General features: G+C 57.0%; 54 protein-coding genes and 1 pseudogene (2 of these 55 only partly in view). 44 read left to right on the forward strand and 11 right to left on the reverse strand.

Features of this window, described 5'->3' with window-relative positions; all coding sequences use genetic code 11:
- On the reverse strand, nucleotides 1–853 hold the 5' portion of the coding sequence (locus ACFQUU_RS11875; RefSeq protein ID WP_382247262.1) for a penicillin-binding protein 1A. Its footprint begins 1,496 nt before the window's first position; the window shows 853 of its 2,349 coding nt (coding positions 1–853); its start codon is at nucleotides 851–853; its stop codon lies off the left edge, out of view.
- Between the two features lie 324 nt (nucleotides 854–1,177).
- Here ACFQUU_RS11875 and ACFQUU_RS11880 point away from each other — a divergent pair, with 324 nt between their 5' ends.
- The 8 genes and pseudogenes from ACFQUU_RS11880 to ACFQUU_RS11915 all read left to right on the forward strand — a co-directional run bounded on the left by ACFQUU_RS11880 (nucleotide 1,178) and on the right by ACFQUU_RS11915 (nucleotide 10,787).
- Nucleotides 1,178–2,257 carry a pilus assembly protein PilM gene (locus ACFQUU_RS11880; RefSeq protein ID WP_382247264.1) on the forward strand — a complete coding sequence of 360 codons (1,080 nt, stop codon included), beginning with the start codon at nucleotides 1,178–1,180 and terminating at the stop codon, nucleotides 2,255–2,257.
- Nucleotides 2,257–2,892 (forward strand): PilN domain-containing protein, encoded by a 636-nt coding sequence (locus ACFQUU_RS11885; RefSeq protein ID WP_382247266.1) that lies wholly within the window; start codon nucleotides 2,257–2,259, stop codon nucleotides 2,890–2,892. Before ACFQUU_RS11880 ends, ACFQUU_RS11885 begins: the two co-directional genes overlap by 1 nt.
- 15 nt (nucleotides 2,893–2,907) lie before the next feature.
- A complete protein-coding gene (locus tag ACFQUU_RS11890) occupies nucleotides 2,908–3,573 on the forward strand; it encodes a type 4a pilus biogenesis protein PilO (RefSeq protein WP_382247268.1) in 666 nt (221 codons plus the stop codon).
- The gene (locus tag ACFQUU_RS11895; protein ID WP_382247270.1) at nucleotides 3,570–4,112 is read left to right on the forward strand and encodes a pilus assembly protein PilP; all 543 of its coding nucleotides are present in this window, start codon (nucleotides 3,570–3,572) and stop codon (nucleotides 4,110–4,112) included. Before ACFQUU_RS11890 ends, ACFQUU_RS11895 begins: the two co-directional genes overlap by 4 nt.
- On the forward strand, nucleotides 4,109–6,280 hold the full coding sequence (pilQ, locus tag ACFQUU_RS11900) for a type IV pilus secretin PilQ (RefSeq protein WP_382247272.1): 2,172 nt from the start codon (nucleotides 4,109–4,111) through the stop codon (nucleotides 6,278–6,280). The genes ACFQUU_RS11895 and pilQ overlap by 4 nt, the downstream gene beginning before the upstream one ends.
- A gap of 41 nt (nucleotides 6,281–6,321) precedes the next feature.
- Entirely contained in the window at nucleotides 6,322–7,881 is a 1,560-nt protein-coding gene (locus tag ACFQUU_RS11905; protein WP_382247274.1) for a hypothetical protein, read from the forward strand.
- Nucleotides 7,882–7,940: 59 nt separating this feature from the next.
- A pseudogene (aroKB, locus tag ACFQUU_RS11910) lies at nucleotides 7,941–9,651 on the forward strand (bifunctional shikimate kinase/3-dehydroquinate synthase AroKB).
- On the forward strand, nucleotides 9,648–10,787 hold the full coding sequence (locus tag ACFQUU_RS11915; RefSeq protein ID WP_382247276.1) for a deoxyguanosinetriphosphate triphosphohydrolase: 1,140 nt from the start codon (nucleotides 9,648–9,650) through the stop codon (nucleotides 10,785–10,787). Before aroKB ends, ACFQUU_RS11915 begins: the two are co-directional and overlap by 4 nt.
- Before the next feature lie 60 nt (nucleotides 10,788–10,847).
- Here the strand turns inward: ACFQUU_RS11915 and ACFQUU_RS11920 are convergent, their stop codons facing one another.
- The 8 genes from ACFQUU_RS11920 to ACFQUU_RS11955 form a co-directional block, all read right to left on the reverse strand.
- A complete protein-coding gene (locus ACFQUU_RS11920) occupies nucleotides 10,848–11,936 on the reverse strand; it encodes an enoyl-CoA hydratase/isomerase family protein (protein ID WP_382247278.1) in 1,089 nt (362 codons plus the stop codon).
- A gap of 213 nt (nucleotides 11,937–12,149) precedes the next feature.
- The gene (hpf, locus tag ACFQUU_RS11925) at nucleotides 12,150–12,503 is read right to left on the reverse strand and encodes a ribosome hibernation-promoting factor, HPF/YfiA family (protein ID WP_382247280.1); all 354 of its coding nucleotides are present in this window, start codon (nucleotides 12,501–12,503) and stop codon (nucleotides 12,150–12,152) included.
- Nucleotides 12,504–12,606: 103 nt separating this feature from the next.
- Nucleotides 12,607–14,088 (reverse strand): RNA polymerase factor sigma-54, encoded by a 1,482-nt coding sequence (locus ACFQUU_RS11930; RefSeq protein WP_382247282.1) that lies wholly within the window; start codon nucleotides 14,086–14,088, stop codon nucleotides 12,607–12,609.
- A gap of 17 nt (nucleotides 14,089–14,105) precedes the next feature.
- Nucleotides 14,106–14,846 carry an LPS export ABC transporter ATP-binding protein gene (lptB, locus tag ACFQUU_RS11935; RefSeq protein ID WP_382247284.1) on the reverse strand — a complete coding sequence of 247 codons (741 nt, stop codon included), beginning with the start codon at nucleotides 14,844–14,846 and terminating at the stop codon, nucleotides 14,106–14,108.
- 1 nt (nucleotide 14,847) lies between these two features.
- Nucleotides 14,848–15,396, reverse strand: a complete 549-nt coding sequence (gene lptA / locus ACFQUU_RS11940) for a lipopolysaccharide transport periplasmic protein LptA (RefSeq protein WP_382247286.1) — start codon at nucleotides 15,394–15,396, stop codon at nucleotides 14,848–14,850.
- Between the two features lie 37 nt (nucleotides 15,397–15,433).
- A complete protein-coding gene (lptC, locus tag ACFQUU_RS11945; protein ID WP_382247288.1) occupies nucleotides 15,434–16,027 on the reverse strand; it encodes an LPS export ABC transporter periplasmic protein LptC in 594 nt (197 codons plus the stop codon).
- Nucleotides 16,024–16,551, reverse strand: a complete 528-nt coding sequence (locus ACFQUU_RS11950; protein ID WP_382247290.1) for a KdsC family phosphatase — start codon at nucleotides 16,549–16,551, stop codon at nucleotides 16,024–16,026. The genes lptC and ACFQUU_RS11950 overlap by 4 nt, the downstream gene beginning before the upstream one ends.
- Nucleotides 16,551–17,579, reverse strand: a complete 1,029-nt coding sequence (locus tag ACFQUU_RS11955; protein WP_382247292.1) for an SIS domain-containing protein — start codon at nucleotides 17,577–17,579, stop codon at nucleotides 16,551–16,553. The genes ACFQUU_RS11950 and ACFQUU_RS11955 overlap by 1 nt, the downstream gene beginning before the upstream one ends.
- Nucleotides 17,580–17,873: 294 nt before the next feature.
- Between ACFQUU_RS11955 and ACFQUU_RS11960 the strand changes: the two genes are divergently transcribed.
- Entirely contained in the window at nucleotides 17,874–19,859 is a 1,986-nt protein-coding gene (locus ACFQUU_RS11960; protein WP_382247294.1) for a cation:proton antiporter, read from the forward strand.
- A 169-nt stretch (nucleotides 19,860–20,028) separates the two neighbouring features.
- The gene (locus tag ACFQUU_RS11965; RefSeq protein ID WP_382247296.1) at nucleotides 20,029–20,943 is read left to right on the forward strand and encodes an AEC family transporter; all 915 of its coding nucleotides are present in this window, start codon (nucleotides 20,029–20,031) and stop codon (nucleotides 20,941–20,943) included.
- A gap of 24 nt (nucleotides 20,944–20,967) precedes the next feature.
- On the opposite strand, the gene ACFQUU_RS11970 is transcribed toward ACFQUU_RS11965, so the two are convergent.
- Both ACFQUU_RS11970 and uvrA read right to left on the reverse strand, forming a co-directional pair.
- Nucleotides 20,968–21,246, reverse strand: coding sequence for an acylphosphatase (locus tag ACFQUU_RS11970; protein ID WP_382247298.1), 279 nt, complete (start codon nucleotides 21,244–21,246; stop codon nucleotides 20,968–20,970).
- Nucleotides 21,247–21,424: 178 nt separating this feature from the next.
- Entirely contained in the window at nucleotides 21,425–24,280 is a 2,856-nt protein-coding gene (gene uvrA, locus ACFQUU_RS11975; protein WP_382247300.1) for an excinuclease ABC subunit UvrA, read from the reverse strand.
- A 145-nt stretch (nucleotides 24,281–24,425) separates the two neighbouring features.
- Here uvrA and ACFQUU_RS11980 point away from each other — a divergent pair, with 145 nt between their 5' ends.
- The 34 genes from ACFQUU_RS11980 to tatC form a co-directional block, all read left to right on the forward strand.
- Entirely contained in the window at nucleotides 24,426–25,625 is a 1,200-nt protein-coding gene (locus ACFQUU_RS11980) for an MFS transporter (RefSeq protein WP_382247450.1), read from the forward strand.
- A 92-nt stretch (nucleotides 25,626–25,717) separates the two neighbouring features.
- Nucleotides 25,718–26,221, forward strand: coding sequence for a single-stranded DNA-binding protein (gene ssb / locus ACFQUU_RS11985; protein WP_382247302.1), 504 nt, complete (start codon nucleotides 25,718–25,720; stop codon nucleotides 26,219–26,221).
- A gap of 275 nt (nucleotides 26,222–26,496) precedes the next feature.
- A complete protein-coding gene (locus ACFQUU_RS11990) occupies nucleotides 26,497–28,215 on the forward strand; it encodes a putative bifunctional diguanylate cyclase/phosphodiesterase (protein ID WP_382247304.1) in 1,719 nt (572 codons plus the stop codon).
- Nucleotides 28,216–28,276: 61 nt separating this feature from the next.
- Nucleotides 28,277–29,752 carry an HDOD domain-containing protein gene (locus tag ACFQUU_RS11995; RefSeq protein ID WP_382247305.1) on the forward strand — a complete coding sequence of 492 codons (1,476 nt, stop codon included), beginning with the start codon at nucleotides 28,277–28,279 and terminating at the stop codon, nucleotides 29,750–29,752.
- Between the two features lie 138 nt (nucleotides 29,753–29,890).
- Nucleotides 29,891–30,922 (forward strand): diacylglycerol/lipid kinase family protein, encoded by a 1,032-nt coding sequence (locus ACFQUU_RS12000; RefSeq protein WP_382247307.1) that lies wholly within the window; start codon nucleotides 29,891–29,893, stop codon nucleotides 30,920–30,922.
- A complete protein-coding gene (locus ACFQUU_RS12005; RefSeq protein WP_382247309.1) occupies nucleotides 30,919–31,743 on the forward strand; it encodes a metallophosphoesterase family protein in 825 nt (274 codons plus the stop codon). Before ACFQUU_RS12000 ends, ACFQUU_RS12005 begins: the two co-directional genes overlap by 4 nt.
- A gap of 123 nt (nucleotides 31,744–31,866) precedes the next feature.
- Complete coding sequence (locus ACFQUU_RS12010) at nucleotides 31,867–32,421, forward strand: DUF2726 domain-containing protein (RefSeq protein ID WP_382247311.1); 555 nt, start codon at nucleotides 31,867–31,869, stop codon at nucleotides 32,419–32,421.
- 152 nt (nucleotides 32,422–32,573) lie between these two features.
- Nucleotides 32,574–33,290, forward strand: coding sequence for a transposase (locus ACFQUU_RS12015; RefSeq protein WP_382247313.1), 717 nt, complete (start codon nucleotides 32,574–32,576; stop codon nucleotides 33,288–33,290).
- 181 nt (nucleotides 33,291–33,471) lie between these two features.
- On the forward strand, nucleotides 33,472–38,151 hold the full coding sequence (locus ACFQUU_RS12020) for a glutamate synthase-related protein (protein WP_382247315.1): 4,680 nt from the start codon (nucleotides 33,472–33,474) through the stop codon (nucleotides 38,149–38,151).
- A 143-nt stretch (nucleotides 38,152–38,294) separates the two neighbouring features.
- Nucleotides 38,295–39,758, forward strand: a complete 1,464-nt coding sequence (locus tag ACFQUU_RS12025) for a glutamate synthase subunit beta (RefSeq protein ID WP_382247317.1) — start codon at nucleotides 38,295–38,297, stop codon at nucleotides 39,756–39,758.
- Nucleotides 39,759–39,911: 153 nt separating this feature from the next.
- A complete protein-coding gene (locus ACFQUU_RS12030) occupies nucleotides 39,912–40,715 on the forward strand; it encodes an ABC transporter ATP-binding protein (protein ID WP_382247319.1) in 804 nt (267 codons plus the stop codon).
- Complete coding sequence (gene mlaE, locus ACFQUU_RS12035) at nucleotides 40,712–41,491, forward strand: lipid asymmetry maintenance ABC transporter permease subunit MlaE (protein WP_382247321.1); 780 nt, start codon at nucleotides 40,712–40,714, stop codon at nucleotides 41,489–41,491. Before ACFQUU_RS12030 ends, mlaE begins: the two co-directional genes overlap by 4 nt.
- Before the next feature lie 107 nt (nucleotides 41,492–41,598).
- Nucleotides 41,599–42,072: an outer membrane lipid asymmetry maintenance protein MlaD gene (gene mlaD / locus ACFQUU_RS12040; RefSeq protein WP_382247323.1), complete on the forward strand. Its 474-nt coding sequence runs from the start codon at nucleotides 41,599–41,601 to the stop codon at nucleotides 42,070–42,072.
- Nucleotides 42,072–42,971 carry a VacJ family lipoprotein gene (locus ACFQUU_RS12045; RefSeq protein WP_382247325.1) on the forward strand — a complete coding sequence of 300 codons (900 nt, stop codon included), beginning with the start codon at nucleotides 42,072–42,074 and terminating at the stop codon, nucleotides 42,969–42,971. The genes mlaD and ACFQUU_RS12045 overlap by 1 nt, the downstream gene beginning before the upstream one ends.
- Before the next feature lie 98 nt (nucleotides 42,972–43,069).
- Nucleotides 43,070–43,717: a phospholipid-binding protein MlaC gene (locus ACFQUU_RS12050; RefSeq protein ID WP_382247327.1), complete on the forward strand. Its 648-nt coding sequence runs from the start codon at nucleotides 43,070–43,072 to the stop codon at nucleotides 43,715–43,717.
- 14 nt (nucleotides 43,718–43,731) lie between these two features.
- Entirely contained in the window at nucleotides 43,732–44,031 is a 300-nt protein-coding gene (locus tag ACFQUU_RS12055; protein ID WP_382247329.1) for a lipid asymmetry maintenance protein MlaB, read from the forward strand.
- 124 nt (nucleotides 44,032–44,155) lie between these two features.
- Nucleotides 44,156–45,067, forward strand: a complete 912-nt coding sequence (locus tag ACFQUU_RS12060; RefSeq protein ID WP_382247331.1) for an ABC transporter ATP-binding protein — start codon at nucleotides 44,156–44,158, stop codon at nucleotides 45,065–45,067.
- A complete protein-coding gene (locus ACFQUU_RS12065) occupies nucleotides 45,067–45,822 on the forward strand; it encodes an ABC transporter permease (protein ID WP_382247333.1) in 756 nt (251 codons plus the stop codon). Before ACFQUU_RS12060 ends, ACFQUU_RS12065 begins: the two co-directional genes overlap by 1 nt.
- Nucleotides 45,823–45,994: 172 nt before the next feature.
- Nucleotides 45,995–46,231: a BolA family protein gene (locus ACFQUU_RS12070; RefSeq protein WP_057289796.1), complete on the forward strand. Its 237-nt coding sequence runs from the start codon at nucleotides 45,995–45,997 to the stop codon at nucleotides 46,229–46,231.
- A complete protein-coding gene (gene murA / locus ACFQUU_RS12075) occupies nucleotides 46,231–47,481 on the forward strand; it encodes a UDP-N-acetylglucosamine 1-carboxyvinyltransferase (protein ID WP_382247335.1) in 1,251 nt (416 codons plus the stop codon). The genes ACFQUU_RS12070 and murA overlap by 1 nt, the downstream gene beginning before the upstream one ends.
- The gene (gene hisG, locus ACFQUU_RS12080; protein ID WP_382247337.1) at nucleotides 47,482–48,132 is read left to right on the forward strand and encodes an ATP phosphoribosyltransferase; all 651 of its coding nucleotides are present in this window, start codon (nucleotides 47,482–47,484) and stop codon (nucleotides 48,130–48,132) included. It begins immediately after the preceding gene.
- A gap of 5 nt (nucleotides 48,133–48,137) precedes the next feature.
- Nucleotides 48,138–49,451: a histidinol dehydrogenase gene (hisD, locus tag ACFQUU_RS12085; protein ID WP_382247339.1), complete on the forward strand. Its 1,314-nt coding sequence runs from the start codon at nucleotides 48,138–48,140 to the stop codon at nucleotides 49,449–49,451.
- Nucleotides 49,399–50,265, forward strand: a complete 867-nt coding sequence (locus tag ACFQUU_RS12090; protein ID WP_382247341.1) for a DNA-methyltransferase — start codon at nucleotides 49,399–49,401, stop codon at nucleotides 50,263–50,265. Before hisD ends, ACFQUU_RS12090 begins: the two co-directional genes overlap by 53 nt.
- 10 nt (nucleotides 50,266–50,275) lie before the next feature.
- Complete coding sequence (gene hisC, locus ACFQUU_RS12095) at nucleotides 50,276–51,364, forward strand: histidinol-phosphate transaminase (RefSeq protein WP_382247343.1); 1,089 nt, start codon at nucleotides 50,276–50,278, stop codon at nucleotides 51,362–51,364.
- A 37-nt stretch (nucleotides 51,365–51,401) separates the two neighbouring features.
- Entirely contained in the window at nucleotides 51,402–51,992 is a 591-nt protein-coding gene (gene hisB / locus ACFQUU_RS12100) for an imidazoleglycerol-phosphate dehydratase HisB (protein WP_382247345.1), read from the forward strand.
- Nucleotides 51,993–52,022: 30 nt separating this feature from the next.
- Nucleotides 52,023–52,661 carry an imidazole glycerol phosphate synthase subunit HisH gene (hisH, locus tag ACFQUU_RS12105; protein ID WP_382247347.1) on the forward strand — a complete coding sequence of 213 codons (639 nt, stop codon included), beginning with the start codon at nucleotides 52,023–52,025 and terminating at the stop codon, nucleotides 52,659–52,661.
- A 75-nt stretch (nucleotides 52,662–52,736) separates the two neighbouring features.
- Complete coding sequence (hisA, locus tag ACFQUU_RS12110; protein ID WP_382247349.1) at nucleotides 52,737–53,522, forward strand: 1-(5-phosphoribosyl)-5-[(5-phosphoribosylamino)methylideneamino]imidazole-4-carboxamide isomerase; 786 nt, start codon at nucleotides 52,737–52,739, stop codon at nucleotides 53,520–53,522.
- A gap of 2 nt (nucleotides 53,523–53,524) precedes the next feature.
- Nucleotides 53,525–54,289, forward strand: coding sequence for an imidazole glycerol phosphate synthase subunit HisF (hisF, locus tag ACFQUU_RS12115; protein ID WP_382247351.1), 765 nt, complete (start codon nucleotides 53,525–53,527; stop codon nucleotides 54,287–54,289).
- Nucleotides 54,286–54,690 carry a phosphoribosyl-AMP cyclohydrolase gene (gene hisI, locus ACFQUU_RS12120; protein WP_382247353.1) on the forward strand — a complete coding sequence of 135 codons (405 nt, stop codon included), beginning with the start codon at nucleotides 54,286–54,288 and terminating at the stop codon, nucleotides 54,688–54,690. Before hisF ends, hisI begins: the two co-directional genes overlap by 4 nt.
- A gap of 93 nt (nucleotides 54,691–54,783) precedes the next feature.
- A complete protein-coding gene (locus ACFQUU_RS12125) occupies nucleotides 54,784–55,125 on the forward strand; it encodes a phosphoribosyl-ATP diphosphatase (protein WP_382247355.1) in 342 nt (113 codons plus the stop codon).
- Between the two features lie 111 nt (nucleotides 55,126–55,236).
- Nucleotides 55,237–55,608, forward strand: coding sequence for a histidine triad nucleotide-binding protein (locus ACFQUU_RS12130; RefSeq protein ID WP_382247357.1), 372 nt, complete (start codon nucleotides 55,237–55,239; stop codon nucleotides 55,606–55,608).
- A 59-nt stretch (nucleotides 55,609–55,667) separates the two neighbouring features.
- Nucleotides 55,668–55,874, forward strand: a complete 207-nt coding sequence (tatA, locus tag ACFQUU_RS12135; RefSeq protein WP_382247359.1) for a Sec-independent protein translocase subunit TatA — start codon at nucleotides 55,668–55,670, stop codon at nucleotides 55,872–55,874.
- 71 nt (nucleotides 55,875–55,945) lie between these two features.
- Nucleotides 55,946–56,434: a Sec-independent protein translocase protein TatB gene (tatB, locus tag ACFQUU_RS12140; protein WP_382247361.1), complete on the forward strand. Its 489-nt coding sequence runs from the start codon at nucleotides 55,946–55,948 to the stop codon at nucleotides 56,432–56,434.
- 91 nt (nucleotides 56,435–56,525) lie between these two features.
- Nucleotides 56,526–57,225, forward strand: partial view of a twin-arginine translocase subunit TatC gene (gene tatC, locus ACFQUU_RS12145; protein ID WP_382247363.1) — the 5' portion only. Its footprint extends 65 nt past the window's final position; 700 of the gene's 765 nt are visible here — the first part of the coding sequence; the start codon lies at nucleotides 56,526–56,528; its stop codon lies off the right edge, out of view.

Genomic DNA, 57,225 nt, shown 5'->3' on the forward strand with positions numbered 1-57,225 from the left:
CGTACTCCGCATGCAGGCCGAATTCACCGCTGGAAGTCTTGACCTTCAGTACCTGATCCTTGGCTTTCTCGTAATCTTCCTGAGAGATATAACCAAGCAGCAGCATGCGCTGCAAAATATATTGCTGGCGTGTGCGGGCGCGCTTGGGATTGGCGACCGGGTTGTAAGCGGATGGTGCCTTCGGCAAGCCGGCAAGCATCGCGGCTTCTGCAATCGTGATATCGGACAGGTTTTTGCCGAAATAAATCTGGGCGGCCGACGAAAAGCCGTAAGCGCGCTGTCCCAGGTAAATCTGGTTCATGTAGATCTCGAGAATCTGATCCTTGCTCAGATTCTGCTCAATCTTGTATGCGAGCAGTATTTCATACACCTTGCGCTTGAAGGTCTGCTCGCTCGACAGGAAAAAATTGCGGGCTACCTGCTGCGTAATCGTCGACGCGCCCTGTTTTGAATTGCTGGTCAGGTTATGCAGGGCAGCCCGCGCAATACCTGTGTAATCCACGCCACCATGGTCGAAGAAGCGGTCGTCCTCGATAGCCAGCACCGCCTTTTTCATGATGTCGGGCACATCATTGATTCGTACCAGCGTACGGCGCTCTTCACCAAATTCACCGAGCAGCACGTTGTCTGCGGAGAAAATCCGGAGCGGAATTTTTGGCCGGTAATCGGTAATGGCATCCAGCGGCGGTAGATTCGGATACGCCATCGACACCGCAAAGCCGAGGACCAAGACGCCAGCAACCAGCAGACCCAGTCCCACGCCGATGGTGCCGAGCAGCAGGCGAAGAATCAGGGGAGAGGAGCGCTTTACCGGCGCTTTGGGGGTGCCACCTGCGGTATTGGATTGAGACATGCTGGGTACTTAAAAGAAAAAAATGGGCCTGCGAATTATAACGGTGGGCAACTTGGCCCGATATTAGTAAAATATCAATTATTTTCCACAGGTAACATTTGCACAACGTGGGCAATTGGCAACGGATTTACAAATTACTCCATGGAAATTACTTTACACTGCCTGATCCTTATTGCTACGATTTAATGTAACGTTGGATATTTATCACCTAAATACAGGTTTTTAAACGCTTTTTTTCGCGAGCCGTACTATGGTTCGCCGATTTCGACATTCAAATAAGTGGTGCGTTCACGCAATAAACCACATTTTCGGGGAGTACCACCCTTGGCCATAGATCTCGGACTATTGCTCGGCAAGAAGAATCCACCGTTGATCGGCCTGGATATCAGCACCTCGGGCGTCAAACTCGTCGAACTGTCCGATTTGGGCAAAAACGAGTTTCGCCTGGAACGCTTTGCCAGTGAACCCTTGCCACGCGGCGCTGTTGTCGACGGCAATATTGAAAACATTGAACAGGTTTCCGAAGCGGTAAGGCGCGTCTGGAAAAAAAGCGGTACACGGGCAAAACACGTTGCACTCGGCATGCCGCCTGCAGCTGTCATTACCAAGAAGATCATTTTACCCGCCGGTTTGTCGGAAGACGAACTGGAAGTACAAGTTGAAAGCGAAGCAAATCAGTATATTCCGTTTGCGCTCGATGAGGTCAGTCTGGATTTCGATGTGATCGGTATCGCAGAAAACGCCCCCGAAGATGTCGATGTGCTCATTGCGGCCACGCGCAAGGAAAAAGTGGAAGACCGTGTAGCGGTGGCCGAATCGGCAGGGTTGAAACCGATGGTCATGGATATTGAGTCCTATGCGGCTCGTGCCGCGCTCGACCGGATCACCGCCCAACTGCCCAAGGGCGGCCAGGGGCAGATCGTTGCCTTGTTCCAGATCGGCGCCCAGGTGACTCATGTTTCCATGCTGCAGGATGGTCAGACGATCTACGAACGCGAGCAGCCGTTCGGCGGCAATCAGTTGACCCAGGACATTGTGCGCGCCTACGGCCTATCGTTTGAGGAGGCCGAATCTAAAAAGCGCGCAGGCGAACTACCTGAAGGTTTTGAACGCGAACTGCTCCAGCCCTTCATGGAAAATGCAGCGCTGGAAGTGACCCGCGCGATCCAGTTTTTCTTCACATCCACACCTTATACCCGTATCGACCAGATATTCCTTGCCGGTGGATGCGCCATCATCCCAGGCCTGGTAGAACTCGTGGCCGAACGCACCAAAATTTCCAGTTCCGTCGTCAGCCCTTTCAAGGGTATGCAACTCGCCTCCAATGTGCGGGAAAAGCAGTTGCGTGCCGAGGCGCCGTCGTATCTGGTGGCATGCGGACTTGCCATGCGGAGGTTTGACTAATGGTACGTATTAACCTCCTTCCTCATCGCGAGGAAAAACGCAAACAGCGCAAGGCGGCATTCCTGCGCCTGCTGGCCTTGTCGTCCGTCATGGGCTTTGCGATTGTCCTCGGTGTCGGCGGCGTGATTGCGGCACAGATTGCCAATCAGACCCAGCGCAACAACTTCATCAAGGCTGAAAACACCAAGCTCGACGGGCAGATCAAGGAAATCAACACGCTGAAGGAGGAAATCGAAGCGTTGAAGGCCCGCCAGCAGGCCGTTGAAGACTTGCAAAGCGATCGCAACCAACCGGTTTACCTGATGGATGAACTGGTTAAACAGGTGCCGGAAGGTATCTACCTGCGCGGCTTCAAGCAGGAAAACCAGCGCGTCGCCATCATGGGCTATGCACAGTCGAATGAGCGTGTCTCCGAACTGTTGCGCAACCTTGGCAACAACTCACCGTGGCTGGAACGCCCGGACCTGATTGAAATCCGGTCCGCCAATGTCGGGCAAGGCAAAGACGTCAAGAAAGTCTATGACTTCACCGTTAACGTGGGCATCAAGAGGCCGCGTGACAAGGAACAGCCCGCCGATGCATCCGGCGCCCTCCGAAATGTGTCGGCCACCACACCGGCCGCGAAGAAGCCCTGACAGGAAGGATGCACGATGGCAGATCTGAAAAAAATTGGGGATTCGGTTGCGGCGCAGTTCCGCGGCTTGAATGGCCGGCATCCCGGCCAGTGGCCGATCATTCCACGTCTTCTGTGCGGACTCGGGACGCTTGTCGGCGTCGTGATCGTCGGGTGGTTCCTTTACCTGAACGGGCAAATGGAAGAACTCGATCAGGGAGCGCAGGAAGAAGTGAAGCTGCGCGACGCCTACAAGATCAAGGTACAGCAAGCGATCAATCTGGAAGGCTTGCGCAAGCAAAAGGAGCAAGTCGGCGAATACGTTGCCACACTTGAAAAGCAATTGCCGAGCAAGGCGGAAATGGATGCGCTGCTGTCCGACATCAATCAGGCAGGTCTCGGCCGTGGCTTGCAGTTCGAACTGTTCAAGCCCGGACAAGTGCTGGTGAAAGATTACTATGCTGAACTGCCGATCGATATCAAGGTGACCGGTAACTACCATGACGTCGGTGCCTTCACCAGCGACATCGCCAATCTTCCGCGTATCGTCACCCTGAACAACATGAGCCTCAATGCCGGCAAGGATGGCGTACTGACGCTGGAAGCAGTCGCCAAGACATTCCGCTACCTCGACCGTGAAGAAGTCGATGCACAGCGCAAGGCCGCCGCCGCTAAAGCCAAAGGGAAGGGAGCGAAGAAATGACCAGCATTCGCACCATCTCGCGCATCGCCGCACTCGTCACAATGGCCGGCCTCGCCGGTTGTGGTGACGGCGGCGTGCAGGAAGTCAAGCAGTGGATGGATGAAGTCCGCAGACAGACTCCCGTGACGATACAAAAGCTGCCTGCGCCGAAGACGTTCACACCTTTCGTTTATAGCGGCAAGGACGAGCCTGATCCCTACAGTCCAGCCAAACTCTCGGCCGCGCTGGCCAAGCTCCAGGTCAATGCGGCCAGTACCATCAAGCCGGACCTGGACCGCCGCAAGGAACCCTTGGAGAACCATCCGCTGGATATCATCAAGATGGTCGGCACGCTGGAAAAGCCAGGCTTGAATTACGCGCTGCTTCAGGTCGAAAAATCCGTCTTTCAAGTCAAGGTTGGAAATTACATTGGTCAGAACTTCGGCATGATTACCAAAATCACCGAATCGGAAGTGGAGTTGAAAGAAATCGTGCGCGACGCAGCCGGCGAATGGACAGAGCGCAAAGCCAAGTTAGAGTTGCAGGAGAATAACAAATGAACGTAGCAAAAATACACCCTGATGGCTTGAGCAGCTTTGCCCGTGGCGCGTTGAAGCGGTGTGCACTCCTGGTCATCGCCGTACATGCGAGCCTCGCGTTTGCTCAGGAAAACGCCATTGAATCGATCAATGCGAACCAGCAAGGATCGAATGTGATCGTCAAGGTCACGCTCAAGAATCCGCTGACAAAACCGCCGATTGGTTTTTCGATTACCAGTCCATCGCGCATTGCGCTCGACTTTGCCGGCACCGCGAATGCCACCGGCAAGACGACGCAGGACATCGGGCTTGGCGACGTGCGTAACGTTTCGGTTGTCCAGGCTGGCGAACGCTCGCGCCTGGTGTTTAATCTCTTGCGTCCGCTGAACTACGCGACAGCCGTGGAAGGCAATACGGTTGTCGTCACGATTGATGGATCAGGCGGCATCGCCACACCAGTCAGCGCTTCCGGCACCCCGGTTGCCCGTACCGCTACTGCCACAGTCGGCAAACAGGCGCTGAAGGATATCGATTTCCGTCGCGGCGCCAACGGCGAAGGTCGCGTTGTCATCGACCTGCCGGGCAGCCAGGTGGGTGTCGACGTGCGCCAGCAAGGCCAATCCATCGTTATCGATTTCCAGAAGGCGAGCCTGCCGGAAGTCTTGCGGCGTCGCCTCGATGTAGCCGACTTCGGCACACCAGTACAGACCATCACGACCACGCCGCAAGGTGAAAACGTGCGGATGGTGATCGAGCCGAAGGGTTTGTGGGAACATAGCGCTTACCAGAGCGATACCCAGCTTGTGGTTGAAGTCAAGCCGATCAAAGAAGATCCGAACAAACTGGTCCAGGGTACGCAAGGTTACCGTGGTGAGCGACTGTCGTTGAATTTCCAGAACGTTGAAGTGCGCGCGGTGCTGCAAGTGATCGCCGACTTTACAGGCCTGAACATCATCACCAGCGATACCGTGAGCGGCAACCTGACGCTGCGTCTGAAGGATGTGCCCTGGGATCAGGCGCTCGACATCGTGATGCAGGCCAAAGGCCTCGATATGCGCAAGAACGGTTCGGTGCTGTGGATCGCGCCCAAGGACGAATTGCTGACCAAGGAAAAGCTCGAGCTCGAACAGAAAGCCCAGATTGCCGATTTGGAGCCGCTGAAGACCGAAACTTTCCAACTTAATTACCAAAAGGCGGAATCATTCAAGCTGGTCTTCGGCATCGACAGCGGGACTGACGCCAAGAAAACCATCCTGTCGAAGCGCGGCAGCGCGGTCATCGATCCGCGTACTAACCAGCTGTTTGTGACCGATATCCCATCCAAACTGGAAGAAATTCGCAAGCTGGTGCAAAAGACCGACGTCGCGTCCAAACAAGTGCTGATCGAAGCACGTATCGTTGAAGCAGACGACAAGTTCAGTCGTAACCTGGGCGCGAAGCTTGGATTTTCTGACCTGCGCGGTATTCGTGGCGGCGATGCGGGTTACCAGTTATCCGGTAATACCCGGGCCTCACTGACAGGTAACTATCTGGGTGTCGGGGAGCAGACTGGACAGGCTGCCATTACCGATCAAAGTTATATCCCGAATACCCAGTTCATCAACCTGCCGGCCGCCAGCATCAACGGCGCTAATCCAGGCAGCCTCGCGATCAGTCTTTTCTCGGCTGCCGCAAACCGGTTCCTGAATCTTGAACTGTCCGCACTGGAAGCCGATGGCAAGGGGAAGATTATTTCCAGCCCCCGCGTTGTCACGGCAGACCAGCTCAAGGCGCTGATCGAGCAGGGCACCGAGTTGCCGTATCAGGTGGCCACGTCGAGTGGCGCAACATCGATCGCGTTCCGCAAGGCCAACCTCAAGCTTGAGGTCACACCGCAAATTACGCCGGATGGAAATATCATCCTGGACGTTGACGTCAACAAGGACAGCGTCGGTGTCGAGACCCGCTCCGGCTTTGCAATCGATACCAAGCACGTCAAAACACAGGTGCTGGTCGAGAATGGCGGTACGGTGGTGTTGGGCGGTATTTTCCAGCAGGTTGAACGCAACACCGACACCAAGGTGCCATTGTTCGGTGATATTCCTGTCGTCGGTAACCTGTTCAAGAGTACCGCAAGGACAAGCGACAAGACGGAACTGCTTATTTTCATCACACCCAAGGTCGTCGCAGAACGCATCTCGGGACGCTAATTATTATTAAAAACAGAACAGGGAAGAACATGGGAGTCACAATGAAGAACCACATCATCAAGTATGTCATGCTGATGTTGTACGGCATTTGCACGACATTGCTTGTCGCCTGCGGCGGCGGCGGCGGATCTCCGGGCAACACCGGCTTTGGCGGTGGTGGCGGCACCGCCGGTGGATCGGGTTCCTCCACGACGACTGGCAAGATCGCTGTGGTGCTGACCGATAGTGCAGGCGCCGCCAGCAACTCGGTGAGCGGCTCCAATGCCCTGACCGCCAAGGCAACAGTGACAACTGACACCGGCGTCCCGGTCAAGAATACGATGGTCACGTTTACCGTCAGCAGCACCATTGCAGTCATGTCACCGGAAACCGGTACTGCGCTGACCGACGACAAAGGTGTTGCACAAATCAGTATCAAAGCCTCCGGCAGCGGTACCGGCGCTGCAGAAGTGACTGCCAAGGCAACGGTCGGAACGGCGGAAGTGACTGCTAAAGCAGCGTTCTCGGTAGGTGCATCGGCAACAGCGACACCGACAGCCATGAATTTCGTGTCCGCGGTACCGACTGATAACTCGATCGTTATTCAGGGTTCCGGCGGTAGCGGCCGTACCGAAGTTGCCTTGCTGACGTTTAAGGTCGTGGATAGCTCCAATAGCGGCGTGCCGAACGTTGCCGTCAATTTTTCGACGCAAAGCAGCAATCCGGTCAGCCTGGTTGCCTCTTCCGGCAAGACCGATGTCAGCGGCAATGTCACCGTTGCAGTGAACTCCGGAACCCAGCCGACGACCGTTCGTGTTATCGCAACCGTTCAAGGCACAACGATCAGCGCAATTTCGGATACCGTAACAGTAACGACAGGCCAACCGACGCAAGCTGCATTTTCGCTCAGCCTGCAAAAGTATTACGTCGAAGGCTGGGCACATGACAATACCCAAAATACTGTCACAGTGTTGCTTGCCGATGCGTTTGGCGCAGCGGTGGCTAACGGCACACAAGTGGTCTTTACTACCGACAGCGGCGCCATTGTCGGCGACGGTGGTGCGCGCTGCCTTACTACAAACGGCGGATGTACCGTTACATGGCGCAGCCAGAATCCGAGGACAAGCAATGGTGTCGTAACGGTTGTGGCAACGGCAACGAACGGAACGGCCAACCTGTCGACCAGCAAACGATTCTTTAACAGCGGCTCGGCTGCAAACGTCTATCAGGTCTCACCAGGTTCCAAGCAAGGCGCGTCGACACGCATCGGTGCTGCAAATACCGGCGTTAATCTCAACTTTGCAGCCAGCTGCGATCCGCAAACGATCGTTGTGGAAATCGTGGATGAGAACGGCAACCCGATGCCTGAAGGAACTACCATCGCCGGTGCTGACGCCAAGAACGCCAGCCTGACCGCATTCCCGTCCACGGTCTCGCTGGGCATCGTTCCAATTGAATCCGCCACACGCGGAACCGTGCATAATGTCACCGTTACGCCGGCGGGTTGTGAGGTTGCGGGGACAAAGTCGAAGACTGGCTCAATCCTGATCAACGTACAGACCCCTCTTGGCGGATCGACCGCTGCATTCCTGATCAACCTCGGTACATTTGCCGGGAACTGATCAATGGCTGCCCGGGCCGGTCCGCACCGGCCCGGGTAAGCAATATTGCAAATGACTTAATGCCAAGAAACATTTTTTTAGTTGGGCTCATGGGGGCAGGCAAGACCACAGTCGGCCGCGCCCTGGCCAGACGACTCAACAAGCGGTTCATCGATTCGGACCATGAGATAGAGGCGCGTACCGGCGCCTCTATTCCTTTGATCTTCGAAATCGAGGGCGAGGCCAGTTTTCGCCATCGCGAGTCCGACGTCATCCGCGACCTCACGGCGCTCGAGGACATCGTCCTGGCGACCGGGGGCGGTGCCGTCCTGAAGCCGGAAAACCGCGAATACCTGAAGTCCCGCGGTACGGTGATCTACCTGCGTGCCAGCGTCAGCAGCATCTTGCAACGTACCAGCCACGACAAGAACCGTCCTTTGCTGCGGACCGCCGACCCCAAGGCGAAGATCGAGCAGCTGGCGCGCGAACGCGAGCCTTTGTACCTTGAGCTTGCGGACTTCGTAGTGGAAACCGGGCGTCCTAACGTACAATCTCTTGTACAAACGATCATTGCCCAGCTTGAGCTGGCCGAGAAGGCACAGTCGGTACAGCCGAACCAATCGACTGAGCCAACCGAGCCGACTCAATCGGGCGATGCACAGCCGGACTCACCCACTTAAGATTTTTGCCATGATGCAGCATGCTATGACGATTACCCTGGAAGTCGATCTGGGTGACCGCAGTTATCCGATCACTATCGGCCGTGACCTCCTTTCCGATATCGAGCTGGTCGGTCGCCATGCGGCCGGCAGGCGGGTTGCCATCGTCACCAACACCATCGTTGCGCCCTTGTACCTTGAGCGTGTGGTCAACTCGTTCAAAGCCGCCGGCAAACTGGTGACCACGGTCATCCTGCCGGATGGCGAGGAAGAGAAAAACTGGGCAAGCCTGATGAAGGTGTTTGATGTCCTGCTGGCCGAAAAATGCGATCGCAAGACCACGCTGGTAGCGTTGGGCGGCGGCGTGATCGGTGACCTGACCGGATTTGCCGCTGCATCGTACATGCGGGGTGTGCCGTTTATCCAGATTCCCACCACCTTGCTGTCGCAGGTGGATTCCTCGGTTGGCGGCAAAACCGGAATCAATCATCCGCTCGGTAAGAACATGATCGGCGCGTTCTACCAGCCACAGGCCGTCATCGCCGATACTGGCACGCTCAATACCTTGCCCGCCCGCGAATTGTCGGCCGGACTGGCAGAGGTGATCAAGCATGGCGCAATCATCGATCCGCCATTTTTCGACTGGATCGAAGCCAATATCGGCAGACTGGTGGAAAAAGACCCGACAGCACTGGCCTATGCCATCCAGCGCTCCTGTGAAATCAAGGCCGATGTGGTGCGCCAGGATGAGCGCGAAGGTGGCTTGCGCGCGATCCTCAATTTCGGCCATACCTTTGGCCATGCGATCGAATCCGGCCTCGGCTACGGCCAGTGGTTGCATGGCGAGGCGGTTGGCTGCGGGATGGTGATGGCTGCCGATTTGTCGCAGCGCCTCGGTTTCATCGATGGCGCCACCAGGGATCGGATTGCCGCGCTGGTGAAGGCAGCCGGGTTGCCAGTGACGGCACCTGACCTCGGCAAGGAGCGCTGGCTCGATCTGATGGAAGTCGACAAGAAAAACGAAGGCGGCCAGATCAAGTTCATTCTACTTAAGCCGATGGGCACGTCGGTCATCATGCCGGTGCCGCAAGATGCCCTGCTAGCCACGTTGCAGGCCTGTACCCAGCAATGAACTACGAAGCCCACCTCGCGCCTTATGCCGCACGATCTGAGGCATCGCGAGGGCGGCGCTTCAGTGAGCCAGCCCCTGCGTCGCGCACCGAATTCCAGCGCGATCGCGACCGCATCATTCATTCCACCGCATTCCGGCGACTGGAATACAAGACCCAGGTTTTCGTCAATCATGAAGGCGACCTGTTCCGCACCCGTCTTACGCACAGTATTGAAGTCGCGCAGATTGGGCGCTCCATCGCACGCAATCTGCGCCTGAACGAGGATCTGGTCGAAGCGATCTCATTGGCACATGATCTCGGGCATACGCCGTTCGGCCATGCCGGACAGGACGCGCTCAACGAGTGCATGCAAGCCTTTGGCGGGTTCGAACATAACTTGCAAAGCCTGCGGGTGGTGGATGAGCTGGAAGAGCATTACGGCGCCTTCAACGGCCTGAATCTGATGTTTGAAACCCGGGAGGGCGTGCTCAAGCATTGTTCATTGTCCAATGCCCGCAAGCTGGGCGAAATCGGCCAGCGTTTCATCGACAAGAAGCAACCGACACTGGAAGCGCAACTGGCCAATCTCGCGGATGAGATCGCGTATAACAATCATGACATTGACGATGGCTTGCGATCAGGCCTGCTGACTACCGCGCAATTGGATGACGTGGATTTTTATGCGCGGCATCGGCGCGAGGTCGAGTCCGCTTATCCGGGAATTACCGGTCGCCGCGCGATTCATGAAACGATACGGCGGATGATCAATGCGCTTATCGTGGATCTGACCGTGGCATCGCAGGCACGTATCGATCAAACTGGCGTGCGGACGGTCGAGGATGTGCGCAGTGCGTCAGCAATGATTACCTTTTCGGACACGATGAACCAGGAAGCTGTGGACCTCAAGCGCTTCCTGCGGTCCAACCTGTATCACCATTACCAGGTCAATCGGATGACCAGCAAGGCGCGACGCATCGTGCGCGAATTATTCAATGCCTTCATGGAAGAGCCGCGCCTGCTGCCGCCGGACTATCAGGTGATGGAACCGGGCAGGGAACAGGCGCAGGCGCGCAAGGTGGCGGACTATATTGCCGGCATGACCGATCGCTATGCGATGCGGGAGCACCGGCGACTGTTTACGGTTGGTGAAATCTGAGCCATTGAGGTGTTACCACTGCAGTCCCGGTCGGATCGCCGTGAAAAGACGTAGGTCAGTTCAGGACAAATCCCGTAAAGGGTGCGCATGTGCGGGCCATGCCGGTTCGAAGAAGCGTTCCACCATGCTGTCTGACACTTCCTCGATCGAAGCGGGATGCCACTTTGGCGCGTTGTCCTTATCGATCACGACCGATCGGATTCCTTCGAGGACTTCGCCATTTTCAAAACTGCGCCGCACCATCGTGCGTTCCATGCGCAGGCAATCGGCGACGCTCATGTTAACACCACGCCGCAACTGCGACAGCGTCACGCACATCATCAACGGCGAACGTTTCTGCACGACGGCCAGCGTCTTCTGCGCAAACTCGTTGTTATCACCTGCAAGCGATGCGGCAATTGCGCTTACACGATCATGAGCAAAATGCCGGTCAATCGCCGCCCGTTGTGCCGCGAGTCGGCTCGACGAAGATGCGGCCTGCGCCTTGAATGGCGCCGCGAATTCCGCGACAGCGTCGCGCACATCCGACGAGGTCGACGCCAGCATGGCGAGCAGCGCAGGCAACTCGGTGGATGGTACAAACACATCGGCCAGTTCCGCATACAAGGCATCCGCAGCGCCGATGATTTCGCCGGTTACGCCGAGATAGGTTCCCAGCTGCCCCGGTACGCGTGACAGGAAATAACCGCCGCCGACATCCGGAAACAAGCCGATATTCACTTCCGGCATCGCCATCTTCGTGCGTTCGGTGACAATACGTATCCGGTTCGATTCACCGCCTTGCGCGACACCCATGCCACCACCCATGACGATGCCATCCATCAGTGCAATATACGGCTTGGGGTAAAAGTGGATGAGGTGGTTAAGCGCGTATTCCTCGGTAAAAAAGTCTTCCAGCAATGCGCTTCCGCGCAGCGGTGTCGTGCTGCCCGCTTCATGGAAAAAACGGATATCGCCACCGGCACAAAACGCCCTGTCGCTGCTGCTGTGAATCAGCACGGCGCGCACATTGGCGTCATTGCGCCAGGCGAGCAACGCCGTCGTGATGGCGCGCACCATGTCGAGAGAAAGGGAGTTCAGCGCCTTGGGGCGGTCCAATGTGATGATGCCGATATGGTTGGTAATGGTGGTGCGGACAAATTCAGTCATGGGAATGAAAGCGGAGAGCCGTGAATGGAAACGTTTTATTTTATCGACTATGCGGGGAGGCCGTCAGTCGCTGCGCCGACAGTCGATTCAGCAGCATGCGGAAAAAGACGCGACTTCATGTTGCCCGGCGGGTTGGGATTGGTATAAAGCTGCAGAAACCAAAAAGGGCGCCTCTGGCGCCCTTCATTGCGTTTCCGGATTATCCGGCGTGGATCAACTCTCTTCAGTGGTTGATGTTTCCGGCATGCGTTTTATCGCTTCACACTGATGATCCTGTATTTTTGCCTTGTATTTGAGTACCTGGCGGTCGAGCTTGTCGATCAGCGTATCAATTGCCGCGTACAGGTCGTGGGCAAAACTTTCCACATGTATGACGTTACCTCTCAAGCGCAGATTGACTTCGGCACGTTGCCGCTTATCTTTTTCAGAGGGCTTTTCAACCCCGAGGATGACTGCAATATCAATGACATGATCGAAATGTCGAATAATCCTGTCCAGTTTGTTTTGGACGTATTCGCGAATGGCAGGTGTCAATTCCAGATGATGTCCACTGATTATGAGGTTCATACAGCGCTCCTATGGCTGGCGTCGCTGGAGGTTCGCAAACGTGCCCCGAAAAGCGTAGGTGGGTGGGCTACGCTGGAACACAGCAACATCACTACAACAAAAACTACAGGGATTTGCGCAGATTGACTGGAGGGATTTTCAGGGCTTCGCGATATTTTGCGACCGTACGTCGTGCTACAACCATGCCCTGTTCCCCCAACATATCTGCAATTTTGCTGTCAGAAAATGGATTCTTGGGGTCTTCTGCTCCTATCAATTGTTTGATGAGGGCGCGGATCGCGGTCGAAGAAGCTTCTCCCCCTGCTTCTGTCGCGACATGGCTACCGAAGAAGTACTTCAACTCAAACATGCCGTGGGGGGTCAGCATGTACTTTTGAGTTGTTACCCGAGAGATAGTGCTCTCGTGTAAACCTAGTGTATCAGCTATTTCACGCAAGACAAGGGGGCGCATGGCGACCGCACCATGCGAGAAAAAGTTCCGCTGGCGGTCAACAATTGCCTGTGCAACACGCAGGATGGTATCGAAGCGCTGCCGCATATTCTTGATCAGCCACTTGGCTTCCTGCAGTTGTGACGAAAGTGATCCCTCACCCTTGTTCTGCTTGAGGATGTTGGCATACAAGGCGTTGACGCGCAGCCGGGGCATCACATCGTGGTTGAGCATGACTTGCCAGCCGTTTTTTGTTTTTTTCACGATCACGTCGGGGACGACATAATCGGAGGCATCCGACGCGTACAGTGCACCGGGATGCGGATTGCATTGCTTGATCACGTACTGCGCTTCGCGCAAGTCTTCGTCGTCGCAATCGAGCGCCTTCTTCAGTTTGTTGAAGTCTCGCTGAGCAAACAAGGGCAGGTAGTTTTCGACGATTTCCAGTGCGCGGCGACGTGTCACCATCGGTACCTTGGGAAAACGGCGGATCTGGATCGACAGGCATTCCGATGCATTGCGCGCACCGACGCCGGCCGGCTCGAAACTCTGCAGCATCTTGAGCGCCACATTGAGGTCATCGAGATCGATCTCGAGTTCCGCCGGCAGCCGAGCATGGATTTCTTCCAGTGACTCGTCGAGATAGCCATTGTCGTTGAGGGCATCGATGATCAGCTCGACCAGGGCACGATCACGCGGTTCGCGCACGGTCAGGCGCATCTGCTCCAGCAGGTGTTCGCGCAGGGTGGTCTCGTGGGCTTCCAGCTGCGGTCGGGCGTCGTCATCTTCCGGAGCCTTGGAAGTGCGTGCAACGTCGTCGAAGCTCCAGTCGTTGTCCGACGCATTGGAATTTTCGCCTGATTCCCCGCCTTCAAAGCTGCCTTCTGGTTCATCACGACTGGGCGTCGAAGCATCAGCCGCGGGCGCTTCGGAACTGCTGGCCGATGGCGGCGCACTGATGGCGCCATCGGCCAGCAGCCGTACCGAATGGTCGAGCGGATCGTCAACACGCTCCAGCATCGGATTGTCGGAAAGGATTTGTTCCAGCTCCTGATGCAGCTCGAGCGTCGACAGCTGCAACAAGCGGATCGATTGTTGCAGCTGCGGTGTCAGCGCGAGATGTTGCGATACGCGAAGTTGGAGAGTCTGTTTCATGCCTGTCTGTTTCTTCCCTACATCCGGAAGTGTTCGCCGAGATACACGCGGCGCACGGATTCGTTGGCAATAATGTCGTCTGGACGTCCGCTTGCGAGGACCGAGCCTTGATTAATAATATAAGCCCGATCGCAAATGCCCAGCGTTTCCCGTACGTTGTGGTCGGTGATCAGCACACCGATGCCACGTTCCTTCAAAAAGCGCACAATGCGCTGAATTTCAATCACCGCGATCGGATCGACGCCGGCGAACGGTTCATCCAGCAGCACGAAGCGCGGATTGGTTGCCAGCGCCCGTGCAATCTCGACGCGTCGCCGCTCGCCACCCGACAGCGACAAAGCCTGGTTTTCGCGCAGTCGTTCGATCTGCAGGTCCGACAACAGTCTGCCGAGGCGCTTGTCGATCTCGGCCTTCGGCAAGGGTTTGTCGTCGACCCGCTGCAATTCCAGCACGGCGCGGATATTGTCTTCTACCGTCAGCTTGCGAAATACCGATGCCTCCTGCGGCAGGTAGGACAAGCCCAGCGTCGCGCGCCGGTGAATCGGCATGCGCGAGATGGCGACGCCGTCCAGGTCGATCTCGCCTGCATCCGACGGCACCAGTCCCACGATCATGTAAAACGAAGTGGTCTTGCCGGCACCGTTCGGCCCCAGCAGGCCGACCACTTCGCCGCTTTCCACCTGCAGCGATACATCATGCACCACCTGACGGGTGCCATAACTCTTTTGCAAGCCGCGGACGACCAATGTGCTTGCCATGCTACTTATCCTTCGATTCCGTGCGCGGCTGTATCACCGCTTTGATCCGTCCGCCACCGGGCTTGGTTTCCCCGGTCGGCGTGTTGTTGACCGTAAAGAATTCCGCGCGGCTGTCATAGGAAATAAACTCGCCTTCCACTTCATCGGTCGCCTTCTTTCCCTCCAGCCGGCGCATTTTCGCTTTCGAGAACAGTTTGACGATTTCCGTCTTGCCGTTGTACTCGATACGTTCCGCCTGTCCTTCCACCCACTGGTCCGAGCCGCCATCCCGCTTCTGACGAAACGTCGCCAGGCCGCCCGGCGGCGCCAGCAGGGTTGCGTACTGATACCCTGCCGGATCCTGCGTCACGGTCAGCTTGTACGCCTTCATGATTAGCGTGCCACGTGTCAGGACTACATTGCCGGTAAAAGTGTTGATCTGTTTGACGTCGTCATAGGCCATCTGATCGGCTTCAACGTTTGTCGGCTTCTCGGAATCCGCTTTTTCCGCGTGCACACCGCCTGCGGCGATCGCACCCAGTAACAAAAACAACCAAAAAAACCGTTTCATCAAAAATCCCGAGAGAGAAGCATCACGTTATATCGAATTAGCGCTGCGGAGCTTGATAAGTGCCATGAACATTGTTCGCCAGGTGCAGTTCGCGTGTCGCGTTGTTTGCAACCATGCCAGTGCCTGTGAGCACTGACTGGCCAAGATGGATTTCCACCGGCTTGTCCGTCTTGACGATATCGTCGTCAGGCAGCACCAGCAGATATTGCGAGCGGACCTTCATCGCTTCCGAGTTCCCGCTAGCCGGCCGGTCCACCCGGACGTTGTCGTACATATGGATTTTGCTGTTGTCACTGTTAACTGTTGCCCTCTCGGCGCGGATGGTCGTCGGCGGGCTGTTGCTACGGTCTCCGGTGCCAACGTTGTTGACGACAGGCAGTTCGATATCATACGAGTCGTCGAGCGGGTTATGGGTCATCTTTGCACCCGAAAAGTGGTATTGCGCCTTGCCGGTCTTGGTCAGCTTGACGTAATTGAATTTTTCCACGTAAAAATCAGGTTCGGTACGTTTTGCGGTCGGAATCACTTCATTGGTGGCTCGCCGCATCACTTCAAACAGCCAGAAGCTGCCCAGCGCCAGCGCCACCAAGGGTGCCAGGATGGCAACCAGCCGAAAGCGTCGGCCATTCATGCAAGATACGGCGCCAGCGCCGCCTCATAGTTACCCTGCGCACGCAGGATGAAATCGCATAGTTCGCGCGCAGCGCCACGGCCACCATGTGCTCGGGTCACATAATGTACGCGCGATTGCACTTCCGGATGTCCGTTCGGCACGCTGGCGGCGAAACCAACCCGCAACAGGATGGGCAGGTCGATCACATCGTCGCCAATGAAACCGCACACCTCGGCGGCATGGCCGGTTTGCACCAGCAGTTGCTCGAAGGCGGTTCGCTTATCATGCACGCCTTGAAACAGGTGCTGGATGCCAAGGTCTGCCGCGCGCCTCGCTACCAGTGCCGACTTGCGCGCGCTGATAATCGCCGTAGCGACCCCCGATTGCTGCAGCAGCTTGATGCCATGGCCGTCGAGCACGTTAAAGGTCTTGATCAGTTCGCCGTCGGCACCATAGTGCAGGCTGCCGTCGGTCAGGATGCCGTCGACATCGAAAATCATCAGCCGTACGCGCGCCGCGCGAGTCACCGTATCGTCCTGCATCAGATCACCTTGGCACGGGTCAGATCGTGAATATGCAATGCGCCGACCAATTTGCCCGCGTCATCGGCGACCAGCAGCTGGTTGATGCGGAAGCTTTCCATCACCTCGACCGCCTCGACCGCGAGTTGATTCGGATTGACGGTGCGTGGATTGGCGTGCATCACGTCCGCCATCGTCAGCTTGCCGAGGTCCTGGCCAGCTTCGATCAGGCGTCGCAAGTCACCATCGGTGAAAATGCCGATCGCGCGCTGCTGTTCGTCCACGATGGCAGTCATCGCCATGCCCTTCCTGGTGATTTCCAACAGGGCGGCAGTTAAAGGGATATTGGCGGGGACACTGGGTACCGCGTCGCCGCTACGCATCACATCGCGCACATAGGTCAGCAGTCGGCGTCCGAGGGCGCCGCCAGGATGGGAGCGCGCAAAGTCTTCTTCACGGAAACCGCGGGCATCGAGCAGTGCAACCGCGAGCGCATCGCCCAGTGCCAGCGTCGCGGTGGTGCTGGTCGTCGGTGCCAGGTTCAGCGGACAGGCCTCTTTGTCCACATGTGCATTCATATGCACATCAGCCAACTGCGCCAAGCGGGAGTCCGGATTACCGGTAATGGCAATCAGCTTCGCGCCCATACGCTTGATGATAGGAATGATGGCAATGAATTCGGCCGCTTCGCCAGAATAGGAAATGGCAATCACGACGTCGTTGTCGGTAATCATTCCCAAGTCGCCATGCAGAGCTTCGGCGGCATGCACGAACAGCGCGGGTGTGCCGGTGGAGGCCAGCGTCGCCGCGATTTTGCGGGCGATATGTCCCGACTTGCCGATACCGGAAACAACCACGCGTCCGGTGCACTGCAGCAACAAACTGACTGCAGTGATAAAGCTGTCGGATCTATCTTCGGACAGGCGCGCTTTCAGGGCCAATAGGGCGTCAGCTTCTATCTGCAGCGTCTCTTGCGCGAGTTCGAGCGCGCGGGCTGCAGTTTTCGCATCAAAAGCTTTCGACAGGGTTTTTGCATCGGTTACACTCATGCCGGAAGTATAAACGAATTAGTAAAGCAAAAATTCTGCCAGTCCAAACAAAAAATGCGGTTTTGAGGATGCTCAAGCGAACTTGCATGAGGCCGTTTCCAGGTGAACAATCACTTATCGCCGCAATGCAAGCCTCTGTTGAACACATGGCAACGTGAGCGGTCTTTCTTCCTCCCGATAGATGGCAAGTTTCCTGAGTCCTGAATGAGTAATGCAATGCGCGACGCCGGGTACTGGCCGCCTCGGCAACCGCAAGAGCTTTTATCCTGAACAATCCATAACAAGACAAGACGAATGTTTTCGGCCCTAGAACTGACCCTCATCCTCCTTTGCGCTGCAGTAATGGGAGTGGTTGCCTTTCGCATGTTGCACTTGCCGCCCATGCTTGGCTATCTGATGGTGGGCATCGTGATCGGCCCCCACGGCTGGGGGCTCGCCAATGAAAACGCCACCACGCATACGCTGGCTGAATTTGGCGTGGTATTCCTGATGTTTTCCATCGGCCTTGAATTTTCGCTGCCTAAGTTGGTCTCTATGCGGCGCACCGTGTTCGGGCTAGGCATGGCGCAGGTACTGCTCACGATCGGCGCGACCATGATGTTCGGATGGCTGATGTCGCGGCTGCTACCGCAGCTTATCGATATCAGCTGGCGCGCGGCCTTTGCCCTCGGCGGTGCGCTCGCGATGTCGTCGACGGCAATTGTTTCCAAGATGCTGACCGAACGTCTGGAACTGGAGTCTGAACATGGCCGGCAGATCTTCAGCATCCTGCTGTTCCAGGATCTGGCGGTGGTGCCGCTGCTCATTCTTGTTCCCGCATTGGCGAGCAATACCGGTGACCTGATGGCCACGTTGACGCTGGCGGTGATGAAGGCCGTCATCGTGCTCGTGCTGCTGCTGATCATCGGCCAGAAATTGATGCGCGGCTGGTTCCATATCGTGGTGAAACGGCGTTCGCAGGAATTGTTCATGCTGAACCTGTTGTTCATCACACTGGGCGCTGCATGGATCACCGAAAAGGCTGGCCTCTCACTCGCGCTGGGTGCATTCGTGGCGGGCATGCTGATTTCCGAAACCGAATACAAGCATCAGGTGGAGGAGGACATCAAGCCTTTCCGCGACGTGCTGCTGGGACTGTTTTTCATCACCGTGGGCATGCTGCTCAATATCAAGCTGGTACTTGAAAACTGGTGGCTGGTCTTACTGTTGTTGACCGCTCCGGTGCTGCTCAAGTTTGCATTGATCGCCGCCCTTGCCAAGTTGACCGGGGTGTCGACCGGTGTTGCACTGCGAACCGGACTTGGATTGGCACAGGCAGGTGAGTTTGGCTTCGTGCTACTCAACCAGGCCGGCGGCCTGCAGCTGATGGATCCTCTCGTCATTCAGCTGATTCTGGCATCGATGGTGCTGTCGATGCTGACCGCACCTTTCATCATTGCCAAGTCCGATGCGATTGTGCTCAAGCTGTCAGCCAATGAATGGATGATGCAATCGCTGGCGCTGACGCAGATTGCGACGCGCACCATGACCACGCAAAAACACGTGCTCATCGCCGGCTTTGGCCGTAGCGGACAAAGCCTGGCGAAGCTGCTTGAAGAAGAGGGCATTGCTTATCATGCACTCGACCTCGATCCTGATCGCGTGCGTGAAGCGCAAGCGGCCGGCGCCAACGTGTCCTACGGCGACGCATCGCGGCGTGAAAGCCTGGTTGCCGCCGGTATCCATCGCGCCGCCGCGCTGGTAGTTACCTACGCAAGCACGCCGTCGGCATTGAAGGTCTTGCACTTTGCGCATGAACTGGCCCCTGAATTGCCGGTCATTGTGCGCAGTCACGACGACAGCGATCTCGACAAGTTGCGCGAAGCCGGGGCCGCCGAAGTCGTACCGGAAGCCATTGAAGGCAGCCTGATGCTGGCCTCGCATGCGCTCGTGATGCTTGGCGTACCGCTACGCCGTGTCGTGCATCGCGTGCAGGCGGCTCGCGACGAACGGTACACATCGCTGCGCGGGTATTTTCACGGCGCGAGTGATGCGCACGATGACGACGAGCATATGCATGTGAGACTGCACTCGGTTACGCTATCCGAAGGCGCGAGGGCAATCGGCAAGGCGCTTGGCGCACTCAAACTGGCCGAAGCCGGTGCTGAAGTCACCATCCTTCGCCGTGGTAAAAGCCGTCTCGACGTCAAGCCAGACACCGTGCTCAACGCAGGTGACATCGTTGTCTTGCGTGGCACTACCGATGGTGTCGCGCGGGCCGAAGAACGCTTGCTAAAGTAGCGCGCCGCAGTTGTTGAGGTAAAGTCTGCAGCGCTGCAGGGCAGCATAGCCTTTGCATCTCTCATCCTTGATGCCGCGGAAACTACCAGCTTTCGCCGGAATTTATCTCTGGAAAACGCGATCTGCCAAGTCTCGTTAAAATGCAGGGATAGCTCTTCGAAAGATTTCCATGCAAGTGTTCGAGCGCATTCTCGGCATCATTCTCCCGGTTTTCATCATCATCGCGGTCGGTTACGGATATGCACGGCTTCGCGGCGAACGTGTCAGATCCGACATGGGTTCGGTCAACCGGGTCAGCATGGATGTGTTGTGCCCGCTGCTGGTTTTTACGGCACTTGCCGCGAAGGACTTCGACCTCGTCAACAACAGCATGCTGATCTTTGCCGGCGTGCTGATCTCGCTCGGTTCCGGCCTTGTCGCCTGGCCGGTCGCTCGCATGCTCGGCTACGATGTGCGCAGCTTCGTGCCACCGATGATGTACAACAATTGCGGCAACATGGGACTGCCGCTCGCGGTGCTGGCCTTTGGCACATCCGGACTGCCGGCGGCGGTCGCGCTCTTCATGGCGTGCAATCTGATCTACTTTTCTGTCGGTATCAAAATTATCGAAAGCGGGCGCAGTTACCACACACCATTCTGGAAATTTTTGGTCAGTCCGATGATGCTGGCAATGGCGGTCGGCATGGTCTTTGCCATCTTCCATATCACGCTGCCGACACCATTGATGCAGGCGCTGAAGATGCTTGGCGATGCGTGCATCCCCATCATGCTGTTTGCGCTGGGGGTGCGTATGCTGGACGTGAATTTCAAGAGCTGGCACATCGGCTTGATGGGGGCGATCGTGTGCCCCGTGGGTGGCCTGGTAGTGGCCTGGTTGCTGGATCAGGTGCTGCACCTGGATCCGATGCAGCGTGGTCAGATGTTCCTGTTTGCCGCATTGCCGCCGGCCGTATTCTGCTTCATGGTGGCGGAACAGTACAAGCAGGAACCGGACAAGGTAGCGTCCATTGTCTTGCTGGGCAATCTGGCCGCGCTGGCGTTTGTACCGGTAGGGTTGTGGATGGGGTTGCCCGCCGCCTCATAAGCGCGTAACAAGGCGTGAAGCAGGTCAGGCGGTAGGCAGGACCTCGAAGCGTCCGGAGTGCGGGGGAGGACTGTCGACAATGCTCACGTGGACGTCTGTTACGCGCGCAAGTGAAGGGCCGTGCCGCGACCAGGCAATGATGTTCTCAATCGCTTCAGCGGGACCGTCGACCAAGGCTTCGACCGAACCATCTCGCCGGTTACGGACCCAGCCTGACAGGTTCAGGCGTCGGGCTTCGGCGTCGAAAGACGCTCGGTACCCGACCCCCTGGACGATTCCGGTAATGCGCAGATGGGTTGCCATTGCCGCTCCGTCATGTGCCTTATATCAATCCCAACCCATAACGCAACATGAAATCGCGTCTTTTTCTACCTGCCTGCGTTGCACTCGTCGTCAATAGCCCGCTATTGACTCCTCCTGCGCCTTGCCAGTCGAAAAATTCCATCGATTTCATTCGTTACGTTACAGGTTGAGATTGGTATTATTTTTTGATTTTTAGCATCGGTGCGAGATACTTGCCGGTGAAGCTGGCTGGTGTCTTCGCAACGTCTTCCGGCGTGCCGCTCGCAATGATCTGGCCGCCGCCGGCACCGCCTTCCGGACCAAGGTCGACGATCCAGTCGGCCGTCTTGATCACGTCAAGATTGTGCTCGATGATCACCACGGTATTGCCCTGATCGCGCAGACGATGAATGACTTTCAGCAGCAGGTCGATGTCATGGAAATGCAGGCCTGTGGTGGGCTCGTCCAGGATGTACAGCGTGCGGCCGGTATCGCGCTTCGATAGTTCCAGCGACAGCTTGACGCGTTGCGCTTCACCGCCGGAAAGTGTTGTCGCACTCTGGCCAAGCCGGATATAGCCTAGACCGACATCGAGCAAAGTCTGCAGCTTGCGCGCCACCACCGGAACCGGTTTGAAGAACTCGTGCGCTTCCTCGACGGTCATCTCAAGCACTTCGTGAATGCTCTTGCCCTTGTATTGCACTTCCAGGGTTTCGCGGTTGTAACGCTTGCCGTGGCAGACATCGCAAGGCACATACACGTCCGGCAGGAAGTGCATTTCGACCTTGAGCACGCCATCGCCCTGGCAGGCTTCGCAGCGGCCGCCCTTGACGTTGAACGAGAAGCGCCCGGCGGAGTAGCCGCGTTCCTTGGCGGTCGGAACCGTGGAGAACAAATCACGGATCGGCGTGAACAAGCCGGTATAGGTTGCCGGGTTCGAGCGTGGCGTACGGCCGATCGGTGCCTGGTCGACCGCAATCACCTTGTCGAAGTGCTCCAGTCCGGAAATCGACTCATATGGCGAGGGCTCCGCCTGTGAGCCGTACAAATGGCGCGATGCTGCGTGATACAAGGTGTCGTTGATCAGTGTCGACTTGCCCGACCCGGAGACGCCGGTGATGCAGGTCAGCAGGCCAACCGGCAATTCCAGCGTCACCTCGCGCAGGTTGTTACCGGAAGCGCCGGTAATGACCAGCTGGCGTTCGGGATCGGCCGGCGTACGCTTCTTCGGCACATGAATCGCCAGTGTGCCGTTAAGGTATTTCGCGGTGAGCGATTTCTTGTTCTTCAGGATATCCGGCAGCGGTCCGCGCGCGATGACTTCACCGCCATGCACACCGGCGCCAATGCCCATGTCGACCACATAGTCGGCACAGCGAATCGCGTCTTCATCGTGCTCCACCACCAGTACGCTGTTGCCGATATCGCGCAGATGCTTGAGCGTCGCGATGAGGCGGTCGTTGTCGCGCTGGTGCAAGCCAATCGATGGTTCGTCCAGCACGTACATGACGCCGGTCAGGCCGGAACCGATTTGCGACGCCAGACGAATGCGCTGGGCTTCGCCGCCGGACAGCGTATCCGCGCTGCGTTCGAGCGACAGGTAATCCAGGCCCACGTTGTTGAGGAACTTCAGTCGGGATACGATTTCCTTGATGATACGGTCTGCGATTTCCTTCTTGGCGCCGGTCAGCTTGAGCTTTTCAAAGAACTCCAGCGTTTCGCGCAAAGGCGTCGATGCTATTTCATAAATCGAACGTTCCTGCTTGCCATTGCCGACCTTGACGAAGCGCGCTTCGACGCGCAGACGTGCGCCGTCACAAGTCGGACATTGTTTCTGATTGATGAACTTCGCCAGTTCTTCCTTGACCGCCATTGAATCGGTTTCGCGATAGCGGCGCTGCAGGTTGTTGACCACACCTTCGAAGGTATGCTCGCGCACCACGGCGCGACCACGCTCGTTCACGTAGGTGAACGGAACCGTCTGGCGGCCGGAGCCATACAGCACGACTTGCTGCGCCGAATCAGCGAGCTTTTCAAATGGCGTGTCGACGTCAAAGTTGTAATGCTCGGCCAGATTCGACAGCATCTGGAAATAAAACTGGTTACGACGGTCCCAACCCTTGACCGCACCGCTGGCCAGCGACAGGTTGGGGAAGGCGACGATGCGCTTGGGGTCGAAGAACTCAATGTGACCAAGGCCGTCGCACTCCGGGCAGGCGCCCATCGGGTTATTGAACGAGAACAGGCGCGGCTCCAGTTCCTGCAGCGAGTAGCCGCAGGTATTGCACGCAAACTTGTTCGAATACAGATGCTCCTTGCCGGTATCCATTTCGAGCGCGATCGCACGGCCATCGGCGATGCGCAATGCCGTTTCGAAGCTTTCCGCCAGACGCTGCTTGATGTCAGCCTTCACCTTGATGCGGTCTATCACCACGTCGATGGTGTGCTTCTCGGTTTTCTTCAGCTTGGGCAGATCGTCGATTTCATAGATCTTCGCGTTATGCGTGCCGCTCTGGATGCGGAAACGCACAAAGCCCGCTGCCTGCATTTCCTCGAACAGGTCGGCATGTTCGCCCTTGCGGTTGGCGACGACGGGTGCAAGGATCATCAGCTTGGTATCTTCCGGCATGGCCAGCACCGCATCTACCATTTGCGACACTGATTGCGCGGCCAATGCGTTTTCCGGATGGTCGGGGCAGTAAGGTGTGCCGACACGTGCGTACAGCAAACGCAGGTAATCGTGAATCTCGGTCACCGTACCCACGGTCGAGCGCGGGTTATGTGAGGTTGCCTTCTGCTCGATCGAGATCGCCGGCGACAAGCCTTCGATCAGGTCCACATCCGGCTTCTCCATCAGCTGGAGGAACTGGCGTGCATACGCGGACAGCGATTCGACGTAGCGGCGCTGGCCTTCTGCATACAGCGTATCGAATGCCAGCGAGGATTTTCCCGAGCCGGACAGACCGGTGATCACGATTAGCTGGTTACGGGGTAATTCAAGATTGATATTTTTCAGGTTGTGCGTGCGGGCACCGCGAATTCTTATTTCTTCCATGAACTGCTTTCAACTTGCGCTCAATTGGCGCTTTGTACGGGTCAACCTGATACTATAACGGGTTTTAAAGTCCGCTGTATCCTCTGGATTCCCCGCCGTGAGCACCATGTCAGCTACTCCCTCCGCCGATGACGTCGGCGCCCGCATGTCGCCAACCGAGATTCGTGCCAGTCTGTCACTGGCATCGATTTTCGCGCTGCGCATGTTGGGTATGTTCCTTATCCTGCCGGTATTCGCCGTGCATGCCAGATCGCTGCCCGGTGGCGACAGCGCCACCATGGTCGGTCTGGCAATGGGTATTTATGGCCTAACCCAGTCGTTCGGCCAGATCCCGTTCGGCATGGCGTCCGACAAATATGGCCGCAAGCCAGTCATCGTGATTGGTCTTGTCGTATTCGCCATAGGTTCGTTTATCGCCGCCGCATCGCATACCCTGGCGTGGGTGATCGTTGGGCGCGCACTTCAAGGGGCAGGCGCGATTTCCGCCGCGGTGACCGCATTCATCGCCGATACTACCCGTGAAGAGCACCGCACCAAGGCAATGGCCATGGTTGGCGGCTCCATCGGACTGACCTTTGCCGTGTCACTGATTGCTGCACCGGTGCTGTACGCCAGCATTGGCATGGGAGGCTTGTTTGCACTGACTGGCATTCTGTCGGTGCTGGCGATTGGTGTCGTTCTCTATGTCGTTCCGCCTGCGCCTAAAATGGTGGCGACGCAACGCGTGCCATTTTCGAAAGTGCTGGCCAACACCGAACTCATGCGACTCAACTTTGGCGTGTTCGCGCTGCATGCAACCCAAATGTCCATGTTTGTCGTAGTTCCGGCAGCGCTCGTCGAATATGCCGGCTTGCCCATCGCCGATCACTGGAAGGTCTACCTGCCGGTGGTGCTTGCCTCGTTTGCGCTGATGCTGCCACCGGTGTTCGTGGGTGAGAAAAAGGGCAAGATGAAGCAGGTGTTTCTCGGTGCAGTCGCCCTGATGCTGGCCGTGCAACTCGGACTATGGCTATTCTTCTCGTATCCGGCAACGCATTGGCTGGTACTGGTGTTCCTCTTGTTCGCTTTCTTCGTATCCTTCAATATTCTGGAAGCTTGCCAGCCCTCGCTAGTCTCGAGAATTGCGCCGCCTGCGGCCAAGGGCTCGGCCCTCGGCGTTTACAATACTTTGCAGGCGCTCGGCCTGTTCTGTGGCGGTGCGCTCGGCGGCTGGCTGAAACAGCACACCGGGACGTCCTCCGTGTTTATCCTGTGTGCGGGACTGACTGTTGTCTGGCTTATAATTGCTGCCAGCATGCGGAATCTGCCGCGTAGAAGCGCGGTGACGGCGACAGCCACCGCCTGACGCGCGGGACTCACCGCATTAGCGCTTTACCGTATTACTGCATTACCGAATCCGTATCACGATCACTACTGAGTCAGCTTGAGGAGAAATTTATGGCATCCGTCAACAAGGTCATCATCGTCGGCAACCTGGGGCGCGACCCGGAAACGCGCTACATGCCGAACGGCGATGCAGTCACCAATGTCGCGGTGGCGACCACCGAAAGCTGGAAAGACAAAAACTCCGGCGAGAAAAAAGAGCTTACCGAATGGCACCGGATCACCTTCTACCGCAAGCTCGCGGAGATTGCCGGCCAATACCTGAAGAAGGGGTCGCAGATCTACGTCGAAGGTCGCCTGCAAACGCGCAAATGGACTGACAAGGATGGTGTCGAGCGCTATACGACAGAGATCATCGCTGACACCATGCAGATGCTGGGTAGCCGCCAGGGTATGGGTGGCAGTGCTGGCGCACCGATGGATGATGACTATGGCAGCAGCGCCCCGGCGCCGCGCCAGAGTTCCGGTGGCGCGGGAGCGGGCGGTGGTGCGGCCCGCAGTGGGGCTTCGCGTCCAGCACCGAATTTTAGCGATATGGACGACGATATTCCGTTCTAAACAGGATCATGCCGTTTGTGTCGAAGTAAGCGTCCACAAGCGGCACGTCATTGCATGGTCGAAATTCACGAAAAGCCCCAAGTTGGGGCTTTTTTGTTGAAAAATCAGCGGTTTGTTACTTTTTGTGCATTTTCTTCTTGAACATTTCAAGGCAAGCTTAATTTCCCTACTACAATTTGTTAAGATGGCTGAAACGTAGCTGGCAAGCTGCAGCATTCTTTTCTCTTACAAACGCCGTCATTTGCCACGCCTTTAATCGAGATAAGCTCCTGACAATGTTTTCCACCCGTCGCGATCGGCCCGAAACAACCGTAACAGCCCAGTTGGACAGCCTCATGGAGGCCGCCGGCGATGTGGTGTTTCGGCTCGACGTGCACGGCACTATCCTGTATGCCAGCAAACGCGCCACAGACCTGATTTGCCCGGGCGACGCACTGACCGGTAAGCCGCTCAGTGCCTTTATCTTTGCAGCTGACCGTCCCGCCATCGACGCTATCATCGCTCAGGCCTCGGATTCCAGTCAGCCTTCCAAGACCAACCTACGGATCCAGACACCGGTTACCGCGTTGTGGATAGAGCTGCAGGTCATGGTTTATCAGTCCGAGCATGGCCAATCCGAATTGCTTGCCGTCGGACGAGACATCTCTGGCCAGCAGGCCACGGAAGAGCGCTTGCGGCATATGGCCACCCATGACGCGCTGACCGGTTTGCCCAATCGCTCCCTGCTGTCGGACCGGATTCGCATGGCGATTGCCCAGTCGCGGCGCACCGGGCGCGGATTTGCGGTCGTGGCGCTTGATCTCGATGGTTTCAAGAAGGTCAACGACGCGCTCGGCCATCCTGTCGGCGATGCGCTATTGCGGGTTGCAGCCATGCGGTTGTCGGAAACCCTGCGTGACGTCGACACCCTGGCGCGCGTCGGCGGCGATGAGTTTGTCGCGGTGCTTCCGGGTGCGGTTTCCGAAGCGGAAATTCAGATCATCGCCCGCCGCATGATCTCCACCATGCAGTTGCCTTTCGAAATCCAGGGACATACGCTCTATGTCGGCACCTCGATCGGTGCCGCTGTATTCCCCGAACATGGCGACAGCGAAGTCAAGCTGCTGGCCCATGCGGATACCGCCATGTATCGCGCAAAAGAAACCGGCAAGGCGCGCTGCGTCGTTTACAACCACGAAAAATTTACCCAGCCCGAACATGATGTGTCGATGGAAGCGGCGATGTTCCAGGCGGTACGTGACGGTGAGTTCCTGTTGCATTATCAACCCATCGTCGATGCCCGCAGTCGGCAGATCATGGGGTTCGAGGCGCTGATGCGCTGGAGCCGCCCGGGGGAGGGCATGGTCTCGCCGGCACAGTTCATTCCGATGGCGGAAAGCAATGGCCTGATCAACCTGCTTGGTGCATGGGCGCTCAAAGCAGCCTGCGTGCAGATCCGTCATTTTGAAGAAGTCGCCGGACGCCCGCTTTACGTGTCCGTCAACGTCAGCCCGCGCCAGTTCCGCAACGATCAGTTCCTCGACATCATGGACGAAGCAATGAATTTGTCCGGCCTGAAAGGCGAACAATTGCTGTTGGAAATTACGGAAGGCATCCTGATGTCGGATCCGGAGCACGCGGAAGCCTTGCTGACCGCAATGACTTCCAGGAATGTCCGTATTGCCATTGACGACTTTGGCACTGGCTATTCGTCACTCGCCTATCTCAAGCGTTTTCCCATTGCTACGCTCAAGATCGATCGCGCCTTCATCAAGGATCTGCCCGGTTCCGTCAAGGATGTGGCGATCTGCAACGTGGTCCTGAGCCTCGCCAGCCACCTGAACCTGAGCACCGTCGCTGAAGGCGTGGAAAACAAGGAGCAGCTCGACTTCCTTGCCGCCCATGGCTGCGGGCTGATCCAGGGTTATCACACCGGTCGGCCATTGCTCCCTGAAGACATTGTTACCTTGCTAGAGGCTGAGCGGTCGATGACCGCTTCACCCGCCGCTGCATGATCGCGAACCCGTTTGCATGACTTCCATTTTGAATAAAGAACCTGTTAGCGCTCAAAAAACCATGGAACTGCTCTGGTCGCGTGTGCGACAGCGCGGCGACTTGCCCGGTTTTTCCAAGGTGGTGAGCGCGATCATCGGCGCCATGCGCGGCGATGACGACCGCGAGTTCAACATGACCCGCACCGTGCTGCAGGATCCCGCCCTCACGCAGAAAGTCCTGCGCCTCGCCAATAGTGCGATGTACTCGGTGTTTGGTCAGGGCATCAATACGGTGTCCAAGGCGGTCATCGTCCTTGGGACCGAAGCGATCGGCCATCTCGCACTGGGCCTCAAACTGGTCGATGGCTTGTCCGCAGCCTCGTCGGAATCGGCAAATGCCCGCGCCGAAATGGAAAAGTCCGTACTGGCCGGTCACATTGCACGGCAGATGGCGTCTTCCGCCAGCACGCGCGACGCCGAGGAAGCTGTGGTTTGTTCGATGCTGCATTCGCTCGGCCGCATGATGACCACGTTTTACCTCGCCGACCGATGGCAGCTTGTGCAGGAGCACAGCGCCCGGACCGGGCTCGACGAAAATGCGGCGGCACGTGAAATTCTCGGACTTGGCCTTGACGATATCGGTCGAGGGGCGGCACGTCAGTGGGGATTGCCGGGGGCGGTTGTCGAGACTTTGCAGGATATGCCGCCCAAGCCGGTTGGTGAACCGCTCGACCACAAAGACTGGCTGGCAGCGATTTCAACCGTGTCGTCGCGCTGCGCAGTAGTCCTCACATCGGAAGATAGCGAAATCGACGCCAAACTTGCCGAACTGGCCAGCAGCTATGCCGACATGCTGGGTCTGGAAGTAGAGCAGATGCTGTCTGCGGTCGACACTGCGCAAAAGACGGCGGCCAATGAGGATGCGGTTGTCGTGCGCGTGCCGAGGCGTAGCGCTGACGACGCCAAGGCAGTCGAGGCTGCACCGGTACCGCCTGTCGGCAAGCCGGCCGACGCGGCGGCTCGACTGGCTCGCGGAGTGAACGATATGCGCGACGCGCAGCATTCGGCAAGCTCCGGCCAGATCATGACCATGGCACTGGAAACGGTGTACCAGGGTCTGGGCTTCAGCCGGACCATCGTGTTCCTGCGCAACCAGGAACAGTCGCAGTACATTGCCAATATGTGCTTCGGCGATGGCGTGCAAGAGTTGCTGCCGCAACTGGTATTTGGCGACGCCTACCAGCCGGACGTGTTCCACGCTTCCCTGGCCAATGACAAAATGATCTTTGTCGAAAATGCCCAAAACCCGACTTTCATCAGCAAGGTGCCACGCTGGTGGAAAGATGCGCTGCCGACCGTGCGCAGTTTCATGGTGTTGCCACTGACGCTGAACCGGCATCCGGTCGGCTTCATCTACGGCGACTGGGACATGGCCAAGCCGGCAAGCAGGATAGAGCAAGCCGAGATTGCCCCGCTCAACGAATTGCGCACGCTCGTGATGCGCTCGCTGGAACAGCGCCGCCAGCCTGAGCCTACCTGGGCACGTCGAATTTTGTAACTGGCTATCGTCATTTTGCCTCGGCATGGCTATTCGCAGATGCCGGATTTTTCATGATGGTAATCAATACAGTGCGACCCGATTGAACGCAAGCTATCGGCATCTCCAATCCCGGACCGGCTAGCGAGCTTCCATGCAATGATCGGACCGCATTCTCCACAAAGCGTTACCAAGCGGCCACAGACCTCGATCAGCGTCATTCTGAATGCGGGTGCCGGCGGTACTGATCCGCAGGCATTCCGCCGTGAGGTAGAGCAGGAACTGTCTGTGCCCGGTGTAGCCTATGACATCGTCGAGGTACAGCCAGGAACCGATTTTCTGGAAATCGGCAGACAGACCGTACTCCGTGCAAAACAAGCCGGAGGCATTGTTGCCGCAGCTGGCGGTGATGGCACCATCAATACGGTCGCAGGACTCTGCTGCGAGCATGGGGTCACTCTGGGCGTCATTCCGGCAGGAACCTTCAATTACTTCGCGCGTGACCTTGGAATACCCAGCGACCCCGCCGCTGCAGCACGCATCCTGCTAACGGGAAAGACTGAACGGATATCCGTTGGCTATGTGAACGGCAGGATATTTCTCAACAATGCCAGTTTCGGCCTTTACAGCAAAGTAATCCGCAACAGAGAGGATCACAAGGCCAAGTTCGGACGTTTTCGTCTGGTCGCAGTCTATTCCGCAGTTGTATCCCTACTGCGTGGTGTGCGTCCGTTCATGGTGCGCATGCGTGTCGGTAATGAGATGCTATTGCGGCGTACCACCATGGTATTTGTTTCAAATAACGCACTGCAGATCGCCAAGCTGGATGCAAAGATTGCTGAAACGACACCTGAAGATAGTATGGCTGTCTTCGTTCTGCGTCCTACGTCGCGGCTAGATATGGTGCGGTTGTTACTGCGCGGCGCCTTTCGACAACTAGCCAATGATCCATACCTTGAAACCTTCTGCACCGACGCGTTCGACACGGAGACGAACAAGCCCTATGTCGATGTGGTGGTGGATGGCGAAATCGTGCGCTGTCAGGCACCGCTTTCGTTCCGGGTTGCACCACGGGCGCTTGGCGTCATAGTGCCGGCCGAAACGGATACGAATGACAATCCCGAAGCGACCGCCAGGCAGTCAAGCATTGATGCAGAGGGTGTCGTAAAGGCCGGCAAGGATGCTGCATGACAGTGATCGCGCATCTGTCGGACCCCCATTTCGGGACTGAGATACCTGCTGTCCTTCAGGCTTTGCAGATTGCACTCCATGCTTTGCAGCCGGATCTCGTCATTGTGTCCGGCGACATGACGCAGCGTGCTCGCAAGCATGAGTTTCGCAGCGCGCGAAATTTCCTGGACGGGTTGAATTTGCCTGCCATCATGGTCATCCCCGGCAACCACGACATTCCCCTGTTCAACGTCCTTGCCCGGGCATTGACGCCTTACCGGAACTATTGTGACGCTTTCGGCACTCCATACGGGATGTGGACTGGCACGGATACCGTTGTGATGGCACTGGACAGTACAAGTCCCGTCCGACATACGCGTGGCAAGCTAAGAACCGGGCAGCTCGCCGATCTGGCCAGTCGCATTCCTCCTTCCACGACGCCGCGTCTCCGGATTGCTTGCGCCCATCAACCGCTGCACACGGCCTGGCTCGAGGACCAGCATGAAGTCCTGATCGACGCCGGCAACGCGGCCGATGCCTTTGCCAGGCACGACGTCGACATCGTCCTCAGCGGTCACGTGCATGTGCCGTTGGTGACGACCACTCACAAAGTCTTTCCCGACCTACGACGTCATTTCATCCTTAGCGGAGCGGGTACCGCGGTCTCACATCGCACTCGCCCCGGGGCGCCAAACTCTTTCAACGTTATTACGACATGTCCGGAGTCAGCGGTCCGTTCTGTCGAAGTCGCAATCTGGCGATTCGATCCTGATCACTGTCGCTTCGCGGTGCATCAAATCACGCAATTTCATCTTGGCGCCTCCGGCTGGGAGCCAATGTAAGAAAATTTCTGTTGCATGATAAACAACAGCATCTCCAGGTGAAAAGCGTTTTAATTTACTGGCCTTATCAACAATTTGTTAATAAATGGTAAATTAATTGTCTTTTTGCACATGGGGTGTGCCATGCAGGAATTTATTGTCTTCACCAGTATTGTGTCTCTTGGCTTGGCCGGTTGGCTCGTCTTGCACAACAAGAATATGCCAAGATTTCGCAAAAAGTCAGTACTTACCGGCGGCGACCTCGAATTCTTTTATCGGCTGCGTAAAGCGCTTCCCGAATGCACCGTTACCACCCAGATGGCATTGTCAGCGCTGATCGAGCCTGTCGGCATCGGAAAACTGCGTAAAACGGCGATGGCATGCCTTGAAGGAAAAAGAATTGGCTACGCGATCTTTGATGAAGACATGCAACTCTTGGCGGTCGTGGAGTTGGATTACCGCGCACGACCAACCCGGCGCGAAACGGCAATCGATGCGTGTTTCAAAAGCGCAGGTATTCGGGTTGTGCGCTTCCATGCTCGCCGTCTTCCTTCCACAACCACAATCCGCAGCACGATTTACGAGCGCCCAAGGGATGCCGGGTTTTCTTCCGATCTCCCGTTGCACGATAGCGTGGAAAATATTGACTACAGCAAGTCGAAGGCCCCATGGCGCAATACAGTTAATGCCCATATATAAAAATAAAAAGGTGCGCGTGATGTAAGTATGGCTGGCATATGCTCCTGTTGCGGGCGTATGGAGAAGCGTGTCCCGTATGTGATACGCGCGTACAAAGGCGGCTGGGATAGAATTGGAGCAGCCGCAATTTTGGCGGCACAGTACACCTTCCTATGGCCCGACTTCCACGACTTGTCGTTCCCAATCAGCCACATCACATTCTCCAAAGCGGAATTGATGGACAAAGTATTTTCCGGGACGACGCCGACTATGCTGCCTTTCTGGGCTGGCTTCGTGATGCGGCAAAGCAGTTCAAGCTTGCCGTGCACGCTTATGTCCTGATGCCTACCCATCTCCATCTTTTGGTTTCGCCAACCGATGACATCGGCTTGGGGCGCACGATGCAATGGGTAGGCCGTCACTATGTCCCTTATTTCAATGGCAAATATCAGCGCGCCGGGACGCTCTGGCAAAGTCGTTATAAAGCAACCGTGATCGACTCTTCCAGCTATTTTCTTCAATGCAGCCGGTATATCGAACTCAATCCTGTGCGTTCCGGGCTTGTTTTGTCGGCAGAAGCGTATCCCTGGTCCAGTTATGCGCATCATGCCGGTTTGCGGTCTGACCCGGTAATTCATGATCATCCAGTCTTTTGGGCTCTCGGTAATACGCCGTTCGAGCGTGAAGCGGCGTACCGGGCTTTGACTGAACAAGGTCTGAGTGAAGGCGAACTCGCGGTATTTCGGGAAGCAACCCGCAAAGGCTGGGCTCTGGGATCAGAACAGTTCAAGCTTCTCCTTGCCAAACAAGCTAATCGACGAGTTAGCCCGGCGCGGCGCGGGCGTCCGCCAAAAAACCCGTCAATCGCCAGCAAGCCTTCATCAGATTAAATTTCCAAAACAACAAGTGATGTGGCTAAAAATCGTCGAAAATTACTCCGTCCCTATTTATTTTGGTGCAAACCAAAGAGAAATCTTATTGTTGCTCTGACCCTATTTAATTTCGATTGAACTATCTATTGCACTGCACTATCCTTCAGCTTCGATATATCAAAAGTTGCGGAGAAAGCTTATGCACGCGCAAGGTCTTTACGATCCTTCCAATGAACATGACGCCTGTGGCGTTGGTTTCATCGCCCATATCAAAGGCAAGAAAAGCCATTCGGTCATCGAACAAGGCCTGCTTATTCTGAAAAATCTCGACCATCGGGGCGCTGTCGGTGCCGATAAACTGATGGGTGATGGCGCGGGCATTCTGATCCAAATCCCCGACCAGTATTACCGTGAAGAAATGGCGAAGCAGGGCATCAATCTGCCGCCGCCCGGCGAATATGGGGTCGGCATGGTTTTCTTGCCAAAAGAAAACGCTTCCCGCATTGCTTGCGAACAGGAAATTGAACGCGCGGTGCAGGCCGAAGGCCAGGTCGTGCTCGGCTGGCGCGATGTGCCTGTCGATATCGAGATGCCGATGTCGCCGACTGTCCGTGACAAAGAACCGGTGATCCGCCAGATTTTCATCGGCCGCGGGCCGGACATCATGGTGACCGATGCGCTTGAGCGCAAGCTGTACGTCATTCGCAAATCATCCGGTCACGCAATCCAGGCCTTGAATCTGTTGCATGGCAAGGAATTCTTTGTCCCTTCCATGTCCGCACGTACCGTCGTCTACAAGGGCCTGTTGCTGGCGGACCAGGTCGGCGTGTACTACAAGGACCTGCAGGACGCACGCTGCGTTTCCGCCCTGGCCCTGGTGCACCAGCGTTTCTCCACCAACACCTTCCCCGAGTGGCCGCTGGCTCACCCGTACCGCCTGATCGCCCACAACGGCGAGATCAACACCGTCAAGGGCAACTTCAACTGGATGCGCGCCCGCGAAGGCGTAATGAAGTCCGCCGTGCTCGGCGACGATCTGAGGAAACTGTTCCCGCTGATCTATGAAGGCCAGTCCGACACCGCCTGCTTCGACAACGCATTGGAGTTGCTGCTGATGGCGGGCTATCCGCTCGCCCAGGCGATGATGATGATGATCCCGGAAGCCTGGGAAAACCACACGCTGATGGACGACAACCGTCGCGCCTTCTATGAATACCACGCCGCGATGATGGAACCGTGGGATGGCCCCGCCGCCATGGCTTTCACCGACGGCCGCCACATCGGCGGCACGCTCGACCGCAACGGCCTGCGTCCCGCACGCTATATTCAGACCGATGATGATTTCGTCGTCATGGCATCGGAATCCGGCGTATTGCCGATTCCCGAATCGAAAATCATCAAGAAATGGCGCCTGCAGCCAGGCAAGATGTTCCTGATCGATCTCGACGCCGGCCGCATCATCGACGACAAGGAACTGAAAGACACTTACGCCAACGCCAAGCCGTACAAGCAGTGGATCGATTCCGTTCGCATCAAGCTCGACGAACTCGAAGCCGAACCGGTCGAACCAAAATCCGACATTCCGCTGCTGGATCGCCAGCAGGTATTCGGCTATACCCAGGAAGACCTGAAGTTCCTGATGGCGCCGATGGCAAGCGCTGGTGAAGAAGCCGTTGGCTCCATGGGCAACGACTCGCCGCTGGCCGTCATGTCCAACAAGAACAAGCCCTTGTACAACTACTTCAAGCAGTTGTTCGCCCAGGTGACCAACCCGCCGATCGACCCGATCCGCGAAGCGATGGTCATGTCGCTGGTGTCCTTCATCGGCCCGCGTCCGAACCTGCTCGACACCAACAACATCAACCCGCCGATGCGCCTCGAAGTGTCGCAGCCTATCCTCGACTATGCGGATATCGCCAAGCTGCGCAACATCAGCAAGCACACCGGCGGCAAGTTCAAGTCACATGAGGTGAACATCTGCTACCCGACCTCGTGGGGCAAGGAAGGCATTGAGGCACGCATCGCATCGCTGTGCGCGAAGGCGGTCGACGCCGTCAAGTCTGGTCATAACATCCTGATCATCTCGGACCGCAAGGTCGATGCGGATCAGGTTGCGATCCCGGCATTACTGGCAACGTCGGCTATCCACCTGCACCTGGTCAGCAAGGGACTGCGTACATCGACTGGCCTGGTCGTCGAAACCGGTTCCGCGCGAGAAACCCATCACTTCGCACTGCTCGCCGGTTACGGCGCGGAAGCCATCCATCCTTACCTCGCGATGGATACCCTGTGCGAAATGGCCGCTGGACTGCCAGGCGCCCTGTCGCCTGAAAAAGCGATCTACAACTTTCAGAAGGCAATCGGCAAGGGCCTGATGAAGGTCATGTCCAAGATGGGCATCTCGACTTACATGTCCTACTGCGGCGCACAGATCTTCGAAGCCATCGGCCTCAACAAGGCGCTGGTCGACAAGTATTTCAAGGGCACGGCATCCAACGTCGAAGGCATCGGCGTATTTGAAGTCGCGGAAGAAGCGCTGCGCCTGCACAAGCTCGCATTCAGCAATGACCCGATCCTCGCCAATGCGCTGGACGCTGGCGGCGAATACGCATTCCGCGTGCGTGGCGAAGACCACATGTGGACACCGGATGCAATCGCCAAGCTCCAGCATTCGACCCGTTCGAACAACTTCAACACCTACAAGGAATACGCGCAGATCATCAACGATCAGTCCAAACGCCACATGACCTTGCGTGGCCTGTTCGAGTTCAGGATCGATCCGTCCAAGGCGATTTCGATCGACGAAGTCGAGCCGGCCAAGGAAATCGTCAAGCGTTTCGCCACCGGCGCGATGTCGCTCGGTTCGATCTCGACCGAAGCGCATGCGACACTGGCCATCGCGATGAACCGCATAGGCGGCAAGTCGAACACCGGTGAAGGCGGCGAAGACGAGAACCGTTATCGTCAGGAATTGAAGGGCATCCCGATCAAGAAGGGCGAAACACTCGCTTCCGTGATCGGCAAGGACCGCGTTGAAGTGGACATGCCGCTGCTGGCTGGCGATTCGCTGCGCTCAAAGATCAAGCAGGTGGCATCGGGCCGTTTCGGCGTCACGACTGAATACCTGACGTCCGCCGACCAGATCCAGATCAAGATGGCGCAGGGCGCAAAGCCGGGCGAGGGCGGTCAGCTGCCGGGTCACAAAGTGTCCGAGTACATTGCCAAGCTGCGTTTTTCGGTGCCGGGTGTCGGCCTGATTTCGCCGCCGCCGCACCATGATATTTACTCGATCGAAGACCTGGCGCAGCTGATCCACGACCTGAAGAATGCCAATCCCAAGGCGTCGATCTCGGTCAAGCTGGTCTCCGAAGTCGGTGTCGGCACAGTTGCGGCCGGTGTTGCAAAAGCCAAGGCCGATCACGTCGTGATCGCCGGCCATGATGGCGGCACCGGCGCATCGCCGCTGTCCTCGGTCAAGCACGCCGGTTCGCCATGGGAACTCGGCCTCGCTGAAACCCAACAGACCTTAGTGCTGAACCGCCTGCGCAGCCGTATCCGTGTGCAGACCGATGGTCAGATCAAGACCGGCCGTGACGTGGTGATTGCCGCATTGCTGGGCGCGGACGAAGTCGGCTTTGCGACAGCACCACTGGTGGTCGAGGGCTGCATCATGATGCGCAAGTGCCACCTCAATACCTGCCCGGTCGGCGTTGCCACCCAGGATCCGGTGCTGCGTGCCAAGTTCCAGGGCAAGCCGGAACACGTGGTCAACTACTTCTTCTTTGTCGCTGAAGAAGCACGTCAGATCATGGCGCAACTGGGCGTGCGTACTTTTGACGAGCTGATCGGCCGTTCCGACCTGCTCGACAAGTCGAGGGCTATCGCGCACTGGAAAGCCAAAGGCCTGGACTTCAGCAAGATCTTCTATCAGCCTGAAGTGCCGGCGTCCGAGCCGCGCTACCAGGTTGAAGAGCAGGATCATGGTCTGGAAAACGCACTCGATCACAAGCTGATCGCCCAGGCAAAGGCTGCGATCGAGAAGGGCGAGAAAGTGTCGTTCATCTCGCCGGTCAAGAACCGCAACCGTACCGTCGGCACCATGCTGTCGGGTGAAGTCGCGAAGAAATACGGCCACGAAGGCCTGCCGGATGACACCATTCACATCCAGTTGCAAGGTACCGCAGGGCAGTCGGCAGGCGCCTTCCTGGCACACGGCATCACGCTCGATCTGGTTGGTGAAGGCAACGACTATGTCGGCAAGGGCTTGTCGGGCGGTCGCATCATCGTGCGTCCGAACACCGAGTTCCGCGGCTGGGCAGTCGATAACATCATCGTCGGCAATACGGTGCTGTACGGCGCGATTGCTGGTGAAGCCTTCTTTAACGGCGTCGCGGGCGAGCGTTTTGCGGTGCGTAACTCCGGCGCGATTACGGTCGTCGAAGGCACTGGCGACCATGGCTGCGAATACATGACTGGCGGTACTGTCGTCGTACTGGGCAGCACTGGCCGCAACTTCGCAGCAGGTATGTCCGGCGGTATCGCGTATGTCTACGATCCGGACGGCGACTTCGCCAAGAAGTGCAACATGTCGATGGTGACCCTGGAGCCGGTGCTGTCCACCGCTGAACAGGAAGCGAAGATTGACCGTTCGATCTGGCACGCCGCTACACGTGGTGCCGAAGGCCAGGCCGACGAAGCGATCCTCAAGGGTCTGATCGAGCGTCACTTCAAGTACACCGGCAGCACCCGCGCACGTAACCTGCTCGACGACTGGGCCAACGCCCGCAGCAAGTTCGTCAAGGTGTTCCCGACGGAGTACAAGCGTGCTCTCGGCGAACTCCACGTAGCGGCACAGGCGAAAGAAAAGGTCGCAGCATAACAATCAACGGCTGAACTGTCCCTCCCCCTTCAAGGGGGAGGCTAGGTGGGGGATGGGTTTGTCCATGAACGACGAAACCCATCCCCACCCCGCCCCTCCTCTTGAAAGGGAGGGGGGACAAGAAAAAATACTCAAGGAACATCATGGGAAAAGTAACCGGCTTTCTGGAATTCCAACGCTTGCAGGAAGCAAGCGAAGCACCCACCTCGCGCAAGAAGCACTACAAGGAATTTACCGTCCACCTGAGCGACGCCGATGCCAAGGTGCAGGGCGCGCGCTGCATGGACTGCGGCATCCCGTTCTGCAATAACGGCTGCCCGGTGAACAATATCATTCCCGACTGGAACGACCTGGTTTATCACGGCAACTACAAGGAAGCTCTCGATAACCTGCATTCAACCAACAACTTCCCGGAATTCACCGGTCGTATTTGTCCTGCACCTTGCGAGGCTGCCTGTACGCTCGGCATCAATAATGACCCGGTCGGCATCAAGTCGATCGAGCATTTCATTATCGACAAAGGATGGGAAAACGGCTGGGTCGTCCCTCAGATCCCGACTACCAGGACTGGCAAGAAAATCGCTGTCGTCGGCTCCGGTCCCGCAGGTTTGGCAGCGGCGCAGCAGCTTGCGCGCGTCGGCCATGACGTCACTGTCTTTGAAAAGAATGACCGCGTTGGTGGCCTGCTGCGTTATGGCATTCCCGACTTCAAGATGGAAAAGTCGCACATCGACCGTCGTGTCGAGCAGATGAAAGCCGAAGGCGTGACTTTCCGCACCGGCGTCTTCGTCGGCAAGGATTTCCCGTCCAACGTCTACAACTGGGCCAAGGAAACTGTCTCGACCGAACAGCTGAAGAAGGATTTTGACGCGATCGTGATCGCGGGCGGTGCAGAAAACCCGCGTGACTTGCCGGTACCGGGCCGCGAACTCAAGGGCGTGCATTTCGCAATGGAATTCCTGCCGTTGCAGAACAAGGTCAATGCCGGCGATAAGGTAAAGGACCAGATCATGGCGACTGGCAAGCATGTCGTCGTGATCGGCGGCGGCGATACCGGATCCGACTGCGTCGGCACTTCCAATCGCCACGGTGCCGCATCGGTGGTCCAGTTCGAATTGCTGCCGCAGCCGCCGGAAGAGGAAAACAAGCCGCTGGTCTGGCCGTACTGGCCGACCAAGTTGCGTACCTCGTCGTCGCATGAAGAAGGCTGCGACCGTGACTGGTCAGTGGCTACCAAGCGCCTCGAAGGCAAGAATGGCAAGGTTGAAAAGCTGATTGCGGCCCGCGTTGAATGGAAGGACGGCCGCATGCAGGAAGTGCCGAATTCCGAATTCGAACTGAAAGCCGACCTGGTACTGCTGGCAATGGGCTTCGTATCACCGGTGCAACAGGTGCTGGACGCTTTCGGTGTCGATAAGGACACGCGTGGCAATGCCAAGGCAAGCACCGACGGCGATGGCTGCTACAAGACCTCGGTTGACAAGGTGTTTGCCGCAGGCGACATGCGTCGCGGCCAGTCGTTGGTGGTCTGGGCCATCCGTGAAGGCCGTCAGTGCGCACGCGCTGTCGATGAATTCCTGATGGGCTCGTCGGTTCTGCCACGATAAGCTGCTTTTGTTGTAAAAAGCCCGCCCGATCGCAGGATTTGGCGGGCTTTTTGTTGCTATTTGTGTTGCTATTTAATTGACCATTGGGTTAGTTCAAAAGTACGTTTGGCATTTCTGCACTACAATCTCGTCTTTGCGTAAAAGATCTGTGTTGTGCCAAACCTTGTCGAAATCCGTGACCTTCATTTTTCCTATGGCGCCCGACCTATTTTGTCTGGACTCCAGATGGATTTCCCACGTGGCAAGGTTATTGCGGTCATGGGGGGATCTGGCTCCGGAAAAACCACTATCCTGCGCCTGATCGGCGGACAGATCACCCAGCAGAAAGGCTCGGTCACGGTTGACGGGGAGCCGGTTAATCCACGCAATACGACGGCCTTGTACGCCTTGCGCCGCAAGATGGGCATGCTGTTTCAGCATGGCGCCTTGTTTACCGATTTGTCCGTCTTTGAAAATGTCGCCTTTCCGTTGCGCGAGCATACGCGCCTGCCGGAAGAATTGATCCGCGACCTCGTGTTGCTTAAGTTGCATGCGGTTGGCTTGCGCAACGCCGCACACCTCAAACCTGCCGAGATTTCCGGCGGCATGGCACGTCGCGTTGCGCTGGCGCGCGCCGTAGCGCTGGATCCGCAGCTGATCATGTATGACGAACCGTTCGCGGGACTTGATCCCATTTCCATGGGAGTGACGGCCAACCTGATTCGGCGGTTAAATGACGCTTTGGGTTCGACATCGATTGTGGTGTCGCACGACATACATGAAACCTTCCTGATTGCGGACTACATTTACTTCTTGTCGCAAGGGAAGATCGTGGCGCACGGGACGCCGGACCAGATGCGCGCGTCCGACGATCCTTACGTCAAGCAGTTTGTGCATGCCGAAGCGGACGGACCGGTGCCTTTCCATTATCCCGGACGCTCGCTGGCCGAGGATTTCCTGCCAGGAGAGTCCCAATGATTGTGAACGCTCTGGCCGGAATCGGGCGCTGGGTGCGCGAATCGATCAGTAATGTCGGTTTTGCCGCACGATCGTTTTTTGCCGTCCTCGGCGCATCGGGTGGCGTACTGCGCCGGCCACGGCTGGTGACGGACCAGATTCATTTCATCGGTAATCATTCGCTGGTGATTATTGCCGTCTCCGGCCTCTTCGTCGGATTCGTGCTGGGCTTGCAGGGATACTACACGCTGACCCGCTACGGTTCGGAACAGGCGCTTGGATTACTGGTGGCGCTATCGCTGACGCGCGAACTTGGGCCGGTTGTGACCGCGCTGCTGTTCGCCGGCCGCGCCGGCACATCGCTGACCGCCGAGATTGGCCTGATGAAGGCCGGCGAGCAGCTCTCGGCGATGGAGATGATGGCAGTGAATCCACTGCAGCGAATAGTGGCGCCACGCTTTTGGGCAGGTGTCATTGCAATGCCGATCCTAGCAGCCATTTTCAGCGCGGTTGGCGTGTTTGGTGGCTATATCGTCGGCGTGCAGTTGATCGGCGTGGATGAAGGTGCGTTCTGGTCGCAGATGCAGGGTGGCGTCGATGTCTGGAATGACATTGCGAACGGCGTCATCAAAAGCGTGGTTTTCGGGTTTGCAGTAACGTTTGTAGCATTATTCCAGGGGTATGAAGCACAACCGACTCCGGAAGGTGTTGCCCGAGCGACAACCCGCACCGTCGTTATCGCCTCCCTGACGGTGCTGTGGCTGGACTTCCTGCTGACTGCCCTGATGTTCAATTGAAGTAGCACAAGCCCGCTACCGGCATGCTGCATCAACGTAGCATTTAAACAATTTTGCTCAAGTCGGGATCTACTTCCCGGTTTCGGGACTTATAGTAAGAGAAGAGCATGCAACGAAAATCATTGGACCTGTGGGTTGGACTGTTCGTCTTGTTAGGCGCGGCGGCGCTGGTATTCCTAGCTCTCAAGGCAGGCAATATGAGCTCGTTGTCTTTTGCGCCAACATACGCCGTGACGACCAAATTTGACAACATTGGCGGACTCAAGCCGCGCGCACCGGTGAAAAGCGCTGGCGTGGTGGTGGGCCGTGTCGCAGATATTCGCTTTGACGACAAAACTTTTCAGGCGGTCGTGACACTCAATTTGGAAAGCGGTTACAAATTTCCCAAGGACTCGTCTGCCAAAATTCTGACTTCGGGTTTGCTGGGTGAACAATATATAGGCCTTGAGCCGGGCGGCGATACCAATATTTTGGCTGCCGGCGATCGGATCAAGATGACTCAATCGGCTGTTGTGCTTGAAAATCTGATCAGTCAGTTTCTTTATAGCAAGGCGGCAGAAGGAAAGGACGGCGACAAGTAATGATGTCTGCCCTAAAACATAAAGTCAGCGTACTAGCTACAGCGGTGCTGCTTGCGGGTTGCGCTTCGACCAATAATCCTCAAGACCCGTTTGAACCGTTCAACCGGGCGATGTTCACTTTTAACGACACGATTGATCAGGCGGCAGTCAAACCGGCTGCTGAACTGTATAGCAATGTATTGCCAGAATTTGTGCAAATCGGCATCAACAATTTTTTTGGTAACCTTGGTGACGTTTGGACCGGGGTCAATAATTTCCTGCAAGGTAAGGTTGAGGATGGCTTTTCGGACGTGATGCGTGTTGCTGTCAATACCACCATGGGTTTCGGTGGACTTCTGGATATCGGTAGTGAAGCGGGGCTAACCAAGCACAACGAGGATTTCGGCCAGACTTTGGGGAAATGGGGAGTTGCATCAGGCCCTTACGTGGTATTGCCGATACTTGGTTCCTCGACGCTGCGTGATACGGTGGTACGTCCGCTAGACACTTGGGGATATCCATGGCATTACAAACGTCCGGTGCATGTACGCAATATTGGTTCCGTGACTTATGCCATCGACCAGCGTGCTGCCGTACTCGATGCTTCCAATCTGGTTGAGGAAGCTGCGCTGGACCGTTATGTATTTGTCCGTGACGCCTATATGCAACGTCGCCAGAGCAAGGTATATGATGGCGAAGTTCCGGAGTCTAAATATGAGAATGATGTCGGCCCAACTGTTGAAGACACAGCGACTACACGCTCCATTGTGAATACAGACACATCGGAACCGGCACAAAAGCCGGTTGTCAAACTGGAACAAGATGTCAAGCTGGAAACAGCCCCGGCGGCTATGGGAGCGACAGCACCCACGGCGGCGAAAGCTGCTGAAACCGCCTTGGTGACGGAGCCCAAACAATAACCTGCGCGGCAGTAGACTAATTTGCCTTGCCGCGCGTTTTCTTACTATGTGCCTGCGTGTCGCCACAACGGCACCGTCTAAACCTAATCCAGGATCGTATGAAACTGCTTAAAAAGATATTTGCCATTGCAAGCCTGACGGTCGGCGCGCTCGCGTTTGCACCGCTGGCCTCTGCCCAGGAAGCACCTGACGCGCTGATCAAGCGCATCAGTCAGGAAGTAATCGACACGGCAAAAAGTGACAAGGACATTCAGGGCGGCAACCAGAAAAAAGTGCTCGAACTGGTCGAGGCAAAAATATTGCCGCATGTCGATTTCCAGCGCATGACTGCCTTGGCAGCGGGGCGTTTCTGGCGTGAAGCGTCGCCGGAACAGCAAAAACAGCTGACCAATGAATTCCGTGCCCTGCTGGTGTATACCTACTCTGGCGCGATTTCGCAGGTTAAAGACCAGAAGCTGGAATTCAAACCTATGCGTGGCGACCCGTCTGACACTGATGTCGAAGTACGAACTCAGGTCATTCAGCCGCGCGGCGGCGACCCTATCCAGCTTAATTACCGTCTTGAAAAATCGCCGGGCGGGTGGAAAATCTATGATGTCAATGTGCTTGGCGCCTGGCTGGTGGAAACCTATAAGGGCAACTTTGCTGCCGAAATCGGCAAGGGCGGTATCGACGGCCTGATCAAGACACTGGCCGACAAGAACAAGCGCTTGGCTGCGAGTGCAGCCAAGACAGCCAAGTCCTGATTCCAGATCTCTCCATGTACCGGCCCGGATTAACTCTGACCGTCAATAATGCGCAAACCGTGCTCGAAGCCGGTTTGCGTGCCATCGCTGACGGCCAATCAGTGATTGACCTCGGCGAGCTGAACGTCGTGGATTCGGCAGCGGTCGCCACGATGCTTTCCTGGCAACGCGCAGCCAGGAAAGCAGGCAAGTCGCTTGCTTTCAGCAACCTTCCATCCAACCTGCAAAGCCTGGTGGCATTGTATGACGCTGACGGCCTCCTTTCAGTCGTATCGAGGACTACCGCCGAACGCAGCGACCTGCTGCATCATTGATCCCCACCTGACCCAGTCGCCTTCCGGCTTCCACCCCGGAAATCCAATATAATCAAGGGTTCCGCCAATGGTTTCGCTGCTCCGGCGTGCGAAACGGCCCCACTCCTGAAATGACCAAGCCGCCATGGCTGCTCTGCAAATTGTCAACGTCGAAAAACGCTACAAGTCGCTCCAGGCGCTTGGCGGCGTATCCCTTTCCATCGAAGCCGGTGAGTTTTTCGGACTGCTCGGGCCGAACGGCGCCGGTAAAACCACGCTGATTTCCATCATTGCCGGTCTGATCCGCGCTGATTCCGGCAATGTCAGCATCCATGGACATGATGTCGTCACCGACTATCGCGAAGCGCGTAAACGGCTCGGTGTCGTGCCACAGGAACTGGTGTTCGACCCATTCTTTACCGTGCGTGAAACCCTGCGCATGCAATCCGGCTATTTCGGCTTGAAAAAGAACGATGACTGGATCGACGAAGTCATGGCCAACCTCGACCTGACCAACAAGGCCGATACCAATACGCGCGCGTTGTCGGGCGGCATGAAACGCCGTGTGCTGGTCGCTCAGGCGCTGGTCCATAAGCCACCGGTCATTGTGCTCGACGAGCCGACAGCGGGCGTCGACGTCGAACTGCGCCAGACACTATGGAAGTTCATCTCGCGGCTAAACCGAGAAGGCCATACCATCGTGCTTACCACGCACTACCTCGAAGAAGCGCAGGCACTATGCAACCGTATTGCGATGCTCAAGTCTGGCAAGGTGGTGGCGCTGGACTCGACATCCGCGCTGATCCGCCGCATCTCAGGGTCGCAGCTGATCGTGCACCTGGCCAAGGGCACCTTGCCGGATGAACTCAAGCCGTTGGTCTCGCATCCGGACGAACTGATTTCCGGCCGCAAGTACACGCTGCGGGTCAATGAATATACCGATGTCGAACCTATCCTGGCGAAGCTGCGCGAGTCCGGCGCCGTCATCGACGACATGCATCTGCAGCAGGCCGACCTGGAAGATGTGTTTATCCAGATCATGGAAGGGGAAAAATAATGACCGGCTTCCAGACCCTGTTCTATAAGGAAGTGCTGCGCTTCTGGAAAGTCGCAACGCAAACGATCACGGCCCCCATCCTGACCGCCATGCTGTACCTGCTGATCTTCGGCCATGTGCTGGAAGACCATGTACAGGTCTACCCGGACGTTCGCTATACCGCTTTCCTGGTGCCTGGCCTGGTGATGATGAGCGTGCTGCAGAACTCCTTTGCCAACAGCTCATCCTCGCTGATCCAGTCCAAGATCACCGGTAACCTGGTATTTGTCCTGTTGCCGCCGCTATCGCATTGGGACTTGTTCGCCGCGTATGTATTGGCCGCCGTGGTGCGCGGGCTGGCTGTCGGCCTCGGGGTCTTCCTAGTGACCGCATGGTTCGCTGAACTCAGCTTTTTCGCGCCGTGGTGGATTGCTATTTTTGCCTTGCTTGGCGCGGGAATCCTTGGCACCATGGGCCTGATTGCCGGTATCTGGGCGGAAAAGTTCGACCAGCTGGCGGCATTCCAGAATTTCCTGATCATGCCGGCAACCTTCCTGTCCGGCGTGTTTTATTCGATCCACTCACTGCCGCCATTCTGGCAGACGGTATCGCACTTCAACCCGTTTTTTTATATGATTGACGGCTTCCGCTACGGTTTCTTTGGCCAGTCCGACATCAATCCGCTGACCAGCTTCTTCATTGTCGGCGTATTTTTCATCATGCTGGCCGGGTTTGCCATCCGCATGCTGAGGAATGGATACAAGCTGCGCCACTAACCAGAACAGAAACATCGACGTCACGCCGAAATCATCGAGGCGGCACGTGCCACCATGCTAATGCTGCTAATGCTGCTAATGCTGCTAATGCTGCTAATGCTGCTAATGCTGCTAATGCGATTGCAATTGCGATTACGCTATTACGACCGTCAAGGTCAACAAAGGTAAGACCATGCTACCCACACCCGAGCTTGTCAAAAACTACATCGCCGCCGGTCTCGACTGCACCCACCTGGAAGTCGAAGGTGACGGACAACATTTCAACGCAGTCATCGTTTCCAATGCGTTTGCCGGCAAGCGCCTGATCCAGCGTCATCAACTCGTCTATGCCGCCCTCGGCGATCGCATGCGCGAGGAAATCCACGCTTTGTCGATGAAGACACTCACTCCGGAAGAATTCCAGAAATAATGGATAAACTGCTTATTACCGGCGGCAATCGCCTGTCCGGGGACATCACGATCTCGGGCGCCAAAAACGCCGCACTGCCCATCCTGTGCGCCGGCCTGCTCACCAGCGATACCGTGCAGCTGTCCAACGTGCCGCATCTGCAGGACGTCAACACCATGCTCAAGCTGCTCAAGCAGATGGGCCTGCGCGTCGAGCAGGATGACGATCGCCTGGCGCTCAATGGCGCTGACATCAGCAGCTGCGAAGCACCTTATGAACTCGTGAAAACCATGCGTGCGTCGATCCTGGTGCTTGGTCCACTGGTGGCGCGTTTTGGCGAAGCCAGGGTGTCGCTGCCCGGAGGTTGCGCCATTGGTTCTCGCCCGGTCGACCAGCACATCAAGGGCTTGCAGGCGATGGGTGCCGAAATCACGATCGAGGCTGGTTACATCCACGCCAAGGCCAAGAAGCTGAAGGGCACGCGCATCGTCACCGACATGATTACCGTGACCGGCACCGAAAACCTGCTGATGGCCGCGACCCTGGCCGAAGGTGAAACCGTGCTGGAAAACGCGGCACGCGAGCCGGAAGTCACCGACCTGGCCAACCTGCTGGTGGCCATGGGCGCAAAGATCGAAGGCATCGGAACCGATCGCCTCGTGATCCAGGGCGTCGACAAACTGCACGGCGCTTCGCATGACGTCATTGCCGATCGTATCGAGACCGGCACCTTCCTGTGTGCGGTGGCGGCGGCCGGGGGCGATGTCACGCTTCACAAGACACGCAGCGATATTCTTGACGTCGCGCTCGACAAGCTGCGCGAAGCGGGCGCCATTCTGACCACCGGTCCCAACTGGATCCGCGTGCAGATGGCGGCGCGTCCGAAAGCGATCAGCTTCCGCACCACTGAATATCCCGGCTTCCCGACCGACATGCAGGCGCAGTTCATGGCGCTCAACTGCCTCGCCGAAGGCAGTGCGCGCGTGACCGAAACTATCTTTGAAAACCGCTTCATGCACGTGCAGGAACTCAATCGTCTTGGCGCATCGATTGATATCGACGGCCACACGGCGATTGTGCAAGGCGTCGAGAAACTGATCGGCGCGCCGGTCATGGCAACCGACTTGCGCGCGTCCGCATCGCTGGTGATCGCAGCGCTCGCAGCACAAGGCGAAACCCTGGTCGATCGTATCTATCACCTTGACCGCGGTTACGACCGCATGGAAGTCAAGCTTTCGGCCGTCGGCGCCAACATTCAGCGAGTGAAATAAATGAGCCGGCAACTGACCCTGGCGTTATCCAAAGGCCGTATCTTCGAAGAAACCCTGCCGCTGCTGAAGGCGGCCGGCATCACCGTGACCGAGGATCCGGAAAAGTCGCGCAAGCTGATCCTGCCAACCAACGATCCGGATGTGCGCGTCATCATCGTGCGCGCTTCCGACGTGCCAACCTATGTGCAATACGGCGCCGCCGACTTCGGCGTGGCCGGCAAGGATGTGCTGCTCGAGCATGGCGGCGAGGGTCTGTATCAGCCGATCGATCTCAACATCGCGAAGTGCCGGTTGTCGGTTGCCGTGCCCGCCGGCTTCGATTACGTCAGCGCGGTGCGCCAAGGGGCGCGTTTGCGTGTTGTTACCAAGTACGTAAATTGCGCACGTGAACACTTTGCGGCCAAGGGCGTCCACGTCGACCTGATTAAACTGTACGGCTCGATGGAACTCGGCCCGCTGGTCGGTCTGTCCGACGCGATCGTCGACCTTGTCAGTACCGGCAGCACGCTACGCGCCAATAACCTGGTGGAAGTCGAACACATCATGGAAATCTCGTCGCGCCTGGTGGTGAACCAGGCTGCACTCAAACTCAAACGCGAGCGCCTGCAACCCATTCTCCAAGCATTCGAAGCAGCATCGAAAGCGGTGTAACCATCATGACCATCCAGATTCGCAAACTCGATTCCACCGCACCGGATTTCAAATCGACGCTGTCGGCAGTGCTTGCCTTTGAAGCCAGCGAAGACGAAGCAATCGACCGCGCCGCCGCGCAGATTCTGGCTGACGTCAAAGCACGCGGCGATGCTGCCGTGCTGGAGTACACCAACCGTTTCGACAAGCTGGAAGCACGCACCGTCGACAGCCTGGAAATCGGCAAGGATGCGCTACGTGCCGCGCTTAACAGCCTCGAACCGCAACGGCGTGTCGCGCTGCAGACTGCTGCCACGCGCGTACGCGATTATCATGAGCGGCAAAAGAAAGAGACCGGCAGCGACGGTTTCACCTACACCGAAGCTGATGGTACGGTGCTGGGACAAAAGGTAACACCGCTCGACCGCGTCGGCATCTACGTCCCGGGCGGCAAGGCGGCCTATCCGTCTTCCGTGCTGATGAACGCGATTCCGGCCAAGGTCGCTGGTGTGCAGGAAGTCATCATGGTGGTGCCGACACCTAATGGCGTACAGAATGAACTGGTGCTGGCCGCCGCTGCCATTGCCGGCGTCGATCGCATATTCACAATCGGCGGAGCCCAGGCGGTCGGCGCACTGGCCTATGGCACCGCGACGATTCCCCAGGTCGACAAGATCGTGGGGCCCGGCAATGCCTATGTCGCCGCCGCCAAGCGACGCGTATTCGGTATCGTTGGGATCGACATGATCGCCGGACCATCGGAAATTCTGGTCATTTGCGATGGCAGCACCGATCCGGACTGGGTGGCCATGGACTTGTTCTCGCAAGCCGAGCATGATGAGCTCGCGCAATCCATTTTGCTGTGCCCGGACGCAGACTACATCGCCAAAGTCGAAGCCAGCATCAACAGGCAGCTCGACGCGATGCCGCGCAAGGAAGTGATCCGCACCTCGCTGACCAATCGCGGCGCGCTGGTCAAGGTGCGTGATATGGACGAAGCCTGCGAGATCGCCAATCTGATCGCCGCCGAACACCTCGAGATTTCCGCCGAGAATCCGCAGCAATGGGCGGACAAGGTGCGTCATGCCGGGGCCATGTTCCTGGGCCGTTTCTCATCCGAGTCGCTCGGTGACTACTGCGCCGGACCGAATCACGTGCTGCCGACCTCGCGCACCGCGCGTTTCTCGTCGCCACTCGGTGTGTATGACTTCCAGAAGCGCTCCAGCATCATCCATGTCAGCGAAGCTGGCGCGCAGACACTGGGCAAGGTCGCCGCGGAACTCGCTTATGGCGAAGGCTTGCAGGCGCACGCCGCTTCGGCAGAGTTCCGCCTCAAATGATCACGATTCGATCCGGTGCCACGCGTCTGTGGAAGGCAGCCAGGTGACGCCCTGGCTTGATCGCGTGTTTTGCGAGGATGCGCTGGCAGGCTTTGCGCGTATTCCCGACGCCAGCGTCGATCTGCTGATCGCTGATCCGCCGTATGGCCTCGGCAAGGACTATGGCAACGACTCCGACAAGCTCGATGCCGAAGCCTATCTGCACTGGACCGAGCAATGGGTGGATGCGGCATTGCCCAAGCTTAAACCCAATGGCAGCTTTTACATTTTTTTGACCTGGCGCTACTCGCCGGAAATCTTTGTGATGCTGAAAAAGCGCATGACAATGATTAATGAAATCATCTGGGATCGCCGCGTGCCGTCGATGGGCGGCAGCACCCGCCGCTTTTCTTCGGTGCACGACACGGTTGGTTTCTTCGCCAGGGCGAAGGATTACTACTTCGACCTGGACGCGGTACGTATCCCCTATGATGCCGAAACCAAGAAGGCACGCTCGCGTTCCATCTTCGTTGGCGCCAAATGGCTGGAAATGGGCTATAACCCCAAAGATGTGTGGAGTGTGTCGCGCCTGCACCGCGAGCATCGCGAGCGCGCCGACCATCCGACGCAAAAGCCGCTGGAAATCATTGAGCGCATGCTCAAGGCTTCCTGTCCGCCGGGCGGTGTGGTGCTCGATCCCTTCATGGGCAGTGGCACCACAGCGGTAGCCGCCAAGCGCTGTAATCGCCGTTTCGTTGGCTTTGAACTGAATCCCGAGTATTGTGAATTGATTGAAAACCGCCTTGCCGAGCTGGATAAACCCGAGGCTGCCTGAGAACATGACCATGTCCCTGATCGACAATATCATCCGTCCCGACGTTCGTGCACTCGCCGCTTATCATGTGCCGGACGCGACCGGCTTCGTTAAGCTCGACGCGATGGAAAACCCCTATAACTTGCCCGAGGATCTGCGCGCCGAACTCGGCCAGCGGCTTGCCGAGGTGGCGATGAACCGCTATCCGGTGCCTTCCTACGCAGCGCTCAAGAAAATGATCTGTGTCCAGCTGGGTGTGCCGGCCGGATATGACGTCGTGCTCGGCAATGGTTCCGACGAGCTGATTACACTCCTGTCCGTCGCCTGCGCCAAGCCCGGCGCCAAGGTACTGGCGCCTACGCCTGGTTTTGTGATGTATGCGATGTCGGCCAAATTTGCCGGCCTGGAGTTTATCGGCGTGCCGCTACGAGCCGACCTGTCGCTCGACAAGGCGGCCATGCTCGACGCCATTGCGCAACACAAGCCGGCAATCACCTATCTCGCCTATCCCAACAATCCGACTGGCAATTTGTTTGATGCCGACGACATGGTCGCGATTCTGCGCGCTGTCGGCGACACTGGCCTGGTGGTGGTCGATGAAGCCTATCAGCCGTTCGCGCAGGCCAGTTTCATGTCACGCCTGCCGGAATTTGCTAATCTGGTGGTCATGCGCACTGTCTCCAAGCTCGGGCTGGCCGGTATTCGCCTCGGTTACATGTCTGCAAGCGAGGACTTGCTGACAGAATTCGACAAGGTGCGTCCGCCTTACAACATCAATGTACTGACCCAGGCGGCGGCCGAATTTGTGCTGGAGCGCGTCGATGTGCTGGACGCGCAGGCGGCATCCCTGCGTGAGGAACGAACGCGCCTGGCAACGGCGCTGGGCGCATTGTCAGGCGTAGAAGTTTTCCCGTCGGCAGCAAATTTCCTGCTGGTGCGTATCAAAACAGAAAAGATTCATGCCAACGATGTGTTTTCCGCATTGTTAGACCGGAAGGTTTTGGTCAAAAATGTCGGTAAAATGCATCCATTGCTGGAAAACTGCTTGCGGATCACCGTCAGCACGCCGGAAGAGAACCAGCTATTACTCGATGCCATAACCGCATCGCTCGCTCCATAACTTTCGTACGCACACGAGTACCACACAGAACATGTCCATGTCCCGCGTTGCAGAGGTCACCCGCAATACCAACGAGACGCAGATCCGCGTCGCAATCAACATCGATGGCACCGGCCAGCAAAAGCTGAACACCGGTGTGCCGTTCCTCGACCATATGCTCGACCAGATCGCGCGTCATGGCCTGATCGACCTCGATATCGAAGCCAAGGGCGACCTGCACATCGATGCCCACCATACCGTCGAAGACGTCGGCATCACACTGGGTCAAGCGTTTGCCAAGGCAGTCGGCGACAAGAAGGGTATCCGCCGCTATGGTCATGCCTATGTGCCGCTGGATGAAGCGCTGTCGCGTGTGGTCATCGATTTTTCCGGACGTCCCGGCATTGAATTCAATGTGCCGTTCACCCGTGCGATGATCGGCGGCTTCGATGTCGACCTGACCCATGAATTCTTTCAGGGCTTCGTCAATCATGCGCTAGTTACCTTGCACATTGATAACCTGCGTGGTGTGAATGCTCACCACCAGTGCGAAACCGTATTCAAGGCATTTGGCCGCGCATTGCGCATGGCCATCGAACTGGACCCGCGTGCAGCGGGAACGATTCCCTCGACCAAGGGCAGCCTGTAACAACGCCATGCGTCGACTGACATTCCCATCATGAACAAGATTGTTGTAGTGGATTACGGCATGGGCAACCTGCGCTCGGTAGCGCAGGCACTGCGTCATGTCGCACCCGAAGCCGATGTCCGGATTTCCGGTGAACTTGCCGACATCCGGGCTGCCGATCGCCTGGTGCTACCCGGGCAGGGCGCGATGCCCGATTGCATGCGCTGTCTGCGCGAGTCAGGCCTGCAGGAGGCGGTCATTGAATCGACACGCAGCAAGCCGCTGCTCGGCGTTTGCGTCGGCGAGCAGCTGCTGTTCGACCTGAGCGAAGAGGGTAACACGCCCGGCATCGGACTGATTCCTGGCAAGGTGGTACGCTTCAGGCTGGATGGGCAGTTGCAGGAAGACGGCTCCCGTTTCAAGGTGCCACAGATGGGCTGGAACCGGGTCAGGCAGTCGATGTCCCATCCGCTGTGGAATGGCATTGCTGACAACAGTTACTTTTATTTCGTGCACAGCTATTACGCTGTGCCGGAAAATCCGGAACATACCGCAGGCGAAACGACCTATGGTGCCCCGTTTACTTGCGCAGTTGCCAAAGATAATATTTTTGCGACACAGTTTCACCCGGAGAAAAGCGCGGCCTCCGGTTTGCAGCTTTACAAGAATTTCGTGCACTGGAATCCGTGACTCCAGTGAGAAGTTGTCGTTTGCTGTTTGCGTTGCAGGAAATTTTATTAACCTCACTCCAACACTAATGTAGCCATGCTGCTCATACCTGCTATCGACCTCAAGGACGGTCATTGCGTGCGCCTGAAACAGGGCGATATGGACCAAGCCACCGTGTTTTCCGAAGATCCCGCCCAGATGGCGCGACACTGGCTGCAACAGGGCGCGCGACGACTGCATCTGGTCGACCTGAATGGCGCCTTTGCCGGCAAGCCCAAGAACGAGGCGGCGGTAAAGTCCATTATCCAGGTCGTACGCGATTTCGCACTCGAGAACGACGTCGACGAAATCCCTATTCAGCTGGGTGGCGGCATCCGCGACCTCGACACGATCGAGCGCTACCTCGATGATGGCTTGTCCTACATCATCATCGGCACCGCGGCGGTAAAGAACCCCGGCTTCCTGCATGATGCCTGCAGCGCCTTTCCCGGCCAGATCATCGTCGGTCTCGATGCCAAGGACGGCAAGGTCGCCACCGACGGCTGGAGCAAGCTGTCCGGTCATGAAGTGATCGATCTCGCGAAGAAATTCGAAGACTATGGCTGCGAAGCGATTGTCTACACCGACATCGGCCGCGATGGCATGATGGGCGGCGTCAACATCGATGCCACCGTCAAGCTGGCGCAAAGCATGACCATTCCCGTGATCGCGTCCGGCGGCGTACACAACGTCAAGGATGTCGAAGCCTTGTGCGCCGTGCAGGATGAAGGTATCGAGGGCGTGATCTGTGGCCGGTCGATCTATGAAGGCACGCTGGACCTGCGCTCCGCGCAGGAGCGTGCCGACGAACTGAGCGGCCTTGAAGAGGCGGAAGAAGAATAAGCATGTCCCTAGCAAAACGCATCATCCCTTGCCTCGACGTGACCGCAGGCCGTGTCGTCAAGGGCGTCAATTTCGTCGAGTTACGCGATGCCGGCGATCCGGTCGAGATTGCACGCCGTTACGACGATCAGGGCGCGGATGAACTGACTTTTCTCGACATCACAGCGACTTCAGACGGGCGTGACCTGATTCTGCATATCATCGAAGCGGTCGCTTCGCAGGTCTTCATTCCGCTGACTGTGGGTGGTGGTGTGCGTACTGTCGACGATGTTCGCCGCCTGTTGAATGCGGGCGCGGACAAGATCAGTATCAACAGTACCGCCATTGCCAATCCACAGATGGTGGCCGATGCCGCGCAGAAATTCGGCTCGCAATGCATCGTGGTGGCGATCGACGCCAAGCGTAACCCGGAAGGACGCTGGGAAGTGTTTACCCATGGTGGACGCAAGGCGACCGGCCTCGATGTGATCGAGTGGGCAAAGAAAATGGAAAGCCACGGCGTTGGCGAAATTCTGCTGACCAGCATGGACCGTGACGGTACCAAGAGCGGCTTCGACCTTGAGCTGACACGTGCCGTGTCGGATGCGGTGTCAATTCCGGTGATCGCTTCGGGTGGTGTCGGCGGCCTGCAGGACCTGGCTGACGGCATCAAGCTCGGCAAGGCCGATGCGGTGCTGGCAGCGAGCATCTTCCACTATGGCCAGCATACCGTGCAGGAAGCCAAGCAATTCATGTCCACCCAAGGCATTCCGATGAGGATGGCATGAGCATCAGTGCAAAATGGCTAAACAAGGTCAAGTGGGATGAACATGGCCTCGTGCCCGTGATCGCGCAGGAAGTCGGCAGCAACGATGTGTTGATGTTTGCCTGGATGAACCGCGACGCGCTTGCGAAAACCGTCGAACTCGGCGAAGCCGTGTACTGGAGCCGTTCACGCAAGAAGCTGTGGCACAAGGGCGAAGAGTCCGGCCACACGCAAAAAGTGCATGACATCCGCCTCGACTGCGACGAAGACGTGGTTTTGCTCAAGGTCGAGCAGGTCGGTAAGATCGCCTGCCATACCGGCCGGCATTCGTGTTTCTTCCAGCAATTCACGGGGGATGCCAAAAACGGCGACTGGCAAGCAGTAGAACCCGTGCTGAAAGACCCTGAAAGCATTTACAAATAACCCTCAGCGGCGGGTGAGCAACCGGCGCCCGACATCGCCGCGACGACAACTGAAAGAGGGCCGGCTGCGTTGCGCAGCCGAGCCACCCAAGCGATGAGTGAAACCCTGAAACGCCTTGCCGCCGTCATTGAATCGCGCAAACCAGCCAATGGCGGCAATCCCGATAAGTCCTATGTCGCGAAGCTGTTCGTCAAGGGCGATGATGCCATTTTGAAAAAGATCGGCGAAGAAGCAACCGAGACCGTGATGGCCGCCAAGGATGCGCGTGTCAGCGGCGACAAATCGAAGGTGCTCTATGAGTGCGCAGACCTGTGGTTTCATTCCATGGTCATGCTCGCCCAGTTCGACCTGACGCCGCAGGACGTGCTGGATGAGCTTGCCCGGCGGGAAGGCCTGTCAGGACTTGAGGAAAAAGCGAGCCGCAAGGACAATTGAGCCGGCAGATAATCCGTAGGGTATCGTTGCGGGGCATTCCAGCCAAAGAATGCGTGTCAAAGAGACTGTTGATATTTCGATCACTGACCACTTACTTTCCAGGATCTTCCCATGACTGACTGCATCTTCTGCAAGATTGCTTCAAAACAGATTCCCACCAAGGCAGTCTATGAAGACGACGACCTCATTGCATTTCACGACATCAATCCTGCTGCTCCGGTGCATTTTTTAATCGTCCCGAAACAACATGTTGCTACACTGGCGGACTGTAATGAAAGCCATAGCGCTTTGTTGAGTAAAATGATGTTGTTGGCGCCTAAACTGGCGCAGGAGCAGGGGTGCGGTTATACCGCCACTGATGGCGGCGTGGGCAGCGGCGGATTCAAGACGCTGTTCAATACTGGTCCGGACGGCGGTCAGGAGGTGTACCATCTCCATCTGCATGTCATCGGCGGACCACGTCCCTGGCGCGGCCAACGATAGGCGAAACCTGCCGACAGACCAATGATTGACGGGCGCATGCGTCCACTGAGGAGAAAGTAATGGGTTCATTTAGCATTTGGCACTGGCTGATCGTGCTGGTCGTTGTCATGCTGATTTTCGGCACCAAGAAGCTGGGTAATGTCGGCTCCGACCTTGGCAAGGCAGTAAAGGGCTTCAAGGACGGGGTCAAGGGAGATGAAGAGAAATCGTCTGCCACAACCGACAAGTCGACAATCGACGTCGACGCCAAAGAAAAAAAGAGCTGAGCACGGTCCTTGCAGGAAACGGGTGATGTGCCGCAGGCTCATCGCATGCCATTCCTGCAACCCGTCACATCATGATTGATATCGGTCTCACCAAAATTGCGCTGATCAGCGTTGTAGCGCTGGTCGTCATCGGTCCTGAACGCCTGCCGAAAGTGGCACGGATGGCCGGTACCCTGTTTGGCCGCGCCCAGCGCTACATCAACGAAGTCAAATCGGAAGTCAGCCGCGAAATCGAACTGGAAGAGCTGCGAAAGATGCAGAAGGAAATGCAGGAAGCAGCGACCAGCGTCGAGCAGACGATTGCCAAAAATGTCTCCGAGATGCAGGCCGAAGTCCAGGAAGCGCTGTCCAACCCCTTGATGGAGACGCCGACGCCGGATCAGATCCATGTCAAGGCCAAGGATTTTCGCAGGAAGAAGCTGGCACGTACGTCGGCCATTCCTTCCTGGTACAAAAAACAAAGTGGCCGCCGCACGCGTGTGATTTCCGGTGCGGCACGTGTCGCCAAATATCGTCCCGCCGGGGCCGGTAGCAAGACTTCCACTTCATTCCATTCCTGAGCCGCGGTTTACTATGAATATTTCACGAGGTTCGACCGCTGCCGCAAGGTGCGCAGGCGCTATGGACAACCGGTATGTGTAACAAGCCCGTATGAACGACGATCACAACACCGATGGTGGTGTAGGCGACACCTTCATTTCGCACCTGGTTGAATTGCGCAACCGCGTGATGAAGGCATCCATCGCAGTCATCATCGTCTTCCTTTGCCTGATGCCTTGGGCCGGCAACATCTATGACTGGCTCGCCATGCCGATGATGCTGGCGCTTCCCGCCGGTAGCAAGATGATTGCCACCGGAGTCATCACACCATTTCTGATCCCGGTGAAGGTGACCCTGCTGCTGGCCTTCCTGATTGCGCTACCGATAGTGCTTTACCAGGCATGGGCATTCATTGCACCCGGCTTGTATACGCATGAAAAAAAGCTGATCGCACCGCTGGTGATTTCATCTTCGCTACTGTTTATCATCGGTGTCGCGTTTTGCTACTTTTTCGTATTCGGCGTGATTTTCAAGTTCATCAATGAATTTGCGCCGAAGTCGATTTCCGTTGCGCCGGATATCGAGAGCTATTTCGGTTTTGTGATGACGCTGTTCATTGCCTTTGGCATGACGTTCGAAGTACCGATCGTTGTTATCGTGCTGGTACGCATGGGAATCGTGACGGTGGAAAAGCTGAAGGAAATGCGTCCCTATATCATCGTTGGCGCCTTCGTCATTGCCGCGATCGTGACACCGCCGGATATCATGAGCCAGTTGTTGCTGGCTGTGCCTCTATGCCTGTTGTTTGAAG

Origin of the sequence: Herbaspirillum sp. GCM10030257 (genome assembly GCF_042666555.1) — a bacterium.
GTDB lineage: Bacteria > Pseudomonadota > Gammaproteobacteria > Burkholderiales > Burkholderiaceae_D > Noviherbaspirillum.

Bases quoted from the DNA above. Each gene is read 5' to 3' on its own strand.
- ACFQUU_RS11885 (WP_382247266.1), top strand. From the start codon at position 2,257: ATGGTACGTATTAACCTCCTTCCTCATCGCGAGGAAAAACGCAAACAG.
- ACFQUU_RS11890 (WP_382247268.1), top strand. From the start codon at position 2,908: ATGGCAGATCTGAAAAAAATTGGGGATTCGGTTGCGGCGCAGTTCCGC.
- ACFQUU_RS11895 (WP_382247270.1), top strand. From the start codon at position 3,570: ATGACCAGCATTCGCACCATCTCGCGCATCGCCGCACTCGTCACAATG.
- pilQ (WP_382247272.1), top strand. From the start codon at position 4,109: ATGAACGTAGCAAAAATACACCCTGATGGCTTGAGCAGCTTTGCCCGT.
- ACFQUU_RS11905 (WP_382247274.1), top strand. From the start codon at position 6,322: ATGAAGAACCACATCATCAAGTATGTCATGCTGATGTTGTACGGCATT.
- ACFQUU_RS11915 (WP_382247276.1), top strand. From the start codon at position 9,648: ATGAACTACGAAGCCCACCTCGCGCCTTATGCCGCACGATCTGAGGCA.
- ACFQUU_RS11920 (WP_382247278.1), bottom strand. From the start codon at position 11,936: ATGACTGAATTTGTCCGCACCACCATTACCAACCATATCGGCATCATC.
- hpf (WP_382247280.1), bottom strand. From the start codon at position 12,503: ATGAACCTCATAATCAGTGGACATCATCTGGAATTGACACCTGCCATT.
- ACFQUU_RS11930 (WP_382247282.1), bottom strand. From the start codon at position 14,088: ATGAAACAGACTCTCCAACTTCGCGTATCGCAACATCTCGCGCTGACA.
- lptB (WP_382247284.1), bottom strand. From the start codon at position 14,846: ATGGCAAGCACATTGGTCGTCCGCGGCTTGCAAAAGAGTTATGGCACC.
- lptA (WP_382247286.1), bottom strand. From the start codon at position 15,396: ATGAAACGGTTTTTTTGGTTGTTTTTGTTACTGGGTGCGATCGCCGCA.
- lptC (WP_382247288.1), bottom strand. From the start codon at position 16,027: ATGAATGGCCGACGCTTTCGGCTGGTTGCCATCCTGGCACCCTTGGTG.
- ACFQUU_RS11950 (WP_382247290.1), bottom strand. From the start codon at position 16,551: ATGCAGGACGATACGGTGACTCGCGCGGCGCGCGTACGGCTGATGATT.
- ACFQUU_RS11955 (WP_382247292.1), bottom strand. From the start codon at position 17,579: ATGAGTGTAACCGATGCAAAAACCCTGTCGAAAGCTTTTGATGCGAAA.
- ACFQUU_RS11960 (WP_382247294.1), top strand. From the start codon at position 17,874: ATGTTTTCGGCCCTAGAACTGACCCTCATCCTCCTTTGCGCTGCAGTA.
- ACFQUU_RS11965 (WP_382247296.1), top strand. From the start codon at position 20,029: ATGCAAGTGTTCGAGCGCATTCTCGGCATCATTCTCCCGGTTTTCATC.
- ACFQUU_RS11970 (WP_382247298.1), bottom strand. From the start codon at position 21,246: ATGGCAACCCATCTGCGCATTACCGGAATCGTCCAGGGGGTCGGGTAC.
- uvrA (WP_382247300.1), bottom strand. From the start codon at position 24,280: ATGGAAGAAATAAGAATTCGCGGTGCCCGCACGCACAACCTGAAAAAT.
- ACFQUU_RS11980 (WP_382247450.1), top strand. From the start codon at position 24,426: ATGTCGCCAACCGAGATTCGTGCCAGTCTGTCACTGGCATCGATTTTC.
- ssb (WP_382247302.1), top strand. From the start codon at position 25,718: ATGGCATCCGTCAACAAGGTCATCATCGTCGGCAACCTGGGGCGCGAC.
- ACFQUU_RS11990 (WP_382247304.1), top strand. From the start codon at position 26,497: ATGTTTTCCACCCGTCGCGATCGGCCCGAAACAACCGTAACAGCCCAG.
- ACFQUU_RS11995 (WP_382247305.1), top strand. From the start codon at position 28,277: ATGGAACTGCTCTGGTCGCGTGTGCGACAGCGCGGCGACTTGCCCGGT.
- ACFQUU_RS12000 (WP_382247307.1), top strand. From the start codon at position 29,891: ATGATCGGACCGCATTCTCCACAAAGCGTTACCAAGCGGCCACAGACC.
- ACFQUU_RS12005 (WP_382247309.1), top strand. From the start codon at position 30,919: ATGACAGTGATCGCGCATCTGTCGGACCCCCATTTCGGGACTGAGATA.
- ACFQUU_RS12010 (WP_382247311.1), top strand. From the start codon at position 31,867: ATGCAGGAATTTATTGTCTTCACCAGTATTGTGTCTCTTGGCTTGGCC.
- ACFQUU_RS12015 (WP_382247313.1), top strand. From the start codon at position 32,574: ATGGCCCGACTTCCACGACTTGTCGTTCCCAATCAGCCACATCACATT.
- ACFQUU_RS12020 (WP_382247315.1), top strand. From the start codon at position 33,472: ATGCACGCGCAAGGTCTTTACGATCCTTCCAATGAACATGACGCCTGT.
- ACFQUU_RS12025 (WP_382247317.1), top strand. From the start codon at position 38,295: ATGGGAAAAGTAACCGGCTTTCTGGAATTCCAACGCTTGCAGGAAGCA.
- mlaE (WP_382247321.1), top strand. From the start codon at position 40,712: ATGATTGTGAACGCTCTGGCCGGAATCGGGCGCTGGGTGCGCGAATCG.
- mlaD (WP_382247323.1), top strand. From the start codon at position 41,599: ATGCAACGAAAATCATTGGACCTGTGGGTTGGACTGTTCGTCTTGTTA.
- ACFQUU_RS12045 (WP_382247325.1), top strand. From the start codon at position 42,072: ATGATGTCTGCCCTAAAACATAAAGTCAGCGTACTAGCTACAGCGGTG.
- ACFQUU_RS12050 (WP_382247327.1), top strand. From the start codon at position 43,070: ATGAAACTGCTTAAAAAGATATTTGCCATTGCAAGCCTGACGGTCGGC.
- ACFQUU_RS12055 (WP_382247329.1), top strand. From the start codon at position 43,732: ATGTACCGGCCCGGATTAACTCTGACCGTCAATAATGCGCAAACCGTG.
- ACFQUU_RS12060 (WP_382247331.1), top strand. From the start codon at position 44,156: ATGGCTGCTCTGCAAATTGTCAACGTCGAAAAACGCTACAAGTCGCTC.
- ACFQUU_RS12065 (WP_382247333.1), top strand. From the start codon at position 45,067: ATGACCGGCTTCCAGACCCTGTTCTATAAGGAAGTGCTGCGCTTCTGG.
- ACFQUU_RS12070 (WP_057289796.1), top strand. From the start codon at position 45,995: ATGCTACCCACACCCGAGCTTGTCAAAAACTACATCGCCGCCGGTCTC.
- murA (WP_382247335.1), top strand. From the start codon at position 46,231: ATGGATAAACTGCTTATTACCGGCGGCAATCGCCTGTCCGGGGACATC.
- hisG (WP_382247337.1), top strand. From the start codon at position 47,482: ATGAGCCGGCAACTGACCCTGGCGTTATCCAAAGGCCGTATCTTCGAA.
- hisD (WP_382247339.1), top strand. From the start codon at position 48,138: ATGACCATCCAGATTCGCAAACTCGATTCCACCGCACCGGATTTCAAA.
- ACFQUU_RS12090 (WP_382247341.1), top strand. From the start codon at position 49,399: ATGGCGAAGGCTTGCAGGCGCACGCCGCTTCGGCAGAGTTCCGCCTCA.
- hisC (WP_382247343.1), top strand. From the start codon at position 50,276: ATGTCCCTGATCGACAATATCATCCGTCCCGACGTTCGTGCACTCGCC.
- hisB (WP_382247345.1), top strand. From the start codon at position 51,402: ATGTCCCGCGTTGCAGAGGTCACCCGCAATACCAACGAGACGCAGATC.
- hisH (WP_382247347.1), top strand. From the start codon at position 52,023: ATGAACAAGATTGTTGTAGTGGATTACGGCATGGGCAACCTGCGCTCG.
- hisA (WP_382247349.1), top strand. From the start codon at position 52,737: ATGCTGCTCATACCTGCTATCGACCTCAAGGACGGTCATTGCGTGCGC.
- hisF (WP_382247351.1), top strand. From the start codon at position 53,525: ATGTCCCTAGCAAAACGCATCATCCCTTGCCTCGACGTGACCGCAGGC.
- hisI (WP_382247353.1), top strand. From the start codon at position 54,286: ATGAGCATCAGTGCAAAATGGCTAAACAAGGTCAAGTGGGATGAACAT.
- ACFQUU_RS12125 (WP_382247355.1), top strand. From the start codon at position 54,784: ATGAGTGAAACCCTGAAACGCCTTGCCGCCGTCATTGAATCGCGCAAA.
- ACFQUU_RS12130 (WP_382247357.1), top strand. From the start codon at position 55,237: ATGACTGACTGCATCTTCTGCAAGATTGCTTCAAAACAGATTCCCACC.
- tatA (WP_382247359.1), top strand. From the start codon at position 55,668: ATGGGTTCATTTAGCATTTGGCACTGGCTGATCGTGCTGGTCGTTGTC.
- tatB (WP_382247361.1), top strand. From the start codon at position 55,946: ATGATTGATATCGGTCTCACCAAAATTGCGCTGATCAGCGTTGTAGCG.